The organism is Microbacterium sp. SA156 (assembly GCF_049065455.1).
Classification (GTDB): domain Bacteria; phylum Actinomycetota; class Actinomycetes; order Actinomycetales; family Microbacteriaceae; genus Microbacterium; species Microbacterium barkeri.
In genome coordinates, this window is sequence record NZ_JBAKGU010000006.1 from 170,050 (window position 1) to 227,404 (window position 57,355).

Annotated in this window: 46 protein-coding genes, 1 tRNA gene and 1 other RNA gene (2 of these 48 running past the window's edge); 25 read left to right on the top strand and 23 right to left on the bottom strand. The window is 69.9% G+C overall.

Annotated features, from left to right (window positions below):
* Both ACOWU6_RS07845 and ACOWU6_RS07850 read left to right on the top strand, forming a co-directional pair.
* Window positions 1-71 carry the 3' end of a cytidylyltransferase domain-containing protein gene (locus tag ACOWU6_RS07845; RefSeq protein WP_421075317.1) on the top strand. The gene continues 1,693 nt to the left of window position 1, outside the view, so the window shows 71 of its 1,764 coding nt (coding positions 1,694-1,764); its start codon lies beyond the left edge, outside the window; it ends in the stop codon at window positions 69-71.
* A complete protein-coding gene (locus tag ACOWU6_RS07850) occupies window positions 68-1,345 on the top strand; it encodes a DUF6716 putative glycosyltransferase (protein ID WP_421075318.1) in 1,278 nt (425 codons plus the stop codon). Before ACOWU6_RS07845 ends, ACOWU6_RS07850 begins: the two co-directional genes overlap by 4 nt.
* Here ACOWU6_RS07850 and ACOWU6_RS07855 read toward each other — a convergent pair.
* The 6 genes from ACOWU6_RS07855 to ACOWU6_RS07880 form a co-directional block, all read right to left on the bottom strand.
* On the bottom strand, window positions 1,310-2,113 hold the full coding sequence (locus tag ACOWU6_RS07855) for a hypothetical protein (RefSeq protein ID WP_421075319.1): 804 nt from the start codon (window positions 2,111-2,113) through the stop codon (window positions 1,310-1,312). The genes ACOWU6_RS07850 and ACOWU6_RS07855 overlap by 36 nt on opposite strands.
* 44 nt (window positions 2,114-2,157) lie before the next feature.
* Window positions 2,158-2,697 (bottom strand): hypothetical protein, encoded by a 540-nt coding sequence (locus tag ACOWU6_RS07860; protein ID WP_421075320.1) that lies wholly within the window; start codon window positions 2,695-2,697, stop codon window positions 2,158-2,160.
* Window positions 2,698-2,758: 61 nt separating this feature from the next.
* Window positions 2,759-6,268, bottom strand: coding sequence for an error-prone DNA polymerase (locus ACOWU6_RS07865; protein ID WP_421075321.1), 3,510 nt, complete (start codon window positions 6,266-6,268; stop codon window positions 2,759-2,761).
* Entirely contained in the window at window positions 6,268-7,866 is a 1,599-nt protein-coding gene (locus ACOWU6_RS07870; protein ID WP_421075322.1) for a DNA polymerase Y family protein, read from the bottom strand. The genes ACOWU6_RS07865 and ACOWU6_RS07870 overlap by 1 nt, the downstream gene beginning before the upstream one ends.
* Window positions 7,863-8,654 (bottom strand): hypothetical protein, encoded by a 792-nt coding sequence (locus ACOWU6_RS07875; protein ID WP_271173960.1) that lies wholly within the window; start codon window positions 8,652-8,654, stop codon window positions 7,863-7,865. The genes ACOWU6_RS07870 and ACOWU6_RS07875 overlap by 4 nt, the downstream gene beginning before the upstream one ends.
* 130 nt (window positions 8,655-8,784) lie before the next feature.
* Window positions 8,785-9,933: a hypothetical protein gene (locus ACOWU6_RS07880; RefSeq protein ID WP_421075323.1), complete on the bottom strand. Its 1,149-nt coding sequence runs from the start codon at window positions 9,931-9,933 to the stop codon at window positions 8,785-8,787.
* Between the two features lie 153 nt (window positions 9,934-10,086).
* Between ACOWU6_RS07880 and ssrA the strand changes: the two genes are divergently transcribed.
* The 3 genes from ssrA to ACOWU6_RS07895 all read left to right on the top strand — a co-directional run bounded on the left by ssrA (window position 10,087) and on the right by ACOWU6_RS07895 (window position 12,870).
* Window positions 10,087-10,456: a transfer-messenger RNA gene (ssrA, locus tag ACOWU6_RS07885) on the top strand.
* Between the two features lie 143 nt (window positions 10,457-10,599).
* Window positions 10,600-11,913 carry an APC family permease gene (locus ACOWU6_RS07890; protein ID WP_421075324.1) on the top strand — a complete coding sequence of 438 codons (1,314 nt, stop codon included), beginning with the start codon at window positions 10,600-10,602 and terminating at the stop codon, window positions 11,911-11,913.
* 60 nt (window positions 11,914-11,973) lie between these two features.
* A complete protein-coding gene (locus tag ACOWU6_RS07895; RefSeq protein ID WP_421075325.1) occupies window positions 11,974-12,870 on the top strand; it encodes a D-alanyl-D-alanine carboxypeptidase family protein in 897 nt (298 codons plus the stop codon).
* Between the two features lie 9 nt (window positions 12,871-12,879).
* Here the strand turns inward: ACOWU6_RS07895 and ACOWU6_RS07900 are convergent, their stop codons facing one another.
* From ACOWU6_RS07900 to ACOWU6_RS07915, 4 genes are read right to left on the bottom strand one after another with little or no spacing between them, the layout of a single operon-like run.
* Complete coding sequence (locus tag ACOWU6_RS07900) at window positions 12,880-13,710, bottom strand: nucleoside hydrolase (RefSeq protein WP_421075326.1); 831 nt, start codon at window positions 13,708-13,710, stop codon at window positions 12,880-12,882.
* A 50-nt stretch (window positions 13,711-13,760) separates the two neighbouring features.
* Entirely contained in the window at window positions 13,761-14,684 is a 924-nt protein-coding gene (locus tag ACOWU6_RS07905; protein WP_421075327.1) for a hydroxymethylglutaryl-CoA lyase, read from the bottom strand.
* Window positions 14,681-15,907: a CaiB/BaiF CoA transferase family protein gene (locus tag ACOWU6_RS07910; RefSeq protein WP_421075328.1), complete on the bottom strand. Its 1,227-nt coding sequence runs from the start codon at window positions 15,905-15,907 to the stop codon at window positions 14,681-14,683. Before ACOWU6_RS07910 ends, ACOWU6_RS07905 begins: the two co-directional genes overlap by 4 nt.
* On the bottom strand, window positions 15,907-17,358 hold the full coding sequence (locus ACOWU6_RS07915; protein WP_421075329.1) for a GntP family permease: 1,452 nt from the start codon (window positions 17,356-17,358) through the stop codon (window positions 15,907-15,909). The genes ACOWU6_RS07910 and ACOWU6_RS07915 overlap by 1 nt, the downstream gene beginning before the upstream one ends.
* 106 nt (window positions 17,359-17,464) lie before the next feature.
* Here ACOWU6_RS07915 and ACOWU6_RS07920 point away from each other — a divergent pair, with 106 nt between their 5' ends.
* On the top strand, window positions 17,465-18,229 hold the full coding sequence (locus tag ACOWU6_RS07920; RefSeq protein ID WP_421075330.1) for an IclR family transcriptional regulator: 765 nt from the start codon (window positions 17,465-17,467) through the stop codon (window positions 18,227-18,229).
* A 33-nt stretch (window positions 18,230-18,262) separates the two neighbouring features.
* Here ACOWU6_RS07920 and ACOWU6_RS07925 read toward each other — a convergent pair whose 3' ends face one another.
* The gene (locus ACOWU6_RS07925; protein WP_421075331.1) at window positions 18,263-19,084 is read right to left on the bottom strand and encodes an aldo/keto reductase; all 822 of its coding nucleotides are present in this window, start codon (window positions 19,082-19,084) and stop codon (window positions 18,263-18,265) included.
* An 84-nt stretch (window positions 19,085-19,168) separates the two neighbouring features.
* Here ACOWU6_RS07925 and ACOWU6_RS07930 point away from each other — a divergent pair, with 84 nt between their 5' ends.
* Both ACOWU6_RS07930 and ACOWU6_RS07935 read left to right on the top strand, forming a co-directional pair.
* A complete protein-coding gene (locus ACOWU6_RS07930) occupies window positions 19,169-19,711 on the top strand; it encodes an RNA polymerase sigma factor (RefSeq protein ID WP_421075332.1) in 543 nt (180 codons plus the stop codon).
* A 65-nt stretch (window positions 19,712-19,776) separates the two neighbouring features.
* Window positions 19,777-21,099: a hypothetical protein gene (locus ACOWU6_RS07935; protein WP_421075333.1), complete on the top strand. Its 1,323-nt coding sequence runs from the start codon at window positions 19,777-19,779 to the stop codon at window positions 21,097-21,099.
* 7 nt (window positions 21,100-21,106) lie between these two features.
* Here the strand turns inward: ACOWU6_RS07935 and ACOWU6_RS07940 are convergent, their stop codons facing one another.
* Together ACOWU6_RS07940 and ACOWU6_RS07945 are read right to left on the bottom strand one after the other, a co-directional pair.
* Complete coding sequence (locus tag ACOWU6_RS07940) at window positions 21,107-21,670, bottom strand: hypothetical protein (protein WP_421075334.1); 564 nt, start codon at window positions 21,668-21,670, stop codon at window positions 21,107-21,109.
* Entirely contained in the window at window positions 21,667-22,503 is an 837-nt protein-coding gene (locus ACOWU6_RS07945) for an inositol monophosphatase family protein (RefSeq protein WP_421075335.1), read from the bottom strand. Before ACOWU6_RS07945 ends, ACOWU6_RS07940 begins: the two co-directional genes overlap by 4 nt.
* 170 nt (window positions 22,504-22,673) lie before the next feature.
* On the opposite strand from ACOWU6_RS07945, the gene ACOWU6_RS07950 reads away from it, so the two are divergent.
* A tRNA-Lys gene (locus tag ACOWU6_RS07950) sits at window positions 22,674-22,746 on the top strand.
* A gap of 192 nt (window positions 22,747-22,938) precedes the next feature.
* Here the strand turns inward: ACOWU6_RS07950 and ACOWU6_RS07955 are convergent.
* On the bottom strand, window positions 22,939-23,604 hold the full coding sequence (locus ACOWU6_RS07955; RefSeq protein ID WP_421075336.1) for a TetR/AcrR family transcriptional regulator: 666 nt from the start codon (window positions 23,602-23,604) through the stop codon (window positions 22,939-22,941).
* A 164-nt stretch (window positions 23,605-23,768) separates the two neighbouring features.
* Between ACOWU6_RS07955 and ACOWU6_RS07960 the strand changes: the two genes are divergently transcribed.
* The 6 genes from ACOWU6_RS07960 to ACOWU6_RS07985 all read left to right on the top strand — a co-directional run bounded on the left by ACOWU6_RS07960 (window position 23,769) and on the right by ACOWU6_RS07985 (window position 33,310).
* Window positions 23,769-25,130 carry an MFS transporter gene (locus ACOWU6_RS07960; protein ID WP_421075337.1) on the top strand — a complete coding sequence of 454 codons (1,362 nt, stop codon included), beginning with the start codon at window positions 23,769-23,771 and terminating at the stop codon, window positions 25,128-25,130.
* A 24-nt stretch (window positions 25,131-25,154) separates the two neighbouring features.
* The gene (locus ACOWU6_RS07965) at window positions 25,155-27,827 is read left to right on the top strand and encodes a family 78 glycoside hydrolase catalytic domain (protein ID WP_421075338.1); all 2,673 of its coding nucleotides are present in this window, start codon (window positions 25,155-25,157) and stop codon (window positions 27,825-27,827) included.
* A gap of 32 nt (window positions 27,828-27,859) precedes the next feature.
* On the top strand, window positions 27,860-29,080 hold the full coding sequence (locus ACOWU6_RS07970) for a glycoside hydrolase family 1 protein (RefSeq protein WP_421075339.1): 1,221 nt from the start codon (window positions 27,860-27,862) through the stop codon (window positions 29,078-29,080).
* Window positions 29,081-29,106: 26 nt separating this feature from the next.
* Window positions 29,107-29,934, top strand: a complete 828-nt coding sequence (locus ACOWU6_RS07975; RefSeq protein ID WP_421075340.1) for an SDR family NAD(P)-dependent oxidoreductase — start codon at window positions 29,107-29,109, stop codon at window positions 29,932-29,934.
* A gap of 60 nt (window positions 29,935-29,994) precedes the next feature.
* A complete protein-coding gene (locus ACOWU6_RS07980; protein ID WP_421075341.1) occupies window positions 29,995-31,593 on the top strand; it encodes a hypothetical protein in 1,599 nt (532 codons plus the stop codon).
* Between the two features lie 352 nt (window positions 31,594-31,945).
* Window positions 31,946-33,310 carry an MFS transporter gene (locus ACOWU6_RS07985; RefSeq protein WP_421075342.1) on the top strand — a complete coding sequence of 455 codons (1,365 nt, stop codon included), beginning with the start codon at window positions 31,946-31,948 and terminating at the stop codon, window positions 33,308-33,310.
* A gap of 67 nt (window positions 33,311-33,377) precedes the next feature.
* Here ACOWU6_RS07985 and ACOWU6_RS07990 read toward each other — a convergent pair whose 3' ends face one another.
* The gene (locus ACOWU6_RS07990) at window positions 33,378-34,589 is read right to left on the bottom strand and encodes a helix-turn-helix transcriptional regulator (RefSeq protein WP_421075343.1); all 1,212 of its coding nucleotides are present in this window, start codon (window positions 34,587-34,589) and stop codon (window positions 33,378-33,380) included.
* Window positions 34,590-34,733: 144 nt separating this feature from the next.
* On the opposite strand from ACOWU6_RS07990, the gene ACOWU6_RS07995 reads away from it, so the two are divergent.
* Complete coding sequence (locus tag ACOWU6_RS07995) at window positions 34,734-36,977, top strand: glycoside hydrolase family 2 protein (protein ID WP_421075378.1); 2,244 nt, start codon at window positions 34,734-34,736, stop codon at window positions 36,975-36,977.
* Between the two features lie 104 nt (window positions 36,978-37,081).
* Here the strand turns inward: ACOWU6_RS07995 and ACOWU6_RS08000 are convergent, their stop codons facing one another.
* From ACOWU6_RS08000 to ACOWU6_RS08010, 3 genes are all read right to left on the bottom strand, one after another.
* Window positions 37,082-37,483 (bottom strand): MarR family winged helix-turn-helix transcriptional regulator, encoded by a 402-nt coding sequence (locus tag ACOWU6_RS08000; protein ID WP_421075344.1) that lies wholly within the window; start codon window positions 37,481-37,483, stop codon window positions 37,082-37,084.
* 151 nt (window positions 37,484-37,634) lie between these two features.
* The gene (locus ACOWU6_RS08005) at window positions 37,635-38,621 is read right to left on the bottom strand and encodes an SMP-30/gluconolactonase/LRE family protein (RefSeq protein ID WP_421075345.1); all 987 of its coding nucleotides are present in this window, start codon (window positions 38,619-38,621) and stop codon (window positions 37,635-37,637) included.
* A 44-nt stretch (window positions 38,622-38,665) separates the two neighbouring features.
* Window positions 38,666-40,465 (bottom strand): flavin-containing monooxygenase, encoded by a 1,800-nt coding sequence (locus tag ACOWU6_RS08010; protein WP_421075346.1) that lies wholly within the window; start codon window positions 40,463-40,465, stop codon window positions 38,666-38,668.
* Window positions 40,466-40,668: 203 nt separating this feature from the next.
* On the opposite strand from ACOWU6_RS08010, the gene ACOWU6_RS08015 reads away from it, so the two are divergent.
* Complete coding sequence (locus tag ACOWU6_RS08015) at window positions 40,669-41,469, top strand: SDR family NAD(P)-dependent oxidoreductase (RefSeq protein WP_421075347.1); 801 nt, start codon at window positions 40,669-40,671, stop codon at window positions 41,467-41,469.
* Window positions 41,470-41,493: 24 nt separating this feature from the next.
* Here the strand turns inward: ACOWU6_RS08015 and ACOWU6_RS08020 are convergent, their stop codons facing one another.
* Together ACOWU6_RS08020 and manD are read right to left on the bottom strand one after the other, a co-directional pair.
* Window positions 41,494-42,384 (bottom strand): sugar phosphate isomerase/epimerase family protein, encoded by an 891-nt coding sequence (locus ACOWU6_RS08020; protein ID WP_421075348.1) that lies wholly within the window; start codon window positions 42,382-42,384, stop codon window positions 41,494-41,496.
* The gene (gene manD, locus ACOWU6_RS08025; protein WP_421075349.1) at window positions 42,381-43,619 is read right to left on the bottom strand and encodes a D-mannonate dehydratase ManD; all 1,239 of its coding nucleotides are present in this window, start codon (window positions 43,617-43,619) and stop codon (window positions 42,381-42,383) included. Before manD ends, ACOWU6_RS08020 begins: the two co-directional genes overlap by 4 nt.
* 186 nt (window positions 43,620-43,805) lie before the next feature.
* On the opposite strand from manD, the gene uxaC reads away from it, so the two are divergent.
* From uxaC to ACOWU6_RS08040, 3 genes are all read left to right on the top strand, one after another.
* A complete protein-coding gene (gene uxaC / locus ACOWU6_RS08030) occupies window positions 43,806-45,200 on the top strand; it encodes a glucuronate isomerase (RefSeq protein ID WP_421075350.1) in 1,395 nt (464 codons plus the stop codon).
* Window positions 45,197-46,528, top strand: coding sequence for a mannitol dehydrogenase family protein (locus ACOWU6_RS08035; RefSeq protein ID WP_421075351.1), 1,332 nt, complete (start codon window positions 45,197-45,199; stop codon window positions 46,526-46,528). The genes uxaC and ACOWU6_RS08035 overlap by 4 nt, the downstream gene beginning before the upstream one ends.
* Before the next feature lie 272 nt (window positions 46,529-46,800).
* The gene (locus ACOWU6_RS08040; RefSeq protein ID WP_421075352.1) at window positions 46,801-47,853 is read left to right on the top strand and encodes a LacI family DNA-binding transcriptional regulator; all 1,053 of its coding nucleotides are present in this window, start codon (window positions 46,801-46,803) and stop codon (window positions 47,851-47,853) included.
* On the opposite strand, the gene ACOWU6_RS08045 is transcribed toward ACOWU6_RS08040, so the two are convergent.
* Window positions 47,846-48,442, bottom strand: a complete 597-nt coding sequence (locus ACOWU6_RS08045) for a TetR family transcriptional regulator (protein ID WP_421075353.1) — start codon at window positions 48,440-48,442, stop codon at window positions 47,846-47,848. The two genes, ACOWU6_RS08040 and ACOWU6_RS08045, sit on opposite strands and share 8 nt — an antisense overlap.
* A 106-nt stretch (window positions 48,443-48,548) precedes the next feature.
* On the opposite strand from ACOWU6_RS08045, the gene ACOWU6_RS08050 reads away from it, so the two are divergent.
* The 4 genes from ACOWU6_RS08050 to ACOWU6_RS08065 all read left to right on the top strand — a co-directional run bounded on the left by ACOWU6_RS08050 (window position 48,549) and on the right by ACOWU6_RS08065 (window position 53,883).
* Entirely contained in the window at window positions 48,549-50,684 is a 2,136-nt protein-coding gene (locus ACOWU6_RS08050; protein WP_421075354.1) for a hypothetical protein, read from the top strand.
* An 87-nt stretch (window positions 50,685-50,771) separates the two neighbouring features.
* Window positions 50,772-52,064, top strand: a complete 1,293-nt coding sequence (locus tag ACOWU6_RS08055; protein WP_421075355.1) for an ABC transporter substrate-binding protein — start codon at window positions 50,772-50,774, stop codon at window positions 52,062-52,064.
* A complete protein-coding gene (locus ACOWU6_RS08060; RefSeq protein WP_421075356.1) occupies window positions 52,061-52,993 on the top strand; it encodes a carbohydrate ABC transporter permease in 933 nt (310 codons plus the stop codon). The genes ACOWU6_RS08055 and ACOWU6_RS08060 overlap by 4 nt, the downstream gene beginning before the upstream one ends.
* A complete protein-coding gene (locus ACOWU6_RS08065; RefSeq protein WP_421075357.1) occupies window positions 52,990-53,883 on the top strand; it encodes a carbohydrate ABC transporter permease in 894 nt (297 codons plus the stop codon). Before ACOWU6_RS08060 ends, ACOWU6_RS08065 begins: the two co-directional genes overlap by 4 nt.
* Window positions 53,884-53,946: 63 nt before the next feature.
* On the opposite strand, the gene ACOWU6_RS08070 is transcribed toward ACOWU6_RS08065, so the two are convergent.
* Both ACOWU6_RS08070 and ACOWU6_RS08075 read right to left on the bottom strand, forming a co-directional pair.
* Entirely contained in the window at window positions 53,947-55,377 is a 1,431-nt protein-coding gene (locus ACOWU6_RS08070; RefSeq protein WP_421075358.1) for a DUF5597 domain-containing protein, read from the bottom strand.
* A 761-nt stretch (window positions 55,378-56,138) separates the two neighbouring features.
* Window positions 56,139-56,903: a GntR family transcriptional regulator gene (locus tag ACOWU6_RS08075; RefSeq protein ID WP_421075359.1), complete on the bottom strand. Its 765-nt coding sequence runs from the start codon at window positions 56,901-56,903 to the stop codon at window positions 56,139-56,141.
* 34 nt (window positions 56,904-56,937) lie between these two features.
* Here ACOWU6_RS08075 and ACOWU6_RS08080 point away from each other — a divergent pair, with 34 nt between their 5' ends.
* On the top strand, window positions 56,938-57,355 hold the 5' portion of the coding sequence (locus ACOWU6_RS08080) for a sugar porter family MFS transporter (protein ID WP_421075360.1). 1,166 nt of this gene lie beyond the right edge of the window; 418 of the gene's 1,584 nt are visible here — the first part of the coding sequence; its start codon is at window positions 56,938-56,940; its stop codon lies beyond the right edge, outside the window.

Genomic DNA, 57,355 nt, shown 5'->3' on the forward strand with positions numbered 1-57,355 from the left:
CGCCGCTCATCGACCGGATGCGCGTTCGCGCGGGCGCGCGGCGTCGGTTCGCGCACGCGATCGACGCATGACCACCGCCGCACTGCGGCGGGTCGTGGGGATCGCCGACACCGACTCGTACGTCAAGTGGGCGGCCGCCCTGCTGGGGACCCTTCCGGATGAGGCCGGCGAGCTCATCGTGCTGGACACGCCGCTCGTCGTGAGCGACGCCCAGCTCGAGACGGCGCTCGCGGGAAGCGGGCTCGACCGGAGCCGCGTGCGGCGCGCCGCTTTCGACGAGCTCACGGAGCTCGTGGCGGATGCCGACGCGGTGCTCGTCGCCGCGCGAGGTCCGCTCGTGCGCGTCGTCGCGAGGGAGGTCGCACAGCTGGAGCCGCGGCCCGTCATCGTGACGGGGCTCCCGGGCATCTCCGTCCCCGCGACGTGGCTCGCCCTGCACTTCCGGCGTCAATGCGATCTCTTCGTGCTGCATGCGCATCGCGAGGTGCGGGAGTTCGCTCGGCTCGCGGAGGAACGGGGGATCGCGCAGCGGTTCGGCCTGGCTCGCCTGCCGTTCGCGGCAGGAGGCACGCCGAGCGGGCAGCCTGCGCGCGGCGGAACGGACCTCGTGTTCGCGGCGCAGGCGATCGTGCCGCGCGCGCGTGAGGATCGTGAGCTCGTCGCGCGCATCCTCGTCGACGCGGCGAAGCTCGACCCGAGTCGCCGTGTCGTCGTGAAGCTGCGCGGGCGCGCGGGGGAGCAGCAGACGCACGCCGAGCGGGATGCCTATCCGGATCTCATCGCCGAGCTCGGCGACGTGCCGCCGAATCTCGTCTTCTCGACGGAGCCGATGGGCGAGGCGCTCGACAGGGCCGAAGGGCTCGTGACCGTCAGCTCGACCGCGGCGATCGAGGCCATCGCGCGCGGCGTGCCCGTGATCGTGCTCGACACGTTCGGCGTCTCGCGCCGCCTCATCAACGTCGTGTTCGAGGGGAGCGGCCTGTTCGGCGGTGAGGACGACGTGATCGCGCGGAGCTTCCGCATGCCCCGCGCGGAATGGCTGCGCGACAGCTACTTCCACGACATGGCGGACGACGACTGGAGCGAGCAGCTCGCCGGGCTCGTGGCGCAGCGGCGGGCGGGAGCGCTCGCGCCGCGCCCGCCGTACCGGCGCTGGGGAGGCCGCGCTCGCGACGCGTGGGAGCGGCGGCTCGCACTGGGCGACGCCGACCGCACGGTCTCGGGATCCGTCGCGTACGCGATCGGGGTGCCCATCCGCTCGGTGCTGCGCTTCACGAGACGCATGAGACGACGCCTCGGCGCTGCGGCCTCAGCAGCCGGGGCCCGCGGGGTTCTCGACGCATGAGCCCTCGACGAGGGCGGTGTGCGCCTCGACCACCCGCACGGGTGATCCTGCCGACGTCGCGGTGACGAGCCCGTCGACGGGATAGACGCCCCACACGCCGAAGTCGACCACGGCGCTGTACGACACGGAGACGACGACGCCGTACGAGCCGCGGGCCGCATAGGCGTGACTCGTCTCGGTCGCCGAGAACTCCGGGAGCCCGAGGTCGTTCCACGTCGATCCGCCCGAGCCGACCGTCTGCACCGTGCCGTCGCCGAAGTCGAAGGCGAACGACGCGGGGGTGAAGGTCACGGTGACCGGCAGCCCGAACAGCGAACCGCCAGCGACGTGCTCCTGAGCGGGCGCGACGACGTTCATCGGCATGCCCACGATCGCGATGCCGGCGGGCTCGGTGGTCACGCTCGGTGGAGCCGGCGCGAACGTCAGCACGTCGCGCTCGGTCAGCGGCGGGATGACCGGCGCCTCCGGCTCGGGATCCTCCTCCGCCGGCGGCTTCTCGACACGGCACTGATCCCGCGCCTCCGGCCAGTTCTCGAGCCGGCACGGCACCCGCTCCTCCTGCTGCCCCGGCACCTGCGGCAGGCCGTTGTCGCCGTAGTCGATGTACTCGTACTCCTGCTGCGGGTTCTGCTGCTGCGGCGGAGGAGCCTGCGGAATGTGCCGCTCTCCCTCAAGCTCGACGTGGTCTTCCTTGTTGTCGGTGTCGCAGTTTGTCCAGAGTCCTATATCTGCACAGGCCGGGATTGCTTCCGCTACGAGGACGTTCATCGACGGGGGCGTGAGCAAGAGGATCAAGGTCGCTGTGACTGAGGCTATTCGCATATCGACTCCGAGGCGCTCCCGGAGACATCGCTTATGCGCGCGTCAGCTTTTTCAGGACGAAGCGTGAACGTGATCTCGAGCGCTTGTAGATCTCGCCGCTCGGGATCGACGACGGACTCTCCGGACGCATCGAATGCCTGGACCTCTGAAACGTCGAGGCAGCTGATCGCGACAACCTGGTGGGTTTTCGCGTCATAGCTGACTGGTTGGAACGATTTCGTCGCGGCGTCGCCGCTTGTTGTCCAGCCCTCGGCATGGTTTCGGCTGTACTCCTCACGAACATCGGCATTAAAGTCGCCCACGGTGAGTTCGTACAGCGGCTCAAACGTGTCGGCGTTCCTTAGGTCCACGTCATTGACGGCGGTGACGTACTCGTTCCACGTCTCCTCCGCCGCGGCGAATGCCTCCTCCTCTGACGCGAAGCCGTTCGGCGTCGGCGTCGGCGTCGGCGCGGGTTCGGGTACGCAGCCCGCGAGCGAGATCGCGCCGGCGATCGCGGCGACGAGGGCGAGGGGCCTGCGGGGCATCATGCATGTCACGGTAGTGCGCTCGCGGCGCGGACGCGGCAGTTATCCACAGGCCATGATGCGGTCACTGGAAGTCGCGCGAGTTGTGCTTGACCCCGACGCGGAGGTCTTCGAACGCGTCGGCGAGGAGGTTGACGACGCCCTCGGGTGAGCGCTCGAGGATGCCGCGTGCGATGAGCGCGGGGCTGTCGCGCAGCACGCGTCGGTAGCGGTTCCAGACGCCCGTCGAGCAGATGACGTTCATGAGCCCGTGCTCGTCCTCGAGGTTCAGGAACGTCACTCCCGATGCGGTCGCCGGGCGCTGCCGGTGGGTCACGAGGCCCGCGATCTCGACGCGGCGACCGGACTCGTGCGTGCGCAGCGCCGTCGACGGCAGCACGCCCCGGCCGTTGAGCTGCACGCGGTAGTGCGCGAGCGGATGGTCGTTGACCGAGATGCCCGTGGCCCACAGGTCCGCGGCCAGGCGCTCGAAGCTCGAGGGGTCGGGGAAGAGCGGCGGCTGCACCGACGCGACCGTTCCCGGCAGGAACTCCGCCCGATCGAGCGCCGCCGAGCCGGCCATCCAGATCGCCTCGCGACGGGTCATCCCGAGGCCCTCGAAGGCCCCCGCCGTGGCGAGCGCCTCGACCTGCGCCTCGGTCACGCCCGTGCGCCGCACGAGCCCGTTGAGGTCGGTGAACGGGCCGTTCGCGGCGCGTTCGGCGACGATCCGCTTCGCGGTGGCGAGGCCGATGCCGGTGACCCCGGCCAGGCCGAGGCGGACGGCGTGCGCCCCATCGCGGCGGTGCGCCTCCGACTCGTCGCGCGCGCTCCGGTCGAAGTCGCCGACGGGAGGCTGGTCGTGCTCACGGCACGCTTCCCATCCGGTCGGCGCCCTGCGCGCCGCGCCGATCGTCTCGCGGCTGTGCACACGGTGCGCAGGCTCGTCGGCGCGCTCGAGGGGCTCGAGCTCCTCGGTCGCACCCGACAGATTGATGTCGGGCCGGCGCACGCGCACCCCGTGTCGACGCGCATCTGCCGTGAGCGACGCGGGCGAGTAGAAGCCCATGGGCTGCGAGCGGAGGAGCCCTGCGAGGAACGCGGCGGGGTAGTGGAGCTTGATCCACGACGAGGCGTAGACGAGCAGCGCGAACGACAGCGAGTGCGACTCGGCGAAGCCGAAGTTCGCGAACGCCTGGATGCGCCCGTACAGGTCGTCGGCGAGCTCTCCCGTGATGCCGTTCTCGGCCATCCCCGCGTAGAGCTTCTTCTTGAGCGTCTCGATCTTCTCCTGCCCGCGCTTGGAGCCCATCGCCCGACGGAGCAGGTCGGCCTCGCCCGCGTCGCAGTTGCCGACGGCGACCGCCATCTGCATGAGCTGCTCCTGGAAGATCGGCACGCCCAGCGTGCGCTTGAGCACCGGCTCGAGCTTGGGGTGGGGGTACTCGACGACCGCCGCGACGCACGCGTCGTACGACAGATCCGGGTGCTCGCGGCGGTAGGCCTCGAGGGCCGCCTTCCGCTTCACGAACGGATGGACGGCGCCACCCTGGATCGGACCGGGGCGGATGAGGGCGATCTGCACGACGAGGTCGTAGAACGAGCGCGGCTGCAGCCGGGGGAGGAGGCCCATCTGCGCACGCGACTCCACCTGGAAGACGCCGATCGAGTCGGCGCGGCACAGCATGTCGTAGACCGCGGCCTCCTCGCGCGGGAGCGTCTCGAGCCGCCACTCCTCGCCTGTGGCCTCGCGGATGATGTCGAAGCAGTGCTGCAGCGCCGCGAGCATCCCGAGACCCAGCAGATCGAACTTGACCAGACCCATCCACGCCGCGTCGTCCTTGTCCCACTGGATGACCGTGCGCTTCTCCATGCGGGCGTGCTCGATGGGCACGACCTCGCCCACGGGGCGCTCGGTGAGCACCATCCCGCCCGAGTGGATGCCGAGGTGCCGAGGCGCCTTGAGCAGCTCGGTCGCGTACGCGAGCACCTGCTCGGGGATGTCGTGGTCGGGACCGGTGTCGACCGAGGCGCCCCAGCGCTCGACCTGCTTCGACCAGGCGTCCTGCTGGCCGGGGGAGAAGCCGAGGGCCTTGGCCATGTCGCGGATGGCGTTCTTCGGCCGGTACTGGATGACGTTCGCGACCTGCGCCGCGCGCTCGCGGCCGTACTCGTCGTAGACCCACTGGATGATCTCCTCGCGCCGATCCGAGTCGAAGTCGACGTCGATGTCGGGCTCCTCGTCGCGCAGCGCGGAGAGGAAGCGCTCGAAGGGGAGGTCGTAGAAGATCGCGTCGACCGCGGTGATGTCGAGCAGGTAGCAGACGGCGCTGTTGGCGGCGGAGCCCCGACCCTGGCAGAGGATGCCGCGGCGCCGGGCCTCCTGCACGATGCCGTGGACGATGAGGAAGTAGCCGGGGAAGTCCTTCTCCTCGATGACGCGCAGCTCCTTCTCGATGCGCGTGCGCACCTCCTCGCGGCGACCGGGGTACTTCCGGTCGACGCCCTCCCAGACGAGATGGCGCAGATGCTCCATCGGCGTGCATCCGTCGTCGAGATCGAGCTTCGGCAGCGCGGGCTTCGCGAGCCGCAGCGGGAAGGCGAGCTCGTCGGCGAGCGGCACGGTGCGCTCGACCGCCCCGGGATGGCGCGCGAAGAGCCGCGTCATCTCGGCGCCCGAGCGCAGGTGCGCCGCCGTGTGCGCGGGAAGCCAGCCGTCCAGATCGTCCATGCTGCGGTTCGCGCGCACGGCCGCGATCGCCGTCGCGAGCTGAGCGTCGTGCGGCGACGCGTAGTGCACGTTGTTGGTCGCCACGGTCGGCAGGTGCAGGCGGCCGGCGAGCGCCGCGAGCGCGTCGTTGCGGGGCGAGTCGAGCGGATCGCCGTGGTCCGTGAGCTCGACGCTCACGTTGTCGCGGCCGAAGAGCGAGACGAGGCGCTCGAGCTCCCGCCCCGTGCGCTCGAGATCTCCTCCTCCGCGCAGCGAGGCATCGAGCGCCCCCCGCACCGCGCCCTTGCGGCACCCGGTGAGGACGACCCACTCGCCGCCGGCCTGCGCGCCGAGCTCCTCGAGGTCGTAGAGGGGGCGCCCCTTCTCCCCTCCGCGCAGCTGCGCGTGCGTGATCGCGGCCGAGAGCCGGTGGTATCCCTCCTCGCCGCGGGCGAGCACGAGCAGATGATCGCCCTCGGGATCGGCATGACCCTTCTGCGGCTCGGAGAGCCCGAGCGAGAGCTCGGCGCCGAACACGGTCTTGACGCTCGTCGTCTCGGCCGCCTCGGCGAAGCGGGCGAGACCGTAGAAGCCGTCGTGGTCGGTGAGGGCGAGGGCATGCAGGCCGAGGCGCTCCGCCTCCTCGACGAGGGCCTCGGGTGACGAGGCTCCGTCGAGGAACGAGTACGACGAGTGCGCGTGCAGCTCGGCATAGGGGATGGCGTCGACCGGACGCTCGATGGGAGGCGGCGTGTACGCGCCGCGCTTGCGGCTCCACGCAGGGCTGTCGCCGCCGTCCGCTCCGGCCGGGACGGGATCGGGGCGACGCCCGCTCAGCGCGCGCTCGAGCTCCGACCAGCGCACGGGCGGGTTGTGCCATCCCATCAGGCGTACCTCCCCTCGATCCACCAGGAGTCGTCCTCCAGCACGATGAGCCAGGCCGTCTGCTCCGCGTCGACCACCTGGAAGCGGTGCGCTCGCCGCATCCGCTCGCCGTCCCATCCGCGCTCGATCACGGGCCACGGCCCTGCCCATGCCGTGATGGGGCGCCCGTCGATGACCGCGGGCGCCGCCGTGAGCAGCCCACGGTCGTCGACGGAGACCTCCGCGCCGCCCTGGCCGGAGACGCGCGTGCGCCTCGGATGGCGGAACACCTCGCTCGGCAGCGGCTGCGGCAGCGATCCCGGCCACGGCGCGTCGCGTCGCTGAGCCGGCCGCTCCCCGTCGCCCCACGGCACGCGCACCTCGCGCTCCTGCAGCCAGCGCCCGCCGCCGACGGCAGGGGTGACGACGCCGCGGTGCCCGAGCATCGCCTGCACGCGCGACATCGCGTGATGGAGCCGCTCGTCGGGGCCCTGGCCGATGAGCGTCGGCTGGTGATGCACGCTGTCGTCGACGGCCTCGGGCTCGATGCGGACGTGCGCGATGCCGCCGACGAGGTCGCCGCCCTCGTCGGCGGCAGCCTGCAGCTGCCAGCGCACGCGGTCGACGAGGGCCGCAGGGTCGAACCGCGTGGGATGCAGCCACACGCGCTCGCTGCGCGTGCCGCGGTCGTCGGTGAGGATGATCCGGGCCTCGGTGCAGACGAGCCCGGCTTCGCCGAGGGCGGTGCAGACGTCGTCGCACGTCTGGCGCACGGCGAAGGCGATCTGATCGGCGAGCTCGAGCGGCGGCTCGAGATCGAGCTCGCGCGCGAGCTCGGGCGGCGGCGTACGCGGCTCGACGGGACGGGAGTCCGCGCCGCGTGCGAGATCGTGCAGCCGCACGCCGTGCTCGCCGAGTCGTGCGCGGACCTGCTCGCCGTCGAGCGCGGCGAAATCGCCGAGGGTCTGCACGCCGAGCTTCGCGAGCAGCCCCACGAGGGCGTCGTCTTCGATGGCCGCGATGGAGAGGGGCGCGAGGAAGTCGGCGGATGCTCCAGGCGGCACGCAGCGGACGGGGGCGTCCGCGCGCGTCAGGCGGGCGGCGCGCTCGGCGGTGAAGACGCCGTCGGCGACGCCGGCGCGGGCTCCTGGGAGCCCCATCGCCGTGAGCGCCTCGATGAGGGCGAGGGCGGCGGGCTCCTCCCCGCCGTAGAAGCGGGCGGGGCCCCGAGCCCGCACTGCGGCGAGGCCCGGCCGCAAGGGCTGCACACCGGGGGTGAGCTCGTCGAGGCGCGTGAGCACGGGCAGGAACGCGCGCTCGTCGCGCCCTGGATCGGCCGGGGCGAGCTGCAGGGAGGGGCAGGCCGCCTGCGCGTCGCGGCGGCGCTGTCCGCGGCGCACCCCCTCGGCGCGCGCCGCCGCCGAGCAGGCGACCACGCGGTTGGCATGCAGGATCGCGACCGGCGGAGCGGCGGCGACCGTCGCAGCGGCGGTCGCGGGAGTGCTCGCCTGGCGTGCCCGCGGGTCGCGTGCGGCCCGGCGTGCCGCGTCGCGCGACACGGTCCGCAGGTGCGCGGTGACCGGCCAGTCCGGCAGCCACACGACGATGGCCCTGGTCATCCGACAGCCGCCAATCCGCGTCGCGCTGCGCGCGTCTTCTGCTCGGCGCGAGCGAGCACCGCGCGAGCGCGCTCGGCGCGTTCGGCCGCCGCCGCGTCGATCCGCTCCTCCGCTGCCGGGACGGGCACCACCGCGGGCACGAGAGCCGGACGGGGCACCGCGACAGGGGCGCCCTGCGGCCCGGGCAGCTGCACGCGCACACGCTTCGGGACGGGGGAGCGCCGCCCCGACGACGACACCGTGACGGTCCGCGCCGTGAGCAGACCGTGGCCCTCGCCGAGGCCGGACCACACGGGATCTTCGAGGTGCAGCGTCGCCTCGGCCTGCGGCCAGGGCCCCGTCACGAGCAGCACGCCGCCTCGGTCGCGCAGTCGCGCGGTCAAGCGCGCGACCTCGGCATCGCGCGGGCTCCCGGCGGGGCGCACCGCGACCACGGGGAAGACCTCGGCGATCGCCGACACCGCGGCGAGCCAGCGGTCGCCGGGCTCGGGGACGAGCGCGAAGCGCGACAGGTCGACGCCCGCGGCCTCGGCCGCCTCCGCCGAGAGCTCGGGCATCCCCACGACCGCGCACCAGGAGCCCGCTCGCGAGGGCTCGGCGAGCAGGGCCAGCAGCAGACTCGCCGCGGGATCGAGCGTGTAGACGGCACCGGGGCGCAGGCCTCCCTCGGGGAACAGGGGCGCGAGCGCGTCGTGCACGGGCAGTGCCGTGACGCGGGCGCTCGCCCGCTGCATCCTGCTGATCTCGGTCTGCAGCCGCAGCACCTCGACCGGAAGCGCCATCCCCATCCCACCATTCTAGAAAGTATGTTCTAGCTCCGCCAGAGGAGTTGTTCGAACACTATTTCCAGCCTCCGACATCGCGGTCGAGAGGACGGTGAGAGGGGAGAAGGGGTGCTGGTCGCCTCGGAGATCCGCCTCAGCGGGCGCCGAGGAACGCGCCGTCCGCTGACCCGATGAACGCGTGGTCCGCGTAGCCGTCGCCGAAGGAGATCGAGATGCCGACCGGGGCGCCCTCCTCGTAGCCGCGCTCGACGAACATGTACGGCCCGTCGACGAGCTCGTCGCGCGTCAGGCCGGCCTCGTCGAGCGCCTGCGCGAGCAACTCGGGGAACGCGGCCCACGCGATGTCGTCGAAGCGGAAGCGCTCCGCATCGGGGTTCTCCGGCTGGATCGACGCCGGCCCCTGGTTCTCGACGGCGCCGCCCCGGTAGAAGAAGGTGTCGAACCGGTCGGAGCCCGGTGCGGTCGCCATGTCGGCGGACACGAACTCCTCGTACACGAGCACCTGCACCGTCTCATCCGTTCCCGCGGCCTCCTCGATCGCGGCGAGGGCGCGCTGCACGCGCCCCTCCGCGAACATCGACGCGTGGTCCTCGCCGGTGATGATCGTGAGCGTCTCGGCCCGGACGTCGTCGGCCACCGGCACGAGCACGGCTGCCGCACCGGCCAGGGCGAGCACCACGTAGGCGGCGATCCGCCATCCGCGGCCCTTCGGGCCCGTGCCGATGATCGGATCTCCCTTGCGCCTGCGCGGCGCGCGCTCCGCGCCCAGCACGACCGGGCCATCCTGCCACTCGGCCACGTGCTCGCGTGCGGGCAGGCGCGACAGTCGCGCGGCATCCGGCACCTCGTCCTCGATGATCGCGACCTCGGGCGCATCCGCCTCGAGGCGAGCCACGGTCACGGATGCCCCGGGCTGGTACTGCGGGATCCGCACGATGTCGACGAGCTGGCGGATGGTCGTGCGGTAGGCGGGGCGGTCGGCCGGCGCGACCGACACGTCGATCTCGCACACCGGCTGGTCGTTGATCGTCGTGCCGGTGCGGCGGAGCGCGTCGATGCGGGCGGGGGCGAAGCGCCCCGCGGCCCTGGCGGCTTCGATCTTCTTCGGATGGAGCCCGGCGAGGGAGCCCATCGACCGCGCGACGAGCACGAGGGGGAAGAGGATCGACAGGACGATGATCGCGGTGATCCAGATCCACGTGAAGCGTTCGCCGACGAAGATCGAGAAGAGGAGCGCGGCGACCCCGGCTCCGAAGATGAAGGACATGAGGAGCCTGATCACGCTTCCACGCTATCGATATCTGCCTACGGGTGGATGACCGGGGTCGCGCGGGAATGCGGGGGCTCGGGATGTGTTGTAGTCTGTAGTGCTCGGGGAAACCCGAGGTGACAACTCCACAGAGCGACAGCGGTTCCCTTCGCGAGAAGGATTCCAGGGGCTGATCGGTTTCGACAGTGCTTGCGAATCTGCGAGAAGCGGGCCGAGGATGCAGGGTTATCTCGTAAACGCTCCCTGCGAACCAATAAGTGCCGAATCCAAGCGCACTGACTTCGCCCTCGCTGCCTAAGCGAGCCCGATAGTCCGTCAGACCGTGGTTGATCCCGACACGGACTCTGGCGTCATCTAGGGATCTTGCTGCACGGCGGTGTCGGGACGCCGTGCGGGACTCTTTCTCGACTGGGCTCGTCGACTTAGGTGTCTGTGACAAAGGTCGGAGCCGAGCAGAACGCTTTCACAGACTGCGCCCGGAGAAGCCCCAGAGACTCAGCGCTGGACGGGGGTTCGATTCCCCCCAGCTCCACCGATCGCTGTCGCACAGTGGGAAGGCCCCTTTCCTCGCGTCCGCGGGGAGAGGGGCCTTCGTCATGCTCGGGCTCGGCCCATCGCAGGTGCGCCCCGCCTCGTCAACCCCGCGCGCGGGCGCCGCGTCGCGGACAGGATGGTCGGATGGCGATCGACTCTGACACCGGAACGCGACTGCGAAGGGGCATCACCACCCCGCTGCTGTTCGCCTTCATCCTCGGCGATGTCCTCGGCGCGGGCATCTACGCGCTCATGGGCGTGCTCGCCGAGGAGGTCGGCGGCATGCTCTGGGCGCCGCTTCTGCTCGCCCTGCTCATGGCGCTCCTGACGGCAGGCTCGTACGCCGAGCTCGTGACCAAGTACCCGCGCGCCGGCGGCGCCGCGGTGTTCGCCGAGCGGGCGTTCCGCAACCGCCTCGTGTCGTTCCTCGTCGGGTTCAGCATGCTGGCGGCCGGTGTCGTGAGTGCGGCCGGACTGGCCCTGGCGTTTGCGGGGGAGTACCTCGCCACCTTCGTCGAGCTGCCCGCGGTTCCCGTCGCGATCGCCTTCCTCGCCCTCGTCGCGGCGATCAACGCGCGCGGCATCCGCGAGTCCATGGGCGCGAACGTCGTGATGACCGTGATCGAGGTGAGCGGCCTCGTCATCGTCGTGGTCGTCGTGGGCGTGCTCCTCGGAGGAGGCGGCGGAGACCTCGGGCGCGTCACCCAGCTGCCGGATGGCGCGGGCGGGGCGGGCGCGATCCTCGCGGGAGCGATCATCGCCTACTACTCCTTCGTGGGGTTCGAGACGTCGGCGAACGTCATCGAGGAGGTGAAGGACCCCACCCGCTCGTACCCGCGCGCGCTCTTCGGCGCGCTCGCCGCGGCGGGCGCCGTCTACGTGCTCGTCGGGCTCGCGAGCGCGATCGCGCTTCCGCCGGAGGAGCTGTCCTCCTCCACCGGGCCCCTCCTCGCGGTGGTCGAGTCGACCGGTGTGGCCGTCCCCTCGTGGCTGTTCAGCGCGATCGCCCTGGTCGCGGTGGCGAACGGCGCGCTCCTCACGATGATCATGGCCAGCCGACTCACCTACGGCATGGCGGAGCAGGGGATGCTGCCGGGCGCGTTCGCGCGGGTTCTCCCGAACCGGAAGACGCCGTGGGTCGCGATCGTCGCGACGACGGTCGTCGCGATGGCGCTCACCCTGATCGGCGACCTCGCGACGCTCGCGGAGACCGTCGTCCTGCTCCTCCTCTTCGTGTTCCTCAGCGCGAACATCTCGGTGCTCGTCCTGCGTCGCGACCGTGTCAACCATCCGCACTTCCGCGTGTGGACGTTCGTCCCCGTCCTCGGCATCGCGTCGTGCATCGTGCTGCTCACCCAGCAGCGCCCGATCGTGTGGGCCTTCGGGGCCGCTCTGCTCGCCCTCGGCGGCGTGCTGTACGCGGTCGCCCGCTGGACGAGCCGCGAGCGCGCGCGCTGAGTCCGCGGATTCAGGGACATCCCGGATGTCCGCGCTCCGCCTCGCGGGACATATTGGAGTGTGATCACCTCCTCTGTCCGTCGGCCTGCGGCCATCCGCATCGCGATCGTCGTCGCGGTGCTCGCGGTCGCCGCGGCGCTCATCGTCGGGCTCGTCACGTGGGCGTCGAAGGCCTCATCGTCAGCGGTCGTCGACGGCATCGACTGGCCGTCGCAGGGGCAGGCCGCCGTCGCGATCGCCGATGGGGACGTCGTAGCCAGCTCGGACGCGCCCGTGCCGATGGCGAGCATCTCGAAGGTCGTGACGGCGCTCATGGTGCTCGAGGAGCGTCCGCTCGAACCCGGTGAGCAGGGCGGCGACTACTGGTTCACCGAGGAGTGGGACATCGCGTACCGGGACTACATCGCGCGAGGCGAGTCCGCCCTGAAGATCCCGGTCGACGGGATGCTCACGCAGCACCAGCTGCTCCAGGGGATGCTGATCGGCTCCGCGTGCAACTACGCCGACATCCTCGTGACGAGCATCTGGGGTGACGAGGCGGCGTTCGCGACGGCCGCGGCCGCCTTCGTATCCGAGAACGGCCTCGACGGGATCACGTTGGTCGAGCCGACCGGCATCGACACCCGCAACACGGCCACGCCCGAGGCGCTCATCGAGCTCGGGCGCCTCGCGCTCGAGAACCCGGTGATCGCGGAGATCGTCGCGACGCCGTCTGTGGACCTCCCGGGTGCAGGGGTGGTCGAGAACACGAACGACCTGCTCGCGGATCCGGGTGTCGTCGGCATCAAGACCGGCACTCTCGAGGGCAGCAGCCTGCTCTCGGCCAAGGATGTGCCGGACGGAGACGGCGGGACGACCCGCGTCTACGCCGTCGTGCTGGGGCAGCCCGACGACGACGCCCGGTTCACGGCGTCGCGGGAGCTGTACGCGCAGGTCGAGGCGTCGCTCACGGAGTGAGCGACCGGCTCAGCGCGCGGCGAGACGGAGCCGTGCGAAAAGGTCCTCGATGATCAGGCGCTCGTCGAGATCGACGCACACCCGCTCGTGGGGGAGCGATCCGGGAACGGTCCGCGTGCGCGCGTGCCGCAGTGCCGTGAATGCGAGCGGCGCGCTGTCGCCGAGCGGCCAGACCGGGTCGATCGCGACGCCCTCGGGGAGCGGCAGCTGCTCGTAGCGCTCCCACAGCCATCCGCCGAGCTCTCCGGAAGAAGTCAGCCGCTCCTCGAGCTCGGCGACCGAGATCGCGAGCAGCCGGTACGTCTCGGCCGGGAAGCGGATGACCTCGAGCTCCGGCTGGGCGAAGACGAACGTCGCCGCGCCGGCATCGGTGTCGCGGTTGTACTCGAACCCGTCGCCCTCGAGCAGGCCGCCGACCCAGAGGAGGCGAGTCTGCTCGACGACGTCGGGCGCGAGGCGGAGGGCGTCGGCGACGTTCGTCAGCGGGCCGCCGCACACGACGGTCAGCTTCGCGTCGGGCGTCGCCTGCGCGGCCGCGTCGACGATGAGCCGCGCCGCGGGGGTCTCGCGCGGGCTGCCGTCGAACCCTGTGTCGGCCCCCGCTGCGAGCGGAAGAGGCGCCTGTGCCATCCGCGTCAGGAGCTCGGCGGCGAGCTCACGGCCGCCCTCCGCGGTGCCCTCGGATGGGCCGAACATCGGGTTGAGGAACGAGCTCGTGACCCCGACGACGTCGTCGGATGGCGAGAGGAGGTGGTGCGCGAGCGCCACGAGGCCATCCGGGTCGCCGCCCCAGTCGTTGTCGACGACCATCCGTCCTGCTGTCGCGATCGCATGCCTCATCCGCGCCTCCGCTCCGCTGCCGTGGATGAAAACATTACACGTTTTATGTTTTAGTGCGGCGCGTCACCCACCACCCACGGGAACGCCTTCGCCCGGCTGCGCGCGCCGGAGCGCGCTCGCGACCGGTCGGGCTCGCCGAGCGTCGTCGTGATCTCCTCACCGAGGCGGACGAGGGCGCCGAAGGCGTCGGGAGTGAGCCAGTCGGGGCGGAAGGCGAAGACGAGGTCCTCCAGGGCGGTGTTGCCGGAGGCGCCGGGGGCGAAGGGGCATCCGCCGAGACCCCCGAGCGCTCCGTCGACGACGGTCGCGCCGCCATCCGCGGCCGCGGCGGCGTTCGCGACGCCGAGGCCCCACGTGTCGTGCCCGTGGAAGACGACGCCGAGACCGGGGCGGGCGGACGCGGCCAGCGCGACGCGTTCGCGCACCTCCGCCGGATGAGCCTGCCCGAGCGTGTCGCAGACGACGATGTCGACAGCGCCGTCAGTGCGCGGGTCGTCGAGGATGCGCGCGAAGCGCTCGAGGGGGACCACGCCCTCGAAGGGGCACGTGAACGACGTCGCGATGCAGAGCTGCACGCTCCCGCCGACCTCCGCGGCGGCCGCGATCGCATCGGGCATCGCCGCGAGCGAGGTCTCGGTGTCGCGGCCGATGTTCGCCTGATTGTGGCTGTCGGAGGCCGAGAAGCAGTACTGGAAACGCCGGACGCCCGCCGCGGCGGCGCGCTCGACGTGTCGCGGGGTCGCCACCCAGACCCAGACGCGGTCGCGCTCCTCGGGCGTCAGGGCGGCGACGACGTCGAGGGTGTCGGCGAGCGCGGGCACGAGGTCGGGGCGCGCCATCGAGCCCACCTCGATGTGCTCGACGCCGAGGGCGAAGAGCTCGCGGACGAGCTGCACCTTCCGCTCGGTCGGCAGCGGCCTGCCGACGAGCTGGAGGCCGTCGCGCAGCGTGACGTCGCGGTACTGCAGGGTCATCGGAGGTCCTCCTCGTAGGCGTCGATCCGCGCGTCGTCCCAGCCGAGTTCGCGCAGCACGTCGCGCGTGTGCTCGCCAAGATCGGGCCCGACGTGCGCGATGGGAAGCGATCGCCCGCCGAACACGGGCACGATGCCCGGGAATCCGACGCCCTCGCGGACGCCCTCTCCGTCGTCGACATCGAAGCGCTGGATCATGTCGCGGGCCGCGTACTGCTCGTCAGCGCAGACATCCTCGGCCGTGTAGATCGGGCCGGATGGCACGCCCGCGGCGTCGAGCACGGCAAGCGCCTCCTGGCTCGTGAGCGTGGCCGCCCACGCCCCGATCGCGTCGTCGAGGCGATCGCGCGCGGCCCACCGGCCCTCGTTCGACTGCAGATCGGGCGCGGATGCGAGGTCGGGTCGGCCGATCGCCGTCATGTACCGCTGGTAGATGGCATCTCCGTTGCCCGCGACGACGATGCTCTTGCCGTCTGCGCACAGGTACGCGTTCGACGGCGCGATGCCCTCCATCCGCCCTCCCGTGCGCTCGCGCCGGACACCGTACGCCTCCCAGTCGGGGACGAGCGACTCGGTCACCGACAGCATCGCCTCGTTGAGCGCGACGTCGATCACGCGATCGCCGAACGGCGTCTCGCGCAGCCGGCCCGCGTCTCGCAGACGCGCGAAGAGCGACATGGCGATGCCGAACGCCGCGTAGATGCCCGCGATCGTGTCGCCGATCGAGACCCCCGTCCGGCTCGGCGGTCGCCCGGGCTCTCCGACGAGCTCGCGGAAGCCGCCGTACGCCTCGGCGACGGCGGCGAAGCCGGGCCGGTGTGACAGGGGGCCACTCTGGCCGAACGCGGAGATCCGCGCGACGATCAGGTCGGGGTTCGCCTCCTCGAGCGCGGCGGCGTCGAGGCCCCACCGCTCGAGGGTGCCGGGGCGGAAGTTCTCGAGGAGCACGTCGGACGTGCGGATGAGGTCGAGCACGATCGCGCGGCCCTCGTCGCTGCGCAGATCGACCACGACCGACCTCTTCCCGCGGTTGATCGTGCGGTAGAGCATCGAGGTCTCGCCGCGGTGCAGACGCCAGCGGCGCAGCTCGTCGCCCGTGCGCGGCCGTTCGACCTTGATCACGTCGGCGCCGAAGTCGGCGAGCAGGCGCCCCGCGGTCGGGGCCGCGATGTAGTTGCCGAGCTCGAGGACGCGGACGCCGTCGAGGGGACGGAAGGGAGACATCAGAGGAACACCGCCAGGACGAGGGTCATCGCGAGCGCGATGACGGAGGCGAGGGAGACGCCCACGGTCACGGTCTTGAGCGCGCCGCGCACGGACTGCCCGAGGAACGACTGCAGCAGCCAGAACGTGTTCGAGGTGACGTGCACGCAGAAGAGCGCTCCGGCGCCGGCCGCGAGGGCGATGAGCAGCGGGTCGAGCCCGAGACTCGTCGCGACCGGCGCGATGACGCCCGCCGCGGTGATCGCCGACAGCGTGACGGAGCCGACCGCGATGTGGAGCACGGCGGCCATCACCCAGACGACGAGCAGGGGAGCGAACGTCGTCGCCTGGAAGTACCCCTGCAGGATGGCGCCGAGGTCGCCCTCGGAGATGACGGCGGCGAGCGACCCGCCGACGCCCGTGAGCACGAAGATCTGCCCGCCGTCCTGGAAGCCCTTCACGAGCGACTTCTCGATGCGCTGCGTGCCGACCGCGCGGCGCCCGATCATGCCTGTCGCGATGACGGCGAACAGCAGGGCGATGACCGGATTGCCGATGAACTGCATCGCCGGCACCTCGATCGCCAGGACCGTCAGCACCGCCTGCGCGGCGATGAGCAGGAGGGCCGTGAGCATCGGGGCGAACAGGAGCAGGAGCGGCTGCTCGCGCTCGGTGCGCTCTGCGACGGCCGTGTAGCCGTGCGGCACGCCGCCGAGCGCGGTGCGCACCGTGCCCGTCCGCGTGCGATCGATGCGCGGCGACGAAGCGGATGGCGCGGTGTCGGCCGAGCCATCCGCCGCGTCCTCATCGGTCGGCTCCTCGACGATCGCCTTCTCGTCCTTCTCGGGGTTCCAGAAGCCGAGGCGGAAGGCGATCGTCATGAGCATGATCGTGAGGATCACGGTCGGCACGACCACGACGAGGCCGCCGATGAGCATGACGCCGAGCGGCACGCCGAGGAGGCCCGCGAGCGCGACCGCCGCGAAGCCCGGCACCATGAGCACGATGCCCGTCTCGAGGCTCACCGCGAAGACGACGCCCATGATGCCGGTGCCGTTGCGACCCAGGCGCGGGGCGATCCGGCGCGCAAGGGGCGCGGCGATGACGATCATGACGTCGACGAAGATCGTCTGCAGGTAGGTCGCGAACGACAGGCCCAGCGCGTAGGGCACGCCGCGCTTGCCGAACATCCGAAGCAGGCCGTCGACGAGCCGTGTGATCGCGCCCATCTCGTTGAGCATTGCTCCGATGAGCACGCCCCACGCGATGAGCAGGCCGGCTTCCATCATGACGTCGCCGAAGCCGCGGGTCATGGTCGTCACGGTGTCGACCGGCCCGAGGCCGGTGAGCAGGCCGATCGAGGCCGCACCGACCGCCAGCGCGATCACGGGGTTGATGCGGAACCGCACGATCGCGAAGACCACCCCGACGATGACGAGTCCGACGACTCCCAGCGTGTACCACTCGTTCACAAACGGCCTCTCCCTTGAAGCGTCATCCTGTTCCTGCTCTGATCCCACACTGTAGGAGCAGTCTCACGATGTGGGCAAACCGGCGTCCGGTCCCTAGGATCGCCTCATGGCCGAACAGCCGCTCCTCGTCCTCGCGAAGATCACCGCCATCCTCGACGCGTTCACGCTCAGCGAGCCGCTGCGGACGGCGAGCGAGATCCGCGCCTCGACGGGCCTGCCCGCGTCGACCGCGCACCGGCTGCTGGCGAACCTCGTCGACCACGGGTTCCTCGAGCGCGAGGGCGAGCGGTACCGGATCGGCGTGCGGATGGCGTACTGGGCCGGCCCCGCGACCCGCGCGCGCGACTTCACGGAGCTCCTGACGCCGCAGCTGCGGGCGCTGCGCGACGAGACGGGGGAGACGGCGTGCTTCTTCCGCGTCGAGCAGGGCGCGCGGGTGTGCGTGGGTGTCGCGGAGACGCGCCACGGTCTCAAGCGCGAGATGTACGTCGGGCGCATCCAGCCGCTGCACGTCGGCAGCTCGGGCCGCGTGCTCCTCGCGTGGACGGACGGTCTGCTCGACGAGGTCGCGTCGGGGGAGCTGCCCGCGCTGACCGAGGCGACCATCACCGACCCCGACGTGCTGCGTGCGGCGGTCGCGCAGACGCGCGCCGCGGGCTACGCGATCACGGTCGGCGAGCGCATGGAAGCGGCCTCGGGGCTCGCGGCTCCCGTCTTCGACCAGCACGCGGCCCTCGTCGGCGCGCTCACCGTCATGGGGCCCACCCTCCGAATGCCCGTCGAGGTCTGCGAGCAGCTCGTCGACGCGGTCGTGACCGCGGCCGACGCGCTCACGGCGGCGTTCGGCGGGCGCAAGCCCAGCGCGGCCTGAGCGCGCCTCTCGGCCGGATCAGGTCCATCCGCCTCAGTCGAGCGAGGGGTCGCGGCCCGTCCGGAGGCCCGACTCGAGTGCCGCGATCGCCGCGAGATCATCCGCGTCGAGCTCGAACCCGAGGACGTCGATGTTCGCGCGGATCCGCGCAGGGGTGACGGACTTCGGGATGACGACGTTGCCGAGCTGCAGGTGCCACCGGGTGACGACCTGCGCCGGGGCGACGCCGTGCTTCTCGGCGATGCGGGCGAGGGCGGGGTCGTCGAGGAGCCGCCCGCGTGCGAGCGGCGACCACGCCTCGGTCACGATGCCGTGGGCGGCGTGATACGCACGCAGCTCGGCCTGCGGCAGGAGAGGGTGCAGCTCGACCTGGTTCACGACGGGGGCCACGTCAGTCTCCGCGCGGAGGCGATCGAGGTGCGCGATCGCGAAGTTGGAGACGCCGATCGAGCGGGCCCGCCCCTCCTCGCGGATCCTCTCGAGGGCGCGGTAGGTCTCGACGTAGCGGTCGCGCGAGGGGATCGGCCAGTGGATGAGGTACAGGTCGACGGCGTCGAGGCCGAGGCGATCGAGGCTCGCGTCGAACGCGCGCAGGGTCTCGTCGAAGCCGTGGTCGTCGTTCCAGACCTTCGTCGTGACGAAGACCTCGTCGCGAGGGATGCCGCTCGTGCGGATCCCCTCGCCGACGCCGCGCTCGTTCTCGTAGAGGGCGGCGGTGTCGATGTGGCGGTACCCCGCCTCGATCGCGACCCGCACGCATTCGGCGGCATCGGCATCCGCGATCTTGTACACGCCGAGGCCGAGCTGAGGGATCGAGCGTCCGTCGGAGAGGGGGATAAGCGCGTGCGACGTCATGCCTCCACTCTGCCGCAGGCCGCGCGCAGGATGTCGGCGCGTCGCGTGCAAGATCCGCGGGCGTCGCGACAGAGACATGGTGTGATGAGCGTGCGCACCGCAGCGGAGGATCCGCCGGCCGAGGGAGGCACGATGCCCGACGACCTCGCCTGGTTCACGGCGGTCGTGCGCGCCCACGCGACCGCGCTGGTGAAGTACTTCGCCCGGCGCGGGCCCCGGCAGGATTCCGAGGACCTCGCGTCGGACGTCTTCGCGGTCGCATGGCGGCGACGTGCCGACGTGCCGCGAGGGGCGGAGCTCCCGTGGCTCTATCGCACCGCCGAGCTGACCCTCGCGAATGCCCGTCGGAAGCACGTCGACCTCCCGGTCGAGTCCCTGCCCGAGTCGGGAGCGTCTCGCGTCGCCGACGATCCCGAGCTGCACGCGCTGTTCGACGCCGAGCTGCGCGGTGCGCTCGCCGCGGTGGGAGAGCGGGACCGGCGGATCCTCCTGCTGCACGCCTGGGAGGGGCTCGACGGCGAGGAGCTCGCGGCGGTGCTCGGCATCTCGCGCTCGGGTGCAGACGCGGCGCTCTCGCGGGCCCGAGCGCGGCTGCGTGCGGCGTGGGGCGAGCGTCTCCGGTTCTGATCGCGCCGCAAGATCCGGCCTCCCCGCCACATAGACAGGGAGAGCGAGCTTTCCAGGAGGACGCCATGAACGCGCATGATCAGGACCCGGTCGACCGCCTCCGCGCGGCGGACCCGGCAGCGGATGTCGAGCCCAGAGAGGGCTTCGCCGACGCGGTGATCGCGGCGGCGACCGCGGAGGGTGCGGCACCGGTCGATCTGGACGCCGAGCGCGCTCGCCGCGGATCGAGGCGGATGGCCGTGCTCGCGATCGCGGCCTCCGTCGCGCTCGCGCTCGTCGTCGGAGGGCTCGCGGGCTACGGTCTCGCCGCGGGCCAGGCGACGGCCGGATCGGGCACCGGTTCTTCGGACGCCGGGGTCTCGGATGGCGACGGAGCGGCACCGCCGATCTCGCTGCCCAGAGAGGGCGGCCCCGCGCAAGGAGGCGCACTCGCCGATCGGGGCGCGGCGGAATCCGGTTCGCAGGACCTCTCCGCACAGTCGTCGGACACGAGCTACCCGTACGGGTACTCGTCGCGGAGCTCGTTCCGGTCGTCGATGCTGCTCTCGTCGAGCGGCGGCCGGGCGGCTGCGTATGGCTACGACGCTGCCGCGTCGTCCACTGCGGAGAAGGTGGGCGCCTTCGCCGCGGCTCTCGGCGTCGAGGGCGCCCCGGAGATCCGCGACGGGATGTGGGTGGTCGGCCCACAGGACGGCAGCGCTGCGTCGTTCAGCGCGAGTCTCGACGGCACTCTCGGCTTCTGGTTCTGGAGCGGCGGGGATCCATGGGCGTGCAGCAAGGCCTGCGTCGCCCCGGAGGAGGGCCCCGCCATCGCCGCCGCGCGCGACCTGATGACGCGGCTCGGAGAGGACCCGGCTGCGTACGAGTTCACGTCGGAGACCTGGGAGGGGTCCGCGACCCGCTCGGTCTCGATCTGGACCGTCATCGATGGCCAGCGCATCGATAGCGCCCTGCACCTCGACTACGCCGCGGAGGGGATCGTCAGCGGATACGGCGCCCTCGCCGACATCGTGCCGTTCGGGGAGTACGAGGTCGTGAGCGAGCAGGAGGCGTTTGAGCGCCTGTCCGATCCGCGCTTCGGCGCTCAGCTGACGACCCTTCCCGAGGCGCTGCGCGAGGGCGTGGCGGGTGAGGAGTGGACGCCACCGACCGCCGCGCCATCGCTGCCGGAGCCGGGCGCGTCGGTCTCGTGGAGCGTCAACGACGTCGAGATCGTGTCGGCACGCCTCGGGCTCGCGAGCCACTGGCAGGCCGATGGGTCTGTGCTGCTCGTGCCGACGTACGAGTTCACCGACTCCGCAGGCGGAACGTGGAGCGTCATCGCCGTCGCCGAGTCCGCACTGGACTTCTCCGCGGCGGAGGGCAGCCACTACGGCTGGATCGAGTGACGCGTGCTCAGCCGCGCCACGTGATGACGGCGAGGCCGCTCTTCGTGTCCGCGAGCGCGACCCATCCGTCGCCGAACGCGTACGTCATGCCGTACCCCTGCTCATCCGCCCATTCCGCCGAGGGCATGCTCTCGGTGAGGTAGACGACGCCGTCGGCCTCCTCGCGCTTCCAGCCCTGGTCGGCGAGGTACCCCTGCAGCTCGGCGGAGACATCCGCCTCGACGGGAGCCCATCCGTACATCTGGACGACGTCGGTCGCTCCCGCCTCGAAGTCGCCCCACGTGCAGCTGACGCCGCCGGGCACCTCGGTGGGGCCGACGTAGAACGGATCGGTGCGGGCCGTCCACCCGAGTTCGGCGAACTGGTCGACGAGCGCGGGCGCGATGATCGTGTCGCAGGTCGGCGCGCCGCCGCCCGCACTGGAGGCGCCGCCGTTCGCGGATGATCCGTCGTCGGACGGCGTCTTGGGCGTGAGTGGCGAGGCGCAGCCGACCAGCATCGCGGCGGCGACGAGGAGGGTCGCTCCCGCCGCGGCGAGGGAGCGCCGAGTGCGGGCCGCCCCGGTCGTCACGTCGTGGCCTGCGGCGGGGTGGCGAGGAGCTCGAGGAAGGCGTCGTGGAGGACGCCGTTGGTCGCGAGAGCCGAGCCCTGCGCGATCGTCGGCGCGCCGTCGAAGGAGGTCATGCGACCGCCGGCCTCGGTGACGATCGCCGCGGCCGCGGCGAGGTCGTACTCCTTGACGTCGAACTCCGCGACGAACTCGAGACGCCCTTCGGCGAGGAGCATGTACGACCAGATGTCGCCGTATGCGCGGTCGCGCCACACGCGGCGGCTCAGGGTGATGAGCTCCTCGAGGTGGCCCGCGTCGTCCCACTGCGCGATGCTCTGGAAGCTCACGCTCGCATCGTCGAGATCGGCGACGTCGGACACGCGGATGGGCCGCGGCTCGCCGCCGTCGACGCTCGTCCAGGCGCCGAGGCCCTCGGCCGCCCACCAGCGGCGGCGCATCGCGGGGGAGCTCACGACGCCGAGGCGCGGATAGCCCTCGATGTCGAGCGCGATCATCGTGCCCCACGCGGGGACGCCGCGGAGGAAGTTCGCCGTGCCGTCGATCGGGTCGATGATCCAGCGGCGAGGCGCGTCGTCGTCGCGGCCGTACTCCTCGCCGAAGATCCCGTCGTCCGGGCGCTCGGTCGCGAGGATGTCGCGGATGGCGCGCTCGGCGGCCAGGTCGGCATCGGTCACGTGGCTGCGGTCGGCCTTGCGCGAGATCTCGAGGTCGGCGGAGTCGAAGCGCGGCAGCGTCTGGGCGTCGGCGGCGTCGGCGAGGCGGAGGGCGAGCGCGAGATCCTCGTCGAGGCCGGCGCGAGCGGGGGATGCGGGAGTCGACGAGGGGGAGGTCACCCGCTCAGGATATCGGCGCGGTCGCGACCCACCCTGAGGTTCAGAGCGCGCGTGAGGGGTGCACAGGAGACGCACAGGCACGCCCGGGCGCACCTCGATTCGCGCGGGCCTGGCGAGCCTGGTAACGTAGTCTCTCGGTTCGCAGGGAAGGAATTCCCGGAGAACGGAACGCACCTCTAGCTCAATCGGCAGAGCAACTGACTCTTAATCAGTGGGTTCAGGGTTCAAGTCCCTGGGGGTGCACGGATCAGCCTCGGTCACTCTCGCCAGTGACCGAGGCTTTTTCGCGTCTGCGGGCTACCTTGACGTAGTGGGGCAGGCTGCTGCGGACTTCCCCCAGGTTCGTGCGTGAGTGGCATCGCTCAGTACGGCGATGAGCACCCCGGGCCGGATTTCGCTATCGGGGAGATCCGACGTTGCAAGGGTCAGCCGAGATCATGTCTCACTGAAGCTGGTCGACGTGGTCCCGCCTGCGTTCGTCGTTGCGAGGAGTTTCATCAGTCGCTCCAGCAGCGGCAGTACGTCGCGGCCGGGGTCCAGGAGGGCTTGGATGCGTAATCCGTCGATCATCGCGAGGACCATGGTGACCTTGTCATCGGCGGTGAGCTCCTGGGTGTCGTGGGTGGTTGCCAGGCGCCCAGTGCTGAAGCTCTGACGCATGCGGTCGCGTCGGGCGAGGAAGAAATCGTGGGCGGGGTGCTCCGGGTTGGTCGCGGCGACGGTGATCGCGAGCCAGTTGCGCTGGTGGTCGGGGTGGGCGAATTCTTCCTGAAGCACGTTGGGAAGGACGCGTTCGGCTGGGACCTTCGACTCCATGATGCGACGCGCCAGTTTCTCGTCTTCTTCATCGCGAAGTGCGAGGGCGGCGAGAAGGAGCTCGTCTTTGCTGGCGAAGTGTCGCAGGAGCGCGGCGTGGGTCACGTTCGCTCGGGATGCGATGTCGCGGAGGGATGCCCGTTCGTATCCGTGCTCCGCGAAGCTCGCCGATGCCGCCTGGACAATCTCTGCGCGTCTGGCGGGCGTGGTTGCGTACGGACCACGACGGCGCCCAGCTCGTTTCGGCGGCAAATCTGGCGCGGTCTCCGCGGCGACGGTCGACATGGGGCTCCTCCGTTCCCAGCGCTCGCTCTGTCAGCGACTTGCCAAGTGTAACCGGAGCGGTTACCTTCTACGAAGAGTTACCGATGTGGTTACTTTTGCGGGCATCGGAGCCCCGCTGTCCCTCGCGGAGACGCGAGATTCCACCTCGTAGTGATGAAGGAGTCATGGTGGTCAAGAAGGAGTCGAACGCAAAAGCGTTGGCTGAGGGTCTCGCTGCAGCAGAGGCTCTGCCGGGGAACGAGGTTGCGCTTGGCGCGAGAGACGTCGTCGAGCCTCCCGGGGTGGGGGAGCCGACGGTGCCCATGAGCCGGTCGTACATCTTCTGGTTGATGCTGGCCAGTTTCGGCGCGTCTATGGCGATGATGGTGCCGCTGTCATACGGGATCGCGGTGCGCATCACAGAACTGGCACCTGGTCACGAGGAGGTGCTGGGGTACATCACCGGCACGGCACAGCTCGTGTATCTGCTCGTCAGCCCGCTCATCGGCATCTGGAGCGACCGCACCCGTTCGCGCTTCGGTCGACGCTCGCCCTTCATCTACCTCGGGACCGTCATCGGCCTGCTAGGACTCGTCGCGATCGGCCTGGCGCCCAACCTGCTCCTCGTCGGGGCCGGCTGGGTTCTCGGCATGACAGGCTGGTCGATCGCGGGCGCGGCGCTGCAAACGCTGCAGGCGGACAAGCTGCCCGAGGAGCAGCGCGGGAAGGTGTCGGCGCTCACGGGCCTCATGACGCAGGTCGCACCGGTGCTCGGCATCGGTGTCGCGTACGCCGTATCGTCGAGCACTCTCCTCATCTTCCTGGTGCCGGGAATCGCGGGCGCTGTGCTGCTCGCACTGCTCCCCTTCGTCAAGCCAGAGGGAAGCTCGCGCGAAATGCCCCGACGTGACCACGTCACCGTCCGGTCTGTCATCAGCAGCTACGGCTTCAACGTTCGCAAGTACCCGGACTTCGCGTGGAACTGGCTTGGTCGCTTCGTCTTCTTCATCGGCCTCTACTTCAACACCACCTTCGGCACCTTCTTCTACGCCCAGCGGCTCGACCTGCCCGTGCGCGAGGTCGCTGGCATCGTCGCGACCGTCGGCATGGTCGGCGTCCTCGCAGCGGCTGCTGGGGCCATCGTCGGCGGGTTCCTGTCCGACAAGCTGCAGCGCCGTCGCCTGTTCGTCATGTTCGCGGCCCTGCTCTTCGTCGGCGGCGCGATCACGGAGGCGACTGCATGGTCGCTGCCGCAGATCATCGTGGGAGCGGTCCTCATGCAGCTCGCGATCGCCGTCTTCGCCACCGTCGACCAGGCGATCATCTACGCGATCATCCCGGAGCGAGACCAGGCCGGACGCTACATGGCGGTCATCCAGTTCGCCCAGAAGATCCCGAGCGCGGTGGCACCGCTCCTCGCCGGCGTCGTCATCACCATCGGCGCGGTCGGGGATGTCAAGAACTACACGCTGCTGTACCTGGCGGGCGCGGCGTTCGCACTCGTGGGCGGGCTGATCATCCTGCTCAAGGTCAAGTCCGTCCGCTGATCCCCGCTACACAAGCAACGGAGCATGATGTTGCCTCAGATTCCCTATGCCCTGACCGTCGACGCCGGCGGTGACGAGTTCATCGTCACCGCTGCCGAACCCCGGCTCTCCTGGAAGCGCCCCGCGGCCGACGATGGACGCTTCCTGGTGGAAGCGACGATCGACGGCGGCGAACCAGTGTTCGCTGAAGTCCGAGTTCACCGGTTCGTGGCCTGGCCGTTCCCCTCGCTCCCCAGCGGGAGCCGGGTGCGGTGGCGGGTGCGCGCGGCCGTGCCGGATGCCTCGTGGTCCGAGCCGTCGACGTTCGAAGTGGGTCTCCTCGATGAGGACTGGACCGCCGCGTGGATCTCTCCCGTCGAGACCGCCGATCCGGGGTACGGGCGGCGTCCGGCTTACGTGCTGTCGGGTGTGTTCACCATGCCCGGCAGCCCGGTCTCGGCGCGGCTGTACTCCACCGCGCTCGGACTCTACACCGCGACCGTCAATGGGCACCGAGTCGGCACCGACGAACTCGCCCCCGGGTCAACGTCGTACGACCGAACGCTCTACGCGCAGGCGCACGACGTGACTGAACTCCTTCAGCCCGGTGAGAATCGTGTCGAGATCGAGCTGTCGGACGGCTGGTTTCGGGGCCAGGTGGGCGCCCATCGCCGGCCTGCTGAGTGGGGAACGACGACGGGCGCTCGAGCGGAGCTGCACGTGCGTTCACGCGAAGGGGCGGTGCACGTCTTCACCACCGACGAGAGCTGGGTGAGCTCGCCGTCGCCGATCGTGCGAGCGGACCTCATGGACGGTCAGTCCGTGGACTTCACCGTGCCGGAGTCGGCGTCCGAGCCGGTCTCGGTGCGCGTCGGCGCGGTCGAAGGGCCGCCGATCGACTGGTCGCCGGCACCCGCGGTGAGGGTGATCGAAACGCGTCCCCCGGTTGAGATCACGGCGATCCGCGAGGGCGTTTCCGTGTTCGACTTCGGCCAGAACGCGTCGGGCTGGGTTCGCCTCACGGACCTGGGAACGCCGGGAACGCGCACGGTCATCGAGTACGGCGAGTATGTGGACGCGTCGGGTGATCTGTCCACGTCACATCTCGACTCCACGCAGCCGGGCCAGGACCCGCTCATCTTCGTTCAGCGCGATGAGGTGACCGCAGGCGCTGGGGAGGAAGTGTTCGAGCCGCGCCACACCGTGCATGGCTTCCAGTATGCGCGAATCACCAGAACGGGGGCGCCGCTGGACAGAGCATCCGTCAGCATGCAGGTCGTGCACACCGACCTCACCTCCACCGGATCATTCGAGTGCAGCGACGACGACCTGAACCGCCTGCACAACATCGCCGAATGGAGCTTCCGCGGCAACGCCGTCGACGTGCCGACCGACTGCCCGACGCGCGAACGGCTCGCCTGGACAGGCGACTACCAGGTATTCGCGCCGACCGCGACGCGGCTGTACGACGTGCTTGGCTTCACCCGCAAATGGCTGCGGTCAGTCCGTGACGACCAGCTCGACGACGGCCGGATCGCGAACTTCTCACCCGATGGACGCCAGATCAAACACCACATCGACGATCAGTTCGCCATGATGACCGGCTCCGCCGGATGGGGCGACGCGATTGTCGCGGTGCCGTGGGAAATGTACCGCTCCTATGGAGACCTGCTGGTACTCGAAGAGAACTACCACGCCATGGTGCGCTGGGTCGAGTGGGCTCTCGCCCAGGCACGAGGGACGCGGCACCACTCCCGCGCACAGGCAACGCCCGATTCGGAGCCGTTCGAGGAGTACCTGTGGGATGGCACGTTCCATTGGGGAGAGTGGGCGGAGCCGAAGAAGCGCGATGCGGACGGCAATCCCATCGACCCGATCACGCAAAATCCAATGGCGTGGTTCACGGCGGATAAGGGGGAGGTCGGCACCGCCTACCTGTACCGATCGACGGCGACCCTGGGGCGTATCGCGGCCATTCTGGGGCGAGAGGACGATGCCGCGCGCTACACGGAGGTCGCAGGTCGGGTCGCGGCGGCGTGGCGCGACGCCTACCTTCTCGAAGACGGCACAACCGTCACCGATACGCAGGCTGCCTACGTGCGCGCGCTCTCGTTCGGGCTCATCCCGGATTCCCTGCGAGCAGCGGCGGTCGATCGTCTCGTCGAGTTGATCCGCGCGGCGGGCACGCACCTGGGCACCGGTTTCCTCGCGACCGGCGACCTGCTGCCGGTCCTTGCGGGCGCGGGTCGCGACGACGTCGCGTACGAGCTGCTCGCCCAGCGAACCGCGCCCTCGTGGCTGTACATGATCGATCGCGGAGCGACCACGATCTGGGAGGACTGGGAGGGCATCGACGAGCACGGCGTCGCCCACGAATCACTGAACCACTACAGCAAAGGCGCCGTGATCCGGTTCCTGCACACCCACACGCTGGGACTGCGCCAGGAGTCGGACTCCGTCGCATGGGAGAAGGTCGTCATCTCCCCGATGCCGGCGCCGGGCATGACATGGGCGCGCGGATCGCACGATGGCCCGCAAGGGCAGATCGCCGTCGACTGGCGCATCGAGGGCGACCGCATCCGCATCTCGGCCGAGATTCCCGTCGGCACTGTCGCCCGTGTCGTCTTCCCCGACGGAACGGAGTATGAGGCGGCACCCGGCCGCTTCGACGAAACCGCCCGGCTGATGCCAGCCATCCCCGCGGTCGGCGCGCGCTGACCGTCCACAGCAAGGTGAACAAGGAGCAAAGCATGACGAACTTCCCCGACGGATTCCTCTGGGGCGCGGCCACCGCGGGCCACCAGATCGAGGGCAACAACGTCAACAGCGACTGGTGGGCGCGCGAGCAGGTGATGCCGGGCATGGAGCTCTCCGGCGACGCCGTCGACAGCTACCATCGCTACCGCGAGGACATTCAGCTGCTCGCCGACGCGGGGCTGACGTCCTACCGATTCAGCCTCGAATGGTCCCGGATCGAGCCCGTCCGCGGACACTTCTCCAAGGCCGAGCTGGCGCATTACCGGCGCATGATCGACTTCTGCCTCGAACTCGGAGTCACCCCGGTCGTCACCCTGCAGCACTTCACGACGCCGCAGTGGTTCGCCGCCCTCGGAGGGTGGGAGTCGTCGGAGGCCGAGGAGCTGTTCTGCGCCTACGTCGAGCAGGCCTGCACGATCCTCGACGGCGTCGAGTGGGTCGTCACCATGAACGAGCCCAACATGCAGGCCGCGATCATGACGGCGATGCGGCACCTCGCCGCTTCCGGTGGCGACTGGACGAGCCCGACTGTTGAGGCAGACGGCGATGAGCAGAAGAAGCAGACCCACAGCGAGTTCCTCACGTACGCCGACCCCGAGATCGGCCGCCTGTTCACCCGCATCCACCGCGCCGCACGCGACATCGTCCGCGCACGCACCGACGCGAACGTCGGCTGGACCATCGCCGCCGGCGCATTGACTGCGGCCCCGGGGGGCGAGGAGAAGCTCCTCGAGATCCGCTACGGCAAGGAGGACGTGTACTGGGAAGGCAGCCGTGGCGACGATTTCGTCGGCGTGCAGGCCTACTCGTCGCAGCAGGTCGACGCGAACGGACTCGTGCCGCACCCGCCGCACCCTGACAACACCCTCGTCGGCACCGCGTTCCGGCCCGACTCGCTCGCCATGGCCGTGCGCCACGCATGGCAGGTGAGCGATCACACGCCGATCGTCGTCACCGAGAACGGCATCGCCACCGCCGATGACAGCCAACGGATCCGCTACACGAGCGCCGCGCTGCAGGGGCTCCTGGGCACGATCGCCGACGGCATCGAAGTACGCGGCTACCTTCACTGGTCGCTGCTGGACAACTTCGAATGGGGCCACTGGGAGCCGACCTTCGGCCTCATCGCCGTCGACCGCGACACCTTCGTCCGCTCACCGAAGCCGAGCCTCGGCTGGCTCGGCGCGGTCGCGAAGCGCAACAGCCTGGCTTGATCAGCTCATCCGAAACGGAGACACCGATGTCCTTCCCCTTCGCCGACGTCTCGGCTCAGTCACTCGCCGATCTCCTCTCACTCGCCGGCCGGCGAGCCATCGTCACGGGAGGTGCGCAGGGTCTCGGAAAGGCGATCGCCCTGCGCCTCGCTGAGGCGGGGGCGTCGGTCGCGATCGCGGACCTCGACCACGCCGCCGCGGCCGAAGCGGCCGCGGCCATCGAGGCGCGTCACGGTGGTCGCGCCGTGGGCGTGGCCATGGACGTGACGGATGCCGCGTCCGTGACCGCGGCGACCGACGAGGTCGTCGCAGCGCTCGGCGGCGTCGACATCTGGATCAACAACGCGGGCATCTTCCCCAGCGCACCTCTGCTGGAGATGTCCGACGAGCTGTGGGAGGCCGTGTTCGCGGTGAATACGCGCGGCGTCCGCAACGGCGCGCGGGAGGCCGCGCGCCGGATGGACACGGGCGGCGTGATCGTCAACATCGTCTCGACCGCGGGATTCCGCGGTGTGGCGCAGGGGCTTTCCGCGTATGTCGCGTCGAAGCATGCCGCACGTGGTCTCACCCGCCAGCTCGCGCTGGAGCTGGCCCCTCAGGGAATCCGGGTCCTGGGTGTCGCCCCGAGCTACGTGCCGACCGAGGGGAACATCGCGGCCGCCCAGGCGGCGATGGCCGCGACGGCCGAGGCCGGGACCGAACCGAGCAGCGTGCCGAGCGCGATGACGCAGAGCCTCATCGGCCGTGTCGGCACGCCCGACGACATCGCCAGGGTCGTGCTGTTCGCCGCGAGCGACCTGTCGATCATCATGACCGGAACCACAATCCTCGCCGACGCGGGCGAGACCCTCTGATACGGATGCGCCGGCGGCGTCGGTGTTCACCGCCGGCGCACCCGGGAATGGAACGCATCGATGAAGCTGTCGACCACCGAGTTCGGAAGGATCGAGATCTCCGACGTCCCTTTGCCCCCGGGGGCTCGACCCCTCTCCGCGACATACACGTTTTCGGGGCGGGTGTTCGCCTTGTGTCGCCGCGAAGGCGACCCCGTCGATCAGGACTGGTACCGAGCCGTCGTCGCGAACGACGACGGCTCGGAGCACCGGGAGATCTTCTCCGGACCGATCCCGCAGTCCGCCACCGCCAACGGCATCCGTCACATGCCCTTCACCGACAACCGCAGAGTGCTGCTCGGCGACTACGTCCTCGAGGCGAGCCCTGACCTCGACGCGGCTGAGACCGTCGAGCTTCACCGCGTCGAGTACCCCTGGAACCTGACGGGCGATCCACGGGTCTCGCACCACTGGTCTGAGATAATCGTGTCGCCCGACGGCGACCACATCGCCTGGACGTCACTGCGCAAGGATTTCACAGCCCTTGCCGCGCTGGGCCGCCTGCGCCGTCAGCGGGACGGCTACCTCATCGACGACGCGATACTGATCAGCGGCGCCGGAGCGCTCCGACCCGACCCGGATCGCGAGGGATTCAGCCTCGTCGAGCCGGCGCTGGGAGGCGAGGTCAAGCAGTTCGTGCGCGGCGGCAGCGCCATCTCCGCGGTCGGAGACGGCGGGCAGCTGCTGACCGACTCGGTGGTTCAGGATCTCGGCGCTCCACTCGTGACCCCGGTCACGCGCTCCCCGGGCTACGACGAGACGACGATCTTCTCGCCCGACGAGAAGCTAGGCATCGTGATGTCCACCCGGGCGTCAGCCGCCACCGATCTCGCAGTGCTCGGTCTGGTGCCACGTCCGTACTCCAGCCTCGTCGGGCGGGACCTCGCGTGGGCGGCATACGTCTACGCAGTGGGCGGCGTGCGTGAGTTCCGGCCAGGCAGCATCGGCCCGGTCCTCGTCGACATCGAGCGCTCCTCGACCGATCCCGGATATGTCGGCGTCGCCCTGAACGATGAGGATGAGGCGTGGGTCTATTGCTCGCCGATGTCGTGGCATCCCGATGGCACGCGGGTCATGTGGATGGAGACACTGCGCGGCAGTGGTCGCGGTGGTGCCGAGCCGGTCATGCGTATCCGCGTGGCCCGCCTCCTCGACCACGTCCCATCGGAGACGGTGCCCGCGACGGCCGTGCCGGACGTTCCCTACGGCATCCGCGGCGAGCGCGCCGCGGCCGCCCTCGCGGCGCGCGACAGCGACGTGCGCTCCACCCGGATCGCCGGACGACACTCCGGCCACGTCGAGTACGAGCGTGAAGCGGTGGCGCACCCCGGCTCCGCGTCCCGCACTGAGCTGAGGTTCGTCGGTTTCAGCGACGACGGGACGCGCTTCTACAACGGCTACGAAAGGAGCATCGCCTCGATGGTCGACGGCACCGTGTACGAAGCCGACCTCGCCCTGACCGGCGGCGACGTCGGGGAGATGCGACTGCGTCTGTGCTGGTCGGGGCTTGCGGATGGCGCACGGATCCTGTTCGGACCGGACGCGTCCGGGCGACCGCAGAGCTTCGGACATGCCGCGTACGGTGGCCGCACGTTGCGTGTGGAGGATCTGACGGCCTGATCGATCCCGCAGGCGAGACGTGATCGTCAGGACGGTCCTCGGATGAGCCGCGCGACGCCCCGCAGGGAACGGCGGCAAACGGGTGCGCTCTTGGTTCTATTCGCCGCGCTCTGCTTCTATTCTTCCTCGCCGCACGACTCCTACTGTGGGCGCTGTCCCCGGTTGTGCCGATCGGAACGGTCCGCGGCAGCCGAGGATCACCCGAAGGAGTGTTGACGCGATGGTGCGTATATCCAAGCAGACAGCGAGCGAAGCCGACGGCGTGGAGTATCGCCGGGCTCGAACGTGGGAGATCGCCTTCTCCCAGTTAAACAACGGGTCAGCGATGATCTTCTACGTCCTCGTCGGGCTCATGAGCTACCTGCAGAATGCCGGCTACGGCATTGCGGTCGCGGCCGCGGGAGTCATTCTCACGGTCACCCGAGTGTTCGACGGCGTGGTCGATCCGCTCGTCGGGCTCGTCATCGAGAGGATGCGCTTCCGGTTCGGCAAGCTGCGATTCTTCATGCTCACCGGTTGGGCGATCCGTTCGCTGGCCATCCTGATGCTGTTCGTCTGGGGCTCGAACGCCGGCCTCGGCGCGGTGTTCTTCATCGTTCTCTATCTGGTCTATATCGTCGGCTCATCGATGAGCGACATCGCCGGGCAGATGTCGGGGCCGGTGCTCACCAACGACCCGCGCCAGCGGCCGACGGTGCAGGTGTGGGCGACGGTATACGCCTACCTGGTCCCCTCGATCTTCACCATCATCTCGACGCTCGTCTTCCTGCCGCGCCATGGCAACGAGTTCACGGTCGGCATGCTCAGCGAGACCGCCATCACATACCTGGCCTGCTCGCTGGTCTTCCAGATCCTCGCCTGCATCGGCGTCGCTCGCGTCGACAAGCCGGAGAGCTTCACCCACATCGCCGCGAGCAAGAAGGACGCCGCCGTCTCGGTCCGCGACATGTGGAACGTGCTCGCCCACAACGGTGCGTTCCTGCGCTACCTGATCAGCGGTGCGTCCGACAAGCTCGCGCAGGTCGTGAAGTCCCAGGCCGTGATCGGAACCCTGATGTGGGGGATCCTGCTCGGCAACATGCAGCTCGGCACCACCCTCAGTCTGGTCGCCATCCTCCCCGGCATCGTGTTCGCGATCTTCGGTGCCCGCTATACGGGAAAACACGGGTCGAAGGCCGCGACCGTGACATGGACCTGGATATGCCTCATCCTCGCCGCCGTGCTCGCGGCGTTCTGCCTGGTTGTGGACCTGCGATCGGTGCTCGGAAGCCTGCCGCTCACCATCGTGTTCTTCCTCGTGTACCTGCTTCTCAACGGCGCGACCATGGTGGTCACGGTCGCGGGAGGCGCGATGCGCGCGGACGTCATCGACCACGAGCTCGACCGCTCGGGTAAGTTCCTGCCCGCCACCGTCTCGGCGACCTACAACTTCGTCGACCAGATCATCTCGTCGCTCGGTTCGACGCTCGCACTCGGCGCGGTCGCGCTGATCGGTTTCTCAACCGTCATGCCTCAGCCGACCGACAACCCGAGCACTGCGATCCTCCTCATGACGGTCCTGCTGTTCTTCGGCCTGCCGATCCTGGGGTGGGTCTGCACCCTCTTCGCGATGCGCGGCTACACGCTGGACCGTGCGGAGATGATCGAGGTCCAGAAGCGCGTGGCGATCCGCAAGACCGAGCTGCAGGCGGGGAAGCCGGTGGAGACGATCGCCTGACGGCAGCGGGCTGCCGTCAGGCCATGAGGGTGCGGAGGGGCGCTGCAGCGCCCCTCCGCACCCTCGGTCATCTCGCGTGTGCATCGCGGTATGCCGTGGGCGTCATTCCGTACTCGGCGCGGAAGACCTTGACGAAATAGTTGGCATCGTCATATCCGACGAACATCGCGATGTCGCGCACACTCTGCGTCGTCGTGGCGAGCAGTCTCGCCGCCCGCTCTGCGCGCCGCTGGGCAACGTATCCTGCGAGCGTGGTGCCTGTCGCCTCCTTGAACCGCCGTGCCAACGTCGACGTCGACACCCCGAGACGCTTGGCCAGATCGGTGGCCGAGGGGTACCTGCTCAGATGCAGATCGACCTCGTCCGTGACGCGGCGCACCAGGGGAGGGTAGCCGCGCTGTCGATGACGCCGCACCGCATCGCAGAAGTCGGTCACCATCTGCGACGTGAAACCCACGGCATGGCGCGGGTCAGAGGTGTGCCCCACACGGTGCAGACGCTGGGCGTACTCCTGCGAGATCGCATCGATCGTCACCGGCGGCAGACCCCCGCGCTGAGCCGCGACACGCGCCATGACGCGCAGGATCGTCGCGCCGAGGAAAGGCGTGTTGAGGTAGCCGCTGATGCGGGGCATCCCCGACAGCCCGTGGAGCGCCGCCAGCGCGCGATCCGTCGCGCCGTCGGCGACGGCATCCATGAAGTCCTGCTCCTGCCGATACCTCTCGTCGATCACCGCGAACGACGCCGATTGCGGCGCGTCGGCTTGTCCGGGCCCGATCGTTCCGCCCTCGGCCTTCACATGCTGCAGCGTGCCGCGGATGTCCTCGCTGCCGGCTGCGCGCAGCGCGGCCGACGCGCTGCGGTGCACGTACTCGCTGTCGACGATCGCGTAGCGGGTCCGATACAGCTTGTATGCCGGCAGATACGCGGCGGGGATGGCGAGCCGGCTCATCAGCTCCTCGGCCGTACCTGGATACATCTGGCCGTGCGTGTAGGGACCGATGAGGAGCAGGTGGTCATCCCATCGCGCGACGGCCACAGCCATCCCGAGGGGCTCTTCGATCTCGTGGACGACCTGAGCCGGAACGGTTTCCACGAACTCACGCAGTGCAGCAGCGGTGAAGGCAGGCTGGATCAGCGGATCGAGGCAATGAGCGCTCTGAAATGCGGTCAGAGCCGTCGTGATGTCGGATGTGACCGTGACCGGACAGCTCAACACCTCGGCGAGCGCGTCGGCGACCACGCTGACGCCGGCTGCTCCGTCGCCTGTCGTCTTCATGGTGACCCCCTTTCGGGGCGGATGCCGCTCCTGCGCGACGAGTACTGCTCTTGCGTGACCTGTTCTATCACCTCGACGACCGGCGTCCTAGCGTGGGAGTCGCCCGGTGTCGGCCGGTGCACCGTGTGCCAAAGGAGACCACGCATGTCCGAGACTTCCGCCCGTTCCGCCCGCAGGGTCACGCCAATCCTCGACGGGTGGGCGTTCGCGCCCCTGGCGCTTCCGGGCGCCGACTGGGACGAGGTGGTCGCGGCGGGGTCGTCGATCACTCTTCCGCACACATGGAATGCCGTGGACGGGCAGACGGGCGGTGCGTATCGTCGCGGTCGATCGACATATGCGCGGCGGGTGACTGCCGCGCCGGGCGCCGTCGAGACCTGGGTCGAGTTCACCGGGGTGAACTCATCGGCCCAGGTGTTCGTCGACGGACAGCAGCTCACGCGCCACGACGGCGGGTACTCAGCGTTCCGAGTGAACCTCACCGAGCATCTCGTCGACGGTGAGGCGACTCTCGTGATCGTCGTCGACAACGCAGCGAACGAATCCGTGTACCCGCAGCAAGCCGATTTCACGTTCTACGGCGGCATCTACCGCGCCGTGCAGCAGATCAGCATCGCCGCGACCCACTTCGCCCTGGACGACCGCGGAGGCCCGGGGTTGATCGTCACCCCGACGCTCACGGGAGAACGGGCAGAGGTCGCGCTGCGTGCGCGCGTCGTCGGCGAGGGGGCGGGCGCGGCACTCGTGCGCTTCGTCGTCGACGGCGAGGGGTCGACGGTCGTCCCCGTCGCGGCAGGGGAAGCATCGGCTGCTCTGACGATCGCGCAGGTGCACCGCTGGCATGGTCTGCGCGATCCGCATCTCTATACCGCACGCGCCGAGCTGCTCGATGGCGACGTCGTGATCGACGCGGTCGAGCTGCGGTTCGGCTGTCGGGAGTTCGAGGTCGACCCGCAGCGCGGGTTCCTGCTCAACGGCGAGGAGTACCCGTTGCGCGGTGTCTCTCGTCACCAGGACTTCGAAGGTGTGGGCAATGCGATCACCGAGGAGATGATGCAGACCGACCTCGCGCTGATCCGTGAGATCGGCGCGACCACGGTCCGGCTCGCGCACTATCAGCACGACCAGCGGTTCTACGATCTGTGCGACGAGATCGGCCTCGTCGTCTGGGCTGAGATCCCGCAGATCACGGTCTTCCTACCCGGGGCGGTCGGCAACGCCCGCGACCAGCTCACGGAACTGATCGTGCAGAACCGCCACCACGCGAGCATCGTCTGCTGGGGGCTGTCGAACGAGATCACTCTCGCCGGTGCAGGCGATGATGTGATCGCGGCCCACCACGAGCTCAACGACCTCGCGCACCGTCTCGACCCCACACGGCTGACGGCGATGGCGAACCTGTTCCTTCTCGAGACCGACCACCCGCTCGTCACCCTCCCCGACGTCATGTCGTACAACCTGTACTTCGGGTGGTACGTAGGCGAGCCGGCCGACAACGATACGTGGCTCGATGACTTCCACGCCTCGTACCCCGACGTCGCGATCGGTCTGTCGGAGTATGGTGCCGACGCGAATGGGCGGTTCCAGTCCGCCCATCCCGTGAAGGGGGACTACACCGAGAGCTACCAGGCGTTGTACCACGAGCACATGGTTTCGATGATCGAGGAGCGGCCCTGGCTGTGGGCCACGCATGTCTGGAATCTCGCCGATTTCGGCTCGGCCGGTCGCGACGAGGGCGGAGTCGCCGGTCGCAATCAGAAGGGGCTGGTGTCGTTCGACCGGACGGTGAAGAAGGATGCGTTCTACGTCTACAAGGCGGCATGGGCGCGCCAGCCTTTCGTCCACGTTGCGGGACGGCGCCGCGCGGCTCGCGCGGAGGACATCACGGAGGTGGTCGTGTACTCCAATCAGCCGCAGGTGAGCCTTCTGGTGGATGGCGTCGAGGTCGGGACGACGTCGGGCGCACGGGCGTTCCGCTTCGAGGTGCCCCTGACCGGTGACCATGAGATCACCGCACGGTCCGGCCACGCCACGGACACGATCACCCTTCACAAGGTCGACGAGGTCCCGGACGAAGCCATCATGCCCACGACTGGCATCGCGAACTGGTTCGACGACGCACCGTTGCCGACCCCCGACGGCCACTTCTCGATCCGGGATTCGCTCGGCGACATCCGCCAGTCGGAGGAGGGCGCTCGTGTGATCGCGTCGGTCCTGGAGGTAGTCTCGACCAGCCGCGGCGAGGTCGGCCGCGGTGTCGACATCCCGCCTGCGATGCAGGCGATCATCGACCGGATGAGCGTGGAGAAGTTGATCACGCAGGCGGGGGGAGTTCCCATCGAGCAGGTCGCCGCACTTAACGCGCGACTCAACCTGATCGCCAAGTGATCTCGGCACGCCGCAGGGCCTTGCCGGTGCCAGGTCGCTGGCGTGCTCAGCGCGGAGCTGCGGTCGGGTGAAGGAACACGGGCGCCGCCTGACCCGCACTCAGCTCAGGAAGAGGCCAGGCGCTGCAGTTCGCGATTGACCGCTCGCATTCCGGTTTCGAGCGCCCGGAGCTCGTCGACGCTCAGGCCGGCGATGACGTCGGCCCCGAGAGCCGGATGCGGACCCACGATGCGCCCCATCACTCGGCGCCCGAGCGGAGTGGGCCGGACCCGCCGCACACGCTGATCGTCGGGATCCGCGCTGCGTTCGACCAGCTTGACGTGCGAGAGGCGGTCGACGAGCTTGGAGATCGTGGGGAGCGACACCCCGCTTTGCTCCGCGAGTGAGGAGAGCGTGATGCTCTCAGCGAGAACGATCGTGCTGAGAAGCTTCACCTGCGTGAGGGTGAGCCTCGTGCTCAGCAGCGTCCCGACGATCCGTGGCAGCGAGCGCACAGAGATCGCCACCGCGAGAGCATCTATCCTCTCACGCAGCTCCGCAGCCGCCGAATCCGTCATGTGGCTACGCTAGCGGCTCCTCGACCCCTTCCGAGCATGCTCGGAAGGCGTCCAACGCGAGGGCATGCGGGACCCGCCAGAGGGCCTCGCTGGACACCCCTCATCCGCCGTTGGACGAGCGGATGCCGCTCGCCAGAGCCTCGAAGGTGTAGATGTACCCTCCTCCCGGGCCGCTGAAGGTCGCGTACGCGGTCGTCGCGTCGGGGGATATCGCGACGTTGGTGGCGGAGGTCACGTCTGCGTCGTCCGTCGGTGCAGCCACGGTCGCCAGGTGCTCTCCGTACCGGTCGTATACGAGGATCGCCGGGCGGTTGTGCAGACCGAGGTAGAGGTTGCCGGCGGCATCCGTCGCGAGGGAGTCCACCTGCGCGATGCCGACATCGGGCCGCAATCCCGGATGTGCCGTGCTCACCGCGGTGCCGGTCTCGTCGAGCCGCAGCACGTCGACGGCGCTGCCGGTGTTGTGGCTCAGCCAGAGCGCATCACCCGCCGGGGTGAAGGCGATCCCGTTCGGAGCCGCGAGGCCCTCAGCGAGCACCGAGACGTTCGCGCCGTCCCGATCGATGCGAATCAGTCGCCCGGATGCTTCCCAGTACGGGTCCTGCGCACCGCGGGTGTCGGTCACGTAGAGGTGACCGTCGGCATCGAAAGAGATGTCGTCCGGTGCCAGCGGTATCCCCGCCGCGTCACCCACGAAGAACACCACGGCGTCCTCCCCATCGGGGGTCATCGCGCGGATCGTGCCGAGATCGTCGGTGACGTAGAGCCGGCCGTCGTGGGGGCTGAACTGCGCGGAGGTGAGCGCGCTGCTCTCATCGGTGTAGATCGACTCGACCGTCTCGTCGTGGAGGTCCACCCGCAGCACCTTGGGCGCCCCTGGTGGTGCCGTCACGTCGACGACGTACAGCCGCCCCTCGTCGTCGAGCACGGGGCCCTCGAGCAGCGTCATCCCGGTGCTCTCGTGCACTTGCGTCACCTGGAGGAGCCGCTCCGCCTGGATCGTCCGGGTCCGCGACGTACCCGCCGACTCGGTGCCGGCGCCGCCCGCGGGCACTGCAGCGTCGCCCCCGCCGACACAGCCCGTCATGAGTACTCCCACGGTCCCGAGGGCGGCGGCGACGGCGAGCCGCCTCACGCCGGGGCCCCCGTCCGCGAGACCGCGGCCTCGGAGAAGACCTCGTGCATCCGATCGGTGCGCCATCGCTCGAGGACGCGACGGAAGGCGATCGGACCCGGGCTGTAGGTCCCGCTGATCGGCCTCGCCCCCTCGGCGTTGTAGTAGCCCGGCGTGCAGGCAGCCTGGAAGGCGGAACTGTCGCGAGAGGTGCGGGCCACCTCGTCGACCCACTCCTGCTCCGCCTCTGCCGTCGGCTCCACGATGCCCGCCCCCGCCGAACGCGCCCCGGCGAGGACCGCTGCGATGTGGTCCGCCTGATCCTGCAGGATGTGGACGAAGTTCACCGAGTTCGCGTTCTGGAACGCGCCGAGGTGGATGAGGTTCGGGAAGCCATGGCTGTAGAAGCCGTGCAACGTGCGCGGCCCGGAGGCCCAGCTCTCCAGGAGCGACCGGCCGCCGCGCCCGGTGACCGGCAGGGTGCCCGAGACGACGCCCGAGATGCCGACCTCGAAGCCCGTCGCGAACACGATGGCGTCGACGAGGAACTCCTCGTCGCCGACGAACACCGAGGTCCCGCTCACGCGCGTGATGCCGCCAGCATCCGCGGTGTCGACGAGCGTCACGTTCGGCCGGTTGAAGGACTCCAGGTAGGTGTCGCTGAACCCCGGTCGCTTGCACATGTAGCGGTACCACGGCTTGAGCTTGGCTGCCGTCTCAGGGTCCGTCACGACCTCGTCGACGCGACGGCGGATGCGGCTCATCTCGTGCGCGTCGACGAGCTCCTCCTCGAGGGCGCCCGAACCGGAGTCGGCGCCGGAGAGGACCGGACGCTGCAGGTGGGCCGTCCGGGTCCAGCCGTCGTCCACGAGGCCCGGACCCTCCTTCTCGCCGGCGAGGACGGCGAGGAAGTCGTCCATCCGCTCACGCTGCCATCCGGGGCGCAGGCTGGCGGCCCATGCGGGATCGGTGCGCCGGTTGTCCCGTACGTCGACCGTCGACGGGGTCCGCTGGAAGACGAACAGGTGCCCGCTCGCCTCGGCGAGGTGGGGGACTACCTGCAGGCCCGTCGCGCCTGTCCCCACGATCGCGATGTGCTTGTCGGCGAGGCGGGTGAGTCCTCCTGTGCTGTCGCCTCCCGTGTAGCCGTAGTCCCAGCGGCTGGTGTGGAAGGTGTGCCCGCGGAAGCCTTCGATCCCGGGAATGCCCGGGAGCTTCGGCTCGCTCAGCGTCCCCGACGAGACGATGACATACCGCGCGGTGAACCGGTCGCCGCGGTCGGTCTCGACGGTCCACACCTCCTCCGCTTCATCCCACGCGAGAGAGGTGGCCCGAGTGTGGAACAGGGTGTCGCGGTAGAGGTCGAAGTGGCGGGCGATCGCCTCGGCGTGGCGGCGGATCTCGTCGCCCGGGGCGTACCGCCACTCCGGCACGGAGCCGATCTCCTCCAGCAGTGGCATGTAGACGGATGCCTCGACGTCGCAGTGGATGCCGGGGTAGCGGTTCCAGTACCAGGTGCCGCCGACGTCTCCGGCCTCGTCCATGAGGCGGATGTCGTCGAAGCCCGCCGCCCGCAGCCGCGAGGCAGTGAGCAGCCCGCCGAAACCGGCGCCGACGACGAGTACCTCGACCGCGTCGGTCACCGCCGTGCGGTCGGTACGGGGCGTCCAGGGGTCGGCGATGGAGAAGCCGAAGCTCCCTGCCGCCCGGCGGTACTGGCCGGGGCCGTCCGGCCTCAGCCGCCGGTCGCGTTCGCGCCTATAGGTCTGACGCAGCGCGTCGAGGTCGGTCTCGCCTGTGTCGATGGAGTCGGTCATCGGTTTCCTCTCGGGGATGTCTCAAAAGGTTAGCCGCAGGCTAAGTAATTGCACAATGCTGCGTCAGCAGGCGGCGGCTAGCTGCCGACGCGCGCTTGCCGACGGTAACCGTGCTGGTTACAATTTATCGAGAACAACCGGTTGCCGTGAGGTGGAGACCCGGGCAGGGGCGTGCCGGATGCCGTCATCCACGAAGGAGACCCATGGACATCGCTGGCAAGACGTTCGTCGTGACGGGCGCGGGCAACGGCATCGGGCGGCAGGTGACGCTGCGCCTGCTGTCGCAGGGCGCGCAGGTGGCCGGTGTCGATCTGAACGAGGCGGGTCTCGCCGAGACCGCGCGCCTGGCGGTGGCATCGGAGCGATTCAGCTCGCACCTGCTGGACATCACCGACCGTGCGGCTGTCGCGGCGCTGCCCGAGGTGGTCGCGGCCGCGCACGGCGCCGTCGACGGGCTCGTCAACGTGGCCGGGGTGATCCAGAAGTTCGTCCGCGTGGCCGATCTGGACTTCGCCGAGATCGAGAAGGTGATGAGCGTGAACTTCTGGGGGACGATGAACACCGTCAAGGCGTTCCTCCCGGTCCTCACGGCGCGGCCTGCGGCCTCTCTCGTCAACGTCGCGAGCATGGGCTCCTACGCCCCCGTCCCCGGGCAGGCGGTGTACGGCGCATCCAAGGCCGCGGTCAAAGTGCTCACCGAGGCGCTCTACGCCGAGCTGCGCAACACCGGGGTGGCCGTGACGGTCATCTTCCCGGGGGCGATCGGCACCGACATCGCCGCCAACTCGGGGGTCGGGCTTGCCGGGGGAGCGGTCACGGAGGCGCCCGCCTACAAGACCACCAGCCCGGAGGAGGCCGCGCGCGTCATCGTGCGGGCCATCGAGAAGGGCTCCTACCGCGCCACGATCGGATCGGATGCCGCGGCGATGGACCGCCTCTCGCGCCTGAGCCCGCGCACCGCGACCACGCTCATCGCCAAGCAGATGGGCGACCTGCTCGGCTGAGTCGCTCGGCGGCGGTACCGCAGATCACGCCTCGGCGGGGTCAGGCAGCAGCCGGTTCAGCAGCTGCGAGCTGAGCCGGAGGCTCGCCACGGGCGAGCCGTCGATCCAGTTCCGATGCGTCTCGACGATGACTGCGTGGGCCGAGGCCCGCGTCGCCTGGGCCACGATGCCCTCGACGTCGAGGTTGCCGAGCCCGAGCTCGACGCTGTCCGCCCGGTCGATGGGGGTGAGCGAGCTTCCCCGCCGACGCGCGCCGCGGTCGGTGACGTGGACGAGATCGACGCGATCGTCGAGCGAGGTCAGCATGCCGACCGGGTCGGCCCCCGACACCGCCGGCCAGTAGCAGTCGAACTCGAACCCCACCTGCTCGGGGTCGGTCTCTGCCACGAGCAGATCGTAAGCCGTGCGGCCGTCGGGCAGGCGCCGGAGCTCGACGTTGTGGTTGTGGTACAGCAGGCGCAGGCCGAGCCTCCCCAGTCGCCGTCCCGCCTCGTTGAGGCGCCGAGCGAGGTCGGCGATCGCCGCGGGGTCGGAGAAGTCGAAGCGATACATGCCGGTCACCACCACCCTCTCGGTGCGCAGCGCCCCCGCCCGCCGGGCGATGGCCTCCGGCTCCCGCTCGATGCCGCCGAGGTCCTCGTGCAGGGCGACGACTCGCAGCGGCGTGCGGGCGAGCAGCGCCGGCCAGTCGAGCGCGCCGCCGCGCCCGGCGGGCATCCCGGCGGCTCGGGTGAGCGCGCGGACCAGGAGCGGCGTGCGCCGTGTCATGAAGCCGTTCACCTCGATGCCCTCGTATCCGGCCGCGACGATCGCGTCGAGGGTCTCACGAGCCTGCCGCTCGGTTCCCGTGACGGTCCCGAGCTGGATCTGCTGGATCGCCCGCAGTGGCCGCCGCAGGCGCGAGGTGTCGCTCACCAGTCGTGGACGGTGCCGTCAGCCAGCCGGTTGTACGGCAGGTAGGCCCGGATATAGGGGTACTTGCCGGCCTCGTCCAGGTCGAGCTGGACGCCCAGGCCGGGCTCGTCCCCCGGGTGCAGGAGGCCGTCCTGCCAGGTGAAGGACTGCTGGAAGACCGCGTCGGTCTTCGCGCCGTGGGCCATGTACTCCTGGATGCCGAAGTTGTGGATGGCGAGGCCCAGGTGCATCGCCGCCGCCATGCCGACGGGGGAGATGTCCGTCGGTCCGTGCATCCCGGACTTGATCTGGTACTGCGAGGCGTAGTCGAGGACCTTCTTCAGGTGCGTGATGCCGCCGGTGTGGGTCACGGCCGAGCGGACGTAGTCGATCAGCTGCTCGCGGATGATCTGCTGGTAGTCCCAGACGGTGTTGAAGATCTCGCCGATGGCGAGCGGCGTCGTGGTGTGCTGGCGCACGAGGCGGAGCGCCTCCTGGTTCTCGGCCGGGGTGCAGTCCTCGAGCCAGAACAGGTCGTACGGTTCGAGGGACTTGCCCAGCTGTGCGGCCTGGATCGGGGTCATGCGGTGGTGGCCGTCGTGGAGGAGCGGCAGTGCGGGTCCGAACTCGCTCCGGACAGCCTCGAAGACGGTCGGGATGTGGCGCAGGTAGCTGCGGGTGTCCCAGTCCTCCTCGTTCGGCAGCCCGCCACGCTGGGCGGGCTCGTGGTCGTAGCGCACGCCGGCGTTGCCCTCGTAGGTCGCGTTGGAGGCGATGCCGTAGATCGACTTCAGACCCGGTACCGCCGACTGAATGCGGATCGCCCGGTAGCCCTTCTCCTGGTGCGCGCGGACCGAGTCGAACAGCTCCTCGTCGTCGCGGCCGCTCGCGTGGCCGTACGCGAGCAGCCCGGTGCGCGAGGCGCCCCCGAGCAGCTGATAGGCCGGCATCCCGGCCGCCTTGCCCTTGATGTCCCACAGCGCCATGTCGACGGAGGCGATGGCGGCCATCGTCACCGGCCCGCGGCGCCAGTACGCCGAGCGGTAGAGGAACTGCCACGTGTCCTCGATGCGCGAGGCGTCGCGTCCGAGCAGCAGGGGCACGACATGCTCCGCGAGGTAGGCCACGACAGCCTGCTCGCGTCCGTTCAAGGTCGCGTCGCCGAGTCCCGTGAGACCGTCGTCCGTGGTGAGCTTGAGGGTCACGAAGTTCCGGTCGGGGCTCGTGACGATGACCTCTGCCTTATCGATCCGCATGGAGGTGCTGCCTTCGTTCGGGCCGCAGTGCCAGGTGCGCGGCGTTGCGGCGGTCGCCGGCAGTCAACCACTCTCAAGCAGTTTTGGCAAGCGATTGCATTTTCCGCACTATGCTCCACGTCTATGCCCTGAAAGGAAGGGTGCAATCGGTTGACAAAGTCGTGTGGCACACGAAGACTGACGGGCATGCTCCAGTCATCGCCGCGTGATCCCGACCGGCTGCTCCCCGCCGACAACCGCACGCGGGGCACGGCGCGTTCGCTGTACGAGGCGGTCGCCGACGCCCCCATCATCTCGCCGCACGGCCACGTCCCCGTCGAGTGGCTGGCGGAGGACCGGTCCTTCGCCGACCCGGCCGACCTCCTCGTTACCCACGATCACTACGTGACCCGCCTGCTGCACGCCTCGGGCATCGAGCTGGCGCGACTGGGGGTCGGCGGAGCGCCCGCCGACCCCCGCGAGGTCTGGCGCATCCTCTCCGCGCACTGGCACGCGTTCGCGGGAACGGCATCGGGCTACTGGCTGGAGGAGGAGCTGAGCGGAATTCTCGGGGTTCACGCCGTGCCCTCGCCGGAGAACGCCGACGAGGTGTACGACCAGATCGACCGCTGGCTCGCTCGCCCCGAGAACCGCCCTCGCTCCCTGTTCGAGCGCTTCGGAATCGAGGTGCTCGCCACCACGGACGATCCGTTGGACGACCTCGCCGCCCACCGTGTCGTCGCGCGGGAGCTTCCGGGACGCGTCCTGCCGACCTTCCGCCCCGACCGCTACGTCGACCCGGATGCGGCGGCCTTCGTCACGGACGTCGAGCGCCTCCTCGGTGCGACAGGGTCGCGGGCCGACTTCCCCGGCTATCTCGCCGCGCTGCAGCAGCGGCGCGAGCACTTCCTCGCGGCGGGGGCCGTCTCGGCCGACCACGGCGTGGAGGACCCCGTCACGATCGACCTCGACGCGGTCGAGGCGGATCGGCTGTTCGCCCGGGTGCTGGCCGGCACCTCCTCGGCCGACGACCGGCGTTTGTTTCGGGCGCACATGCTCTTCCAGCTGGCGCGCATGAGCGTCGAGGACGGACTGGTCATGACCGTCCACGCCGGGGTGCTGCGCAACCACCACCGTGCGACGCTGCGCGAGCACGGTCCCGACACCGGCCATGACATCCCGGTGCGGACGGACTTCGTCCGCGGTCTGCGTCCGCTCCTCGAGCGGTTCGGCACCGCCCCGGGCTTCCACCTGGTGCTGTTCGCCGTCGACGAGACGGTCTACTCGCGCGAGCTCGCGCCCCTCGCAGGCTTCTACCCCTCGGTGTACATCGGTGCGCCGTGGTGGTTCCTCGACGCGCCCGACGCGATGGCGCGGTTCCGCTCGGCGGTGACTGAGACCGCGGGCTTCTCACGCGGCTCGGGGTTCGTCGATGACACCCGGGCGTTCCTGTCCATCCCCGCGCGCCATGACACGGCCCGTCGTGCGGATGCCGCATTCCTCGCGCGCCTGGTGTCGGAAGGGCGGCTGCGGCTCGCTGACGCCGAGCGCATCATCATCGACTCCGTCACCGCGCAGCCCAGGCGGGTGTTCAAGCTGTGACTCTCGCAACCTCTTCGCTGCGGCGCACGGCGCCCGCCCCGCCCGTGCGCATCGTCCACCTCGGTCTCGGCGCGTTCAGCCGGTCGCACACCGCCTGGTACACCGGCGCGGCCTCTAACGCGTCCCAGTGGGGCATCTCCGCCTACACCGGCCGCTCTAGCGCGCTCGCCGAGGCGCTGACGGAGCAGGACGGGCTGTTCACGCTCGTGGAGCGGGACGCCGACGGCGACCGCGCCGCGGTCGTCGAGAGCATCGTCTCCGCCCGGTCGGGGGAGGACGGCGAGTCCATCGTGGCCGAGATCGCGGCACCGTCGACGGCGATCGTGACGCTCACCATCACGGAGGTCGCCTACCTTCTCGACGAGCGCGACCGCCCCGACACGGCGGACCCCGTCGTCGTGGCCGACGACATGATCCTGCGCGCCGCGATCCGTGGCGAGGCGATCGCCTCGATCGTTCCGTCATCCGTTCTCGGACGTCTGCTGTGGGCGTTGGAGCTGCGCCGGCGGAGGCGAGCGGGTGGACTCGCGGTGGTGCCGTGCGACAACATCCCCGACAACGGCGGGCGGCTTCGGCGCGGCATCCTCTCCTGGGCGCGCGAGCTCTCGCCCGCACTGGCGTCCTGGATCGAGCAGGACGTCTCGTTCGTCTCGACCTCCGTCGACCGGATCACCCCGCGCGTGGGTCCCGAGGAGGTCAGCGCACTGTTCGGGGAGTACGGCGACCGCGCCCCCGTCGTGACCGAGCCGTTCCGGGACTGGGTGCTCAGCGGCGACTTCCCTGCGGGGCGGCCGGCCTGGGAGAGCGCAGGGGCACTGTTCGTGAGCGACATCGAGCCGTGGGAGGCTCGCAAGCTCTGGTTGCTGAACGGGGCGCATACGCTTCTGTCGGCTCTCGGTCGCCTGCGGGAGCACCGCACGGTCGCCGAGGCCATCGCCGACTCCGAGTGCCGACACGCGGTCACGGTCTTCTGGGACGAGGCGCAGCGCCACCTGCCTGAGGAGCTGGCGGTGGACGACTATCGTGCCGCGCTGCTCCGCCGGTTCGAGAACCCGCGCATCGTGCACGAGCTCGCTCAGATCGCCACCGACATCCCCACGAAGATCCGCCTGCGCATCGTCCCGGTGGCTGAACGGGAGCTCGCGGCGGGCCGGTTGGCCGCCGGCTGCGCCGTGGGGATCGGCGTGTGGCTGGCCGCGGCCGACGCGGGACTCGTCGCGGGCCCCGCAGCGGACACCCCCACGGGCTCGGCGGTCGCGTCGCTCTCCGCGCTTCTCGGGGCCGACGAGCGGTTCATCGCGACCGTCGACGCGCGTCGTCGGTCGTGAGTCGACATCGGCTCGTCGCGCCTCGGCGCCGCTCCGGACCCCCGATCACTGGTCGACGACGGGGATGGCGGACGGGGCCCCGCCGGGGACAGCGCCGAACGAGATCTTCTCCGGTCGTCCGCGGCGCAGCAGCTCGCGACTCCGGAGCTGCCGAACGCGCCGAGGCTCTCGGACGCCGCCGGACGCGACGATGGTGAAGAATAGGCCAGGCGCCGTACCGGCGGCGCCGAAGGACGGACCGCGTACCCGCATCCCGGATTGGATCGGACAGCATGGCAGATGAGACCGGCGGCACCCATGAGCCTCTGCCCCTCGAGCTCGCCGCGCGGCTGAAGCGCCGCGGCGGCGCCGCGACGATCTACGACATCGCCGAGCTCGCCGGGGTCAACCCCTCGACGGTATCGAGGGCGCTGTCCAAGCCGGGCCGCATCAGTGCGCCGACAGAGGCGCGGATCCGCGCCGCGGCGCAGCGGCTGCAGTTCAGATTCAACCCGATGGCGCGGGCGCTGCCGACGGGACGCAGCCAGACTCTCGCCCTCGTCGTGGCAGACATCACGAACCCCGTCGTGTTCGGCATCGTGCGGGGAGCCGAGCAGGCGGCCAGCGCCGCCGGATACACGCTCGTCATCGCCGAGTCCCAGGAATCGGACCAGACCGAGGCGGAGACCATCGAACGCCTCATCCCGAGCGTCGACGGCATCGTGCTGGCGACGACGCGACTGTCCGACGAGCGGATCTCCGAGATCGCCTCGCGCAAGCCGGTGGTGCTCATCAACCGCGCCGTCGACGAGGTCCCGAGCGTCCTCCCCGACGTCGAGACGGGTGTCGCCGCGCTCCTCGAGCACCTCTACGGCCTCGGGCATCGCACGATCGTGTACCTCGCCGGGCCCGAGACGTCCTGGATCAGCGAGCGCCGCTTCGAGAGGATGCTCGAGGCGAGCGAGCGCCTCGGCTTCGCGGTGGTCGAGATCGGCCCCAACCCGCCGACCATCGAAGGCGGTCGATCGGCCTACCGGCGCGTCCTGGCGGCCCGGCCGACGGCCGTCATCGCCTTCAACGACCTCATCGCGATCGGCCTGATGCAGGCGGCAGCCGAGCAGGGCGTCCGTGTTCCCGAGGACCTCAGCGTGGCGGGGTTCGACGACATCTTCGGCAGCGAGCTCATCTCGCCCGCGCTCACCACCGTGCGCGCGCAGCTGGTCGAGGCAGGGGAGACCGCGGTCGTGGATCTGCTGACGAGCCTGGACGGCGACGAGCCGGTCGGCGACGCCCGCCTCCTCGAGACCCGGCTGGTGGTGCGCGGCTCGACGGGCCCGGTCAGCTGACGGGCTCGAGCGCCCGTTCGCCGAGAACGATCCGGATGTGGGCCTCGACGGCCGCGCGGATGTCGAAGGGCGGCCCCTGCATCCACTGGAGCTGCAGCCCCTCCCATGCGGCCAGCAGCAGGCGGGCGGCCTGGGGTGCGTCGACGCCGGGGGACACCCGGCCGAGCGCCTGGAGCCGTTCGATGTCGAGGGAGACGGTCGTGATCGAGCGGGCCCACCGGCCTCGGAAGAACGCGTTGGCCGGGTGCGAGGGATCGGCTGCCGCTCCGGCGAGCTCGTTGTACAGACGCGCATAGTGGGTGCGCTCCACGCCGGCGGCGGCCCGCCCGCCCATCTCGGCGATCGCGCCGTAGGCGCTCCCGTGGGCGCGCATGTTCTCCTCGTCGTGTCGCTGCAGCGCGGCGATGAGGAGGTCCTCCTTCGTGGGGAAGTGGTAGTACACGGTCGGCTCGCTCACCTCCGCAGCGGCAGCGACCTCGGCGACGGCGAAGTTTCGATGGCCCTTCTGCCGGACCAGCTCGAGGGCGGCTGCCCCGAGAGCGGCCCGGCGCCTGTCCGTCTTCGCATACGGTCCTCGTCTCCCCGCCATCCCTGCCGCTTCCCCTCTTGATGCACCGACAGCCCGATGCTATCGTGAGCGCGCCAAAAGTTATAGACGACTCAAGATTCATAGTCGGACGCGAGGAGGCTCCACGGTGATCGATCGACGCCGGCTGGTGCGCAGGCACAACCCCGTGCTGACCGCGGCGCACCCGACGAACGTCCTCACGCTCGGCAACGGCGACTTCGCCGTCACCGTGGACGTCACGGGTCTGCAGACCTTCGCGGCGGCACACGAGCTGCGCCCCGATCCGCGACGGGTCGTCACGGACGGCCTCGACGGTCTCCCTGACCAGCGCGCGGCCGACGTCTCGCCCGACGACTTCCAGATCCCCCTCCGGACGCAGTCGACCGCGCACTGGTACCGGACGCGTCCGGATCGGCCGGTCTCGCCCGCGGACGCCACGACCTCGTACCCGACCGCCCGCGGCCCGGTGCCCTATCTCGACCGCATGGGCCTCCAGCGGCCCGCGGACCCGATCGACGACGCATTCGTCCCGGGCGCCTGGCTGCACTTCAACCCGCGGCGCGCGCACCTCGGCCGGCTCGCGCTGCTCGGCCCCGGGGATGCCCCGCTCGCCGATCCGGAGGCGCTGAGCGGCATCCGAAGCGAGCTCGACCTGTGGAGCGGGAGCGTCTGCGCCCGGTTCGAGCTGGAGGGCGTGCCGGTGCACGTGACCACCGTCGCGGACCCGGACGCCGCGCGCGTCGCGGTGCGGGTGCGCTCGCCGCTGCTGGAGCTCGGGTGGGGCGTCGCCTGGGTGTTCGACCCGCAGCCGGACGACCGCGCGCCCTTCGAGCTGCCGCTTCGGGAGCGGACGACCTGGACCGCCGAGACGCCGACGCGCTGGCGGGCGTCGCGGATCGTCGAGGACTGTGCCTACGAGGTCGTGGTCTCGTCGTCGGAGCCGCTGCGCGCCACGTCCGCCGGGGACGTCGTCGCCGCGGGTGCGCAGGCACTGGAGGTCGTCGTCGGGGTCGGGAGCCCGATCGGCGCGGAGCCGGTCGGCTTCGGCGAGGTCCGGGAACGCGCGGAGCAGTGGTGGGAGGGCTACTGGCAGAGCGGCGGGGTCGTGTCCTTCGAGGGGTCATCCGACTCGCGGGCCGCAGAGCTCGAGCGCCGCGTCGTCCTATCTCAGTACCTCCTGGCGGTCAACTCCGCTGGCTCGGCACCGCCGGCCGAGACTGGGCTGACGTACAACACCTGGAGCGGCAAGTTCCATCTCGAGATGCACTGGTGGCATGCGGCGCACTTCCCGTACTGGGGGCGGGGAGAGCTCCTGGAGCGGAGCCTGCCCTGGTATCACGCCGTGCTCCCCGCGGCCAGGGCGACCGCTCGCGCCCAGGGCTATGCCGGCGCGCGATGGCCGAAGCAGACCGATCCGACCGCGGCGGAGTCGCCCAGCAATATCGGGGTCTTCCTCGTGTGGCAGCAGCCGCACCTCATCTATCTGCTCGAGCTCCTCCATGCGGAGGGGCGCGACGACGCCTTCGTCCGCGAGCACTACCCGCTCGTCGAGGCCACCGCGGAGTTCATGGCCGACTTCGTCGAGGAGCGTGACGGCGTCTTCGTGCTCCCGGCACCGCTGATCCCCGCGCAGGAGAGCTACCTGGCCGACCGCGCGACCACCGAGAACCCCACCTTCGAGCTCGTCTACTGGGTCTGGGCGCTGCGCACCGCGAACCGCTGGCGCGAGCGCGCGGGGCTCGAGCGGCATCCGCGGTGGGACGAGGTCGCCGAGCGGATGCGCAAGCCGGCTCGCCTTGCCGATGGCACCTACGCGGCGGTGTCGACGCCGCCGCACCTGATCCGCAAGGACCACCCGTCGATGCTCATGGCACTCGGCTGGCTGCCCGACATCGGCGTGGTCGACCGGCAGGCGATGGCGGCGACCGCGGCGACGGTGTGTGCGGACTGGGAGCTCCAGTCGACGTGGGGCTGGGATTACGCGGTGCTCGCCATGACCGCCGCCTCGCTCGGCGACCTGCCGCGCGCCGTCGACGCGCTGCTGCGGGAGTCTCCGAAGAACCACTTCCTGGCCAACGGGCACAACCCGCAGATGCCGGGATTCCTGTCGCTGTACCTGCCCGCCAACGGCGGAGTGCTCGCCGCGACAGCCCATCTCGTCGGCGCCATGGGCGCGGGCGCGATGCTGCCGGAGGGCTGGGTCGTGGAAGCCGAGGGGCTCCTCGATCCGGCGTTGATGGGCGAATCCGTCGCCGCGGGGTGACCACCTCGCGCGGTCGCGATGACGCCACCTGCTCGGCAACCGATTGTCACACACACCCACACCCACTCGAAGACGAGGACACAGAAGATGAACACCGCACCTCCCGCCCGGCGCACGCGCCGGCGCATCCTGATGACCGGCGCGACGGGCGCCATCGCCGCTCTCGCCCTCGCGGGCTGCGCCCCCGCCGCTGAACCCGCCGACGACGGGCCGGTCGAGCTGACCTTCCTGAACCAGTCCCGCGGGCAGGAGGCCGCGCTGATCCAGCTCGCCGAGCAGTACACCGAGGAGACCGGCGTCGTCGTCACGGTCGAGTCGCCCGGACCAGCCGACTACCTGCCCAAGCTCCAGGGTCAGGCGCAGTCGAACGCGATGCCGGACATCTACTCCTCCTTCAGCGCCACCGACATGGCCCCGTTCTACCGGGCCGGCTGGGCGATGGACCTCACCGAGGAGCTCGACGACGGCTGGGCGGATCTCTTCTCGCCGACCATCATCGAATTGTCCCGATTCGAGGACGGCAACAACCTCGACGTCCCCGCCGGCATCTACACCGTACATTGGGAGACGCAGACCTACGGCATCATGATCAATCCCGAGCTCACCGGGACGACGACCGACACGGCGCCGAGCGACGTGGACGAGCTGATCTCCGTGCTCCAGGACAGCGGGGCGGACTTCTCCGTCGCCGCCTCGCTCACGCCGCTGCTCCTGCAGGGGCTCGCCTCGAACTGGCTGACAGACGAGGAGATCGAGGCCACGCTCAACGGCGAGGCGAGCTGGGAGAGCGACGGCTGGCGGCAGGCGTTCCAGGTGCTCGTGGACCTGACGGAGTCCGGGGTCGTCGCCAACGACGCGCTCCCGGGCGGACAGGACGACAACCCCAACGTGGAGACGGCGTTTTTCACGCAGGAGCTCGGCGCGGTCTTCGATGCGTCGCCGGGGGTGTCCGTCGGCTTCCGGACCAATCCCGAGTTCGATGACTACTACTCGATCCCGATCCCCGCGGCGGCCGGGGCGACCCTCGACGCCCGCTCCCCGGGAGTCCCCGGAAAGGGCGCCGTGATCAACCCCCGGGGCGACCATCCGGAGGAGGCGCTCGCATTCGTGAAGTGGCTGACGGAGCCCGAACAGCAGGCTGTCTTCGCCGAGGTCGGCCGTATCCTGCCGAGCAACCCCGAGCTGCTCGAGAGCGGGGACGTGCCGCAGTCGCTGACCGGGTATGCCGCCGGAGTCGACACGATGCAGGTGATGACGACCTCCTTCGCGACGGATGTGCGCACGGCCGTCGTCGCCGAGGCGCAGCGGGTCGTCCTCGGGGAGGCGACCGTGGACGAGGCGCTCGCCAACATCCAGGCTGCGCAGGATCGCGTGTCGTGACCTCGCAGCTCTCCGTGGCCGTGCGGCGTCCTTCGCAGGCGCCGCACGGCGCGCGCCCGCTCCGCCGGAACGTGGTCGGATGGCTGTTCCTCGCGCCGACCATCGGGTTCATCGGCGTCTTCACGATCGTCCCGTTCGCCCAGGCGATCCTGCTCAGCTTCCAGTCCTGGGACGGCGTGAGCCCCGACACCCCCTGGGTCGGGCTCCGCAACTACGAGTTCGTCGCCGGCGACCCCGTCTTTTGGGCGTCGATGCGCAACGTGCTGTTCTTCGGCGTGGTGGGCTTCTTCCTCGGCAACGGGATCGCGCTTGGCATGGCGCTCGCGGTCAACGGCATCCGTCGCGGTCGCACCTTCTTCCGCACGGTCTTCTACCTGCCGGGCGTGCTCTCGGTGGTCGTCGTCGGCCTGCTGTTCTCCTTCATCCTGGCCCCCGGCTCGGGTGTGCTGAACCGGATGCTGGAGGGCATCGGCCTCGGCGCGCTCGCGCAGAACTGGCTCGGCGACCCTGCCGTGGCGCTTCCCGCGGTGGCGGCGGTGTTCATCTGGTTCCACTGGGGATTCGGCTTCCTGCTCTTCCTCGCCGGACTCCAGGACATCCCGAAGGAGCTGTATGAGGCCGCCCATCTCGATGGTGCCGGCCCCTGGACGACGTTCCGCCACATCACCTGGCCGCAGCTGGCGCCGGTCACCTCGATCGTCAGCCTGCTCACCCTCCTCGCCGCGCTGCAGATCTTCGGGACGGTCCAGGTGCTCACCAACGGCGGACCCGGCTACCACACGATGGTGCCGACGCTCGCGATCTTCAACGAGGCGTTCGTGAACTGGCGCTACGGCAGCGCCGCGGCGATGTCGGTCATCTTCGGCGGGGCACTCGTGCTGCTCTCGGCGGTCCAGCTCGCCATCACGGCACGGAGGAGCCGCTCATGACGATCGCACCCGAGTCCCGCGAGGTCGGCGCCCTGCCACGAGCCGCCATCGAGCCGCCGGCGCGGCGCGCCCGTGTGCGCGTCGACCGCATCGGGCTCTACGGTCTGCTGAGTGTCGCGGCGCTGACGGCGCTGTTCCCGCTCCTGTGGATGCTGTCGGGTTCGCTTCAGGGGCTGACCGAGCTGTTGTCGAACGAATCCCTCCTGCCCGCCTCGCCCCAGTGGCAGAACTACGTCACGGCGTGGGTGGAGGGAGCGCTCGGGGTCTATCTGCGCAACAGCATCCTCTACACGGGGTCCGCGGTCGTGCTGATCCTGCTCGTCTCGAGCCTTGCCGGATACGCTCTCGCCCGGCTCGACTTCGCCGGAAAGGGCGCCGTGACGATCGTCATCCTCGCGGTGATGATCATCCCGACGCCCGCGATGTTCCTCGCGCAGTACAAGCTGCTGCTCAACCTCGGCCTCGGAAACAGCCCGGTCGGCTACGTCGCGATCCTCGTGAGCTCGGGGCTGCCGATGTCGATCCTCATCATGCGCAGCTTCTTCGTGAGCCAGCCGCGCGACCTGGAGGAGGCAGCGGCTCTGGACGGCGCCGGTCCGCTGCGGATATTCTGGAGCGTCATCCTGCCGCTGGCGCGCCCCGGCCTCGCCGCGGTCGCGGTGATCCAGGGGCTGGCGGCCTGGAACGAGTACCTCATGGCTCTCGTGCTCTTCGACGACAACGAGCTAATGCCGATCCAGCGCGGGCTCACGGCCTTCTCCTCGGCGGAGACCCCGCAGCAGCAGATCATGCTCGCCGCCACGGCCATCTCGATCGTGCCCGTGGTGATCTTCTATCTGCTGGCGCAGCGTCACATCGTGAACGGAATCGGTGCCGGCGCTCTGAAGTGAGCCGGGCGCGCGATGCACGCGAGAGGGCGGTGGGCGAAGACCCACCGCCCTCTCGCGTCGCCGTCAGCTCCCGGAGCGTCGAAGGAGCGTGATGCGCACGGTGCGCAGCTCGTCGCCGTAGAACATGAAGTGCCGTTCGTCGCCGTTCAGTAAGCGCCGGGGCACCCACGCGCCGTCGTCGAGGACCTGCTCGCGGAGCTCGTCGATCTCCACGACGCTGTCCTCGCGGGTGAACGACAGCGACGCCGAGGCCGCTGACACGAGGAACTCGTCCTCGCCGGTCTGCAGGATGATGCCGTAGCCGGTCTTGTCCTCGGCGTTGGAGCCAGTCCCGGTGCCGAAGATGCCGCGGGTATCGAAGGGGCCCATGATCGAGATGTCGAAGCCGCCGATGGCGACCTGCTGCTGCTCGCCCGTGCCGATGCGGAAGCCGTGGATGCGGTCCTCGGCCTGTGCGCGGAGCGCCTCCGCCGAGAGGGCGTCGAGCACCGCATAGGCGGCGAAGAGCGGGTGCCCGGCCGGCAGATCCTCGATGCCGAACAGGTGAACCCGATGGCCTTGAAGGCTCCGACCGCGATGAAAGCCAGCGCGGGGTCGGCCTTGGCCTCGGGGACGAAGACCGGGTTGCCCGCGACGGCGTACTCGGCGAGTGTCCCGGCGAAGTCGTCGATGTGAATGTCGGGGCGAGGAAAGCGAGTGAGGGCGCGCCGATCTGCCACACGTCGAGCATCCGCGAAACGGGCCGCTGCTCGGGTAGCGGCCGGGCTCGGGTGCATTCGACTGCGGGCCGAGCCAGGCGTTCGCGAACTCGGGCAGGGGATGCACGGCTGCTCCTGCCCGGGCGATGGCGTCGACGTAGCGGCTGAAGGCCCAGGCCATGAAGACTTCCTCCGCCTCGCCGTCGGTCCCGAACACCTCGGCCCAGGTGCCCTCGGATGGAGATCCCTGGCGCTCCCACAGTTCCCGGAGGTGTGGGTGCACGTCGTCGCCGCGCGCGCTAAGGTCCGCGACGCGCTCGGCGGGAACAGCCTGGGCCCACTCCGCATCGGCCAGCGCCGAGCTGTCGCGGCTGGCTCCGAGCAGGCCGACCTCGTTCTCGACCTGCACGGCGATCACGGTCTGGTCGTGGTCGATCTCCGCGACATGGGCCATGAGGGCCGTGCAAGCGGCGGCATCCGCATCTCGCAGCCGCGCGTCGAAGACGCTGAGGATCAGCGCGTCAAGGGTGGACCGGCCGTGTACGAGGTTCTCGGGGTCTCGCTCCGCACGGGCAAAGCGCTCCTCGTCGCGGCGCACCCAGGAGGGCGCGTACGTCGACTCCGCATTCTTGTATGCGCCGAACCAGATGAGGGTCAGGCGGATCCCCCGCGCCCGTGCCTGCTCGATCTGGTCGTCGACGGCGGTGAAGTCGAACTCTCCCTCTCGCGTTCCACGAGCTGCCAGCTCGCGGTGCCGAGCACCGTCTTCAGACCGTTCTCCGCGAGACGGTCCCACACGGGGGCCACGTAGTCGGGGCTGGACGCGCTCGAATTGTGAAGCTCGCCGCCGAGAATCAGTCGCGGCTCCCCGTCCACGATCAGCTGAGTGGCAGCGCCTACGCGGCGCAGGCTCGGCAACGGGCGAGTCTCATCTGTCATGACGGGGTTGCTATCGTGTGGGGACGTGCATCCATGCCCGCAGTGTGGCAATCGGTTGTCAAAAGTCGTGAGTGTCCGCAGCGGCGGGCGCGATGTGCTCTCGCGCAGCCTGGTCACACATAGTGCCCCAGTCGTCCCGCGCTCGTCGGCGCGCCCGCTCGCAGCGGAGCCTCCGACTTCGTCGCGGCGACTCCCGACCTCAGCTTGGGTGTTGTCGGTCGATGTGGCACGACGATCGTCCGAGGCGCCATCCGGATGTACGTGTTTGAATCTCTGGCCCCAACGCGCGTGACCAGGGGCTGTGCCGGAGTATCGTGCTCTGGCGCAGCCACTGGTCAGAACACGACGTCCCCGTCGTCGGTCATGTGCGGGTACGCGCCGCGGAGTGCGCTGCGGCGGCGGTCTCGAAGCGCGTATCGGCGGCGCTCGACCTTTCGGAGTGAAGCGCACGCGTGACCTAATGCCGAGCCGGGATGGTGAACTGACTGCGCGGCACTCTCAGACTCGGAGCCGGGCGCGGGCCAGGCGTGCTCCGGGTTCATCGATCCCGCCCATCGCCCTCAGCGATTGGAATATGTCACCACGAGCACTTGCGCAGGGTTCGTCTCCATGGAGCGCTCAGCTCGTGATTCGTCGGCGGACTACTGCTCGCTCAGGACAATACGCATCGACCGCATACTCGACCGTGCGTCCGTCCGACGCTGACATCGTGCGCTCCGCGGTGAACAGCCACGATTCGCGTTGCACGCCGAGGAGCGCAGACTCCCGCGCAGTCGCAGGTCTCGTTCGATACTCCTCGACTCCGTGCACGGGCCGCAACCCTTGTAGCCCGAGCGCCGAATAGAGACCGAGCCCGACGATCTGACCTTCGTCCACAGCGATGTCAGGAGTCAGGTAGCTCTCCAGCACGGCCACTGGTTTGCCGTCGTGAGCGGCAATACGTGTCACCCGGATGGCGCGTCGTGTTGACGAGAGGCACAGTCTGTCGACGATGGTCGGTGAGGCGATTGCTTCCTCGACGATCACGGTGCTCACCTCGGCGCCCGCGACGAACGGCGGCTCGTGAGTCCAGCAGTTCGGCGATGGTGAAAGGTTTGGTGCGATCAACGTACCTACTCCGCGTCGGCGAATGACGAGACCGAGTTGATGAAGGTGTAGAACAGCGCGTTTCGCGACCCAGGCACTGCACCCGATGGCCGCACTCAGTTCGCTCTCCGTCGGCAACAGTGAGCGTTCGGCGAGTCTTCCGTCGAGAACGGCTTGCTCAAGCCGTTCGGCAAGTTGGAAGTAGAGGGGGACCGGGCTCGAGAGGCTCAAATGACTCCTGAGGTCGGCGTAGAGGTGATCAAGCGTCGTCTGCGAGAGCATCGACGGTTTCGTCATGGGGAACTCCTCGTGACGCTCCGCGCCGAGCGTCGTGGACTTCGTGTGCGGGCGGGGACCGCCCTGGACAGCTACCTCATATTCGTACTACACTCCAGTAGCGCGCGCTAGTCCCGTTTTGACAGGATGTAAGGACATGCATTTGGCGCGATCAACTGTGCACGCGAAGGAGCGTTCGATGAGTCAGAGTCCATCCACAGTGTCTGGAGCCGGCGGAACCACGCTGCCGCCGATTGGACGCGGCGCCTATAACCGCCGCCTCGGTCTAATCGCCGTCATCGCGACCTTCGGCGGTCTCCTCTTCGGCTACGACACCGGCGTACTCAACGGCGCCCTGTCGTTCATGATCGACTACTTCGGCATCACACCTCTCGAAGAGGGCTTCATCACGTTCACGCTGCTGATCGGCGCTGCCGTCGGCGCGTTTCTCGGCGGACGGATCTCCGACCGAT

Coding starts and splice junctions, on each gene's coding strand:
- ACOWU6_RS07850 (WP_421075318.1), top strand. CDS start 68: ATGACCACCGCCGCACTGCGGCGGGTCGTGGGGATCGCCGACACCGAC.
- ACOWU6_RS07855 (WP_421075319.1), bottom strand. CDS start 2,113: ATGAACGTCCTCGTAGCGGAAGCAATCCCGGCCTGTGCAGATATAGGA.
- ACOWU6_RS07860 (WP_421075320.1), bottom strand. CDS start 2,697: ATGATGCCCCGCAGGCCCCTCGCCCTCGTCGCCGCGATCGCCGGCGCG.
- ACOWU6_RS07865 (WP_421075321.1), bottom strand. CDS start 6,268: ATGGGATGGCACAACCCGCCCGTGCGCTGGTCGGAGCTCGAGCGCGCG.
- ACOWU6_RS07870 (WP_421075322.1), bottom strand. CDS start 7,866: ATGACCAGGGCCATCGTCGTGTGGCTGCCGGACTGGCCGGTCACCGCG.
- ACOWU6_RS07875 (WP_271173960.1), bottom strand. CDS start 8,654: ATGGGGATGGCGCTTCCGGTCGAGGTGCTGCGGCTGCAGACCGAGATC.
- ACOWU6_RS07890 (WP_421075324.1), top strand. CDS start 10,600: ATGGCGATCGACTCTGACACCGGAACGCGACTGCGAAGGGGCATCACC.
- ACOWU6_RS07900 (WP_421075326.1), bottom strand. CDS start 13,710: ATGAGGCATGCGATCGCGACAGCAGGACGGATGGTCGTCGACAACGAC.
- ACOWU6_RS07905 (WP_421075327.1), bottom strand. CDS start 14,684: ATGACCCTGCAGTACCGCGACGTCACGCTGCGCGACGGCCTCCAGCTC.
- ACOWU6_RS07910 (WP_421075328.1), bottom strand. CDS start 15,907: ATGTCTCCCTTCCGTCCCCTCGACGGCGTCCGCGTCCTCGAGCTCGGC.
- ACOWU6_RS07920 (WP_421075330.1), top strand. CDS start 17,465: ATGGCCGAACAGCCGCTCCTCGTCCTCGCGAAGATCACCGCCATCCTC.
- ACOWU6_RS07925 (WP_421075331.1), bottom strand. CDS start 19,084: ATGACGTCGCACGCGCTTATCCCCCTCTCCGACGGACGCTCGATCCCT.
- ACOWU6_RS07930 (WP_421075332.1), top strand. CDS start 19,169: ATGAGCGTGCGCACCGCAGCGGAGGATCCGCCGGCCGAGGGAGGCACG.
- ACOWU6_RS07935 (WP_421075333.1), top strand. CDS start 19,777: ATGAACGCGCATGATCAGGACCCGGTCGACCGCCTCCGCGCGGCGGAC.
- ACOWU6_RS07955 (WP_421075336.1), bottom strand. CDS start 23,604: ATGTCGACCGTCGCCGCGGAGACCGCGCCAGATTTGCCGCCGAAACGA.
- ACOWU6_RS07960 (WP_421075337.1), top strand. CDS start 23,769: ATGGTGGTCAAGAAGGAGTCGAACGCAAAAGCGTTGGCTGAGGGTCTC.
- ACOWU6_RS07965 (WP_421075338.1), top strand. CDS start 25,155: ATGATGTTGCCTCAGATTCCCTATGCCCTGACCGTCGACGCCGGCGGT.
- ACOWU6_RS07970 (WP_421075339.1), top strand. CDS start 27,860: ATGACGAACTTCCCCGACGGATTCCTCTGGGGCGCGGCCACCGCGGGC.
- ACOWU6_RS07975 (WP_421075340.1), top strand. CDS start 29,107: ATGTCCTTCCCCTTCGCCGACGTCTCGGCTCAGTCACTCGCCGATCTC.
- ACOWU6_RS07980 (WP_421075341.1), top strand. CDS start 29,995: ATGAAGCTGTCGACCACCGAGTTCGGAAGGATCGAGATCTCCGACGTC.
- ACOWU6_RS07985 (WP_421075342.1), top strand. CDS start 31,946: ATGAGCTACCTGCAGAATGCCGGCTACGGCATTGCGGTCGCGGCCGCG.
- ACOWU6_RS07990 (WP_421075343.1), bottom strand. CDS start 34,589: ATGAAGACGACAGGCGACGGAGCAGCCGGCGTCAGCGTGGTCGCCGAC.
- ACOWU6_RS07995 (WP_421075378.1), top strand. CDS start 34,734: ATGTCCGAGACTTCCGCCCGTTCCGCCCGCAGGGTCACGCCAATCCTC.
- ACOWU6_RS08005 (WP_421075345.1), bottom strand. CDS start 38,621: ATGACGGGCTGTGTCGGCGGGGGCGACGCTGCAGTGCCCGCGGGCGGC.
- ACOWU6_RS08010 (WP_421075346.1), bottom strand. CDS start 40,465: ATGACCGACTCCATCGACACAGGCGAGACCGACCTCGACGCGCTGCGT.
- ACOWU6_RS08015 (WP_421075347.1), top strand. CDS start 40,669: ATGGACATCGCTGGCAAGACGTTCGTCGTGACGGGCGCGGGCAACGGC.
- manD (WP_421075349.1), bottom strand. CDS start 43,619: ATGCGGATCGATAAGGCAGAGGTCATCGTCACGAGCCCCGACCGGAAC.
- uxaC (WP_421075350.1), top strand. CDS start 43,806: ATGCTCCAGTCATCGCCGCGTGATCCCGACCGGCTGCTCCCCGCCGAC.
- ACOWU6_RS08040 (WP_421075352.1), top strand. CDS start 46,801: ATGGCAGATGAGACCGGCGGCACCCATGAGCCTCTGCCCCTCGAGCTC.
- ACOWU6_RS08045 (WP_421075353.1), bottom strand. CDS start 48,442: ATGGCGGGGAGACGAGGACCGTATGCGAAGACGGACAGGCGCCGGGCC.
- ACOWU6_RS08055 (WP_421075355.1), top strand. CDS start 50,772: ATGAACACCGCACCTCCCGCCCGGCGCACGCGCCGGCGCATCCTGATG.
- ACOWU6_RS08065 (WP_421075357.1), top strand. CDS start 52,990: ATGACGATCGCACCCGAGTCCCGCGAGGTCGGCGCCCTGCCACGAGCC.
- ACOWU6_RS08075 (WP_421075359.1), bottom strand. CDS start 56,903: ATGACGAAACCGTCGATGCTCTCGCAGACGACGCTTGATCACCTCTAC.